General features: G+C 62.7%; 59 protein-coding genes (2 of these 59 running past the window's edge). 23 read left to right on the top strand and 36 right to left on the bottom strand.

Translation table 11 applies throughout. From position 1 onward, the window contains the following. From ACIP6G_RS10940 to ACIP6G_RS10905, 8 genes are all read right to left on the bottom strand, one after another. On the bottom strand, positions 1–736 hold the 5' portion of the coding sequence (locus ACIP6G_RS10940) for an ATP-grasp domain-containing protein (RefSeq protein WP_400290021.1). The gene continues 185 nt to the left of window position 1, outside the view; 736 of the gene's 921 nt are visible here — the first part of the coding sequence; its start codon is at positions 734–736; its stop codon lies off the left edge, out of view. Then, the gene (locus ACIP6G_RS10935; protein WP_400290018.1) at positions 736–1650 is read right to left on the bottom strand and encodes a PIG-L deacetylase family protein; all 915 of its coding nucleotides are present in this window, start codon (positions 1648–1650) and stop codon (positions 736–738) included. Before ACIP6G_RS10935 ends, ACIP6G_RS10940 begins: the two co-directional genes overlap by 1 nt. Positions 1651–2265: 615 nt before the next feature. After that, positions 2266–2733 carry an LPXTG cell wall anchor domain-containing protein gene (locus ACIP6G_RS10930; protein ID WP_400290016.1) on the bottom strand — a complete coding sequence of 156 codons (468 nt, stop codon included), beginning with the start codon at positions 2731–2733 and terminating at the stop codon, positions 2266–2268. A gap of 118 nt (positions 2734–2851) precedes the next feature. Continuing rightward, positions 2852–3169 carry a hypothetical protein gene (locus ACIP6G_RS10925; RefSeq protein WP_400290015.1) on the bottom strand — a complete coding sequence of 106 codons (318 nt, stop codon included), beginning with the start codon at positions 3167–3169 and terminating at the stop codon, positions 2852–2854. A 249-nt stretch (positions 3170–3418) separates the two neighbouring features. Further along, positions 3419–4801: an allantoinase AllB gene (allB, locus tag ACIP6G_RS10920; RefSeq protein ID WP_400290013.1), complete on the bottom strand. Its 1383-nt coding sequence runs from the start codon at positions 4799–4801 to the stop codon at positions 3419–3421. 151 nt (positions 4802–4952) lie between these two features. After that, positions 4953–6746 carry a glyoxylate carboligase gene (gene gcl, locus ACIP6G_RS10915; protein ID WP_400290011.1) on the bottom strand — a complete coding sequence of 598 codons (1794 nt, stop codon included), beginning with the start codon at positions 6744–6746 and terminating at the stop codon, positions 4953–4955. Positions 6747–7013: 267 nt separating this feature from the next. Then, entirely contained in the window at positions 7014–7925 is a 912-nt protein-coding gene (locus ACIP6G_RS10910) for a 2-hydroxy-3-oxopropionate reductase (RefSeq protein ID WP_400290010.1), read from the bottom strand. 25 nt (positions 7926–7950) lie between these two features. Further along, entirely contained in the window at positions 7951–8754 is an 804-nt protein-coding gene (locus ACIP6G_RS10905) for a hydroxypyruvate isomerase family protein (RefSeq protein ID WP_400290008.1), read from the bottom strand. A 640-nt stretch (positions 8755–9394) separates the two neighbouring features. Here ACIP6G_RS10905 and ACIP6G_RS10900 point away from each other — a divergent pair. Both ACIP6G_RS10900 and ACIP6G_RS10895 read left to right on the top strand, forming a co-directional pair. Then, positions 9395–10918 carry an NCS1 family nucleobase:cation symporter-1 gene (locus tag ACIP6G_RS10900; RefSeq protein ID WP_400290007.1) on the top strand — a complete coding sequence of 508 codons (1524 nt, stop codon included), beginning with the start codon at positions 9395–9397 and terminating at the stop codon, positions 10916–10918. A gap of 8 nt (positions 10919–10926) precedes the next feature. Continuing rightward, positions 10927–11673 carry an aspartate/glutamate racemase family protein gene (locus ACIP6G_RS10895; protein ID WP_400290005.1) on the top strand — a complete coding sequence of 249 codons (747 nt, stop codon included), beginning with the start codon at positions 10927–10929 and terminating at the stop codon, positions 11671–11673. A 160-nt stretch (positions 11674–11833) separates the two neighbouring features. Here ACIP6G_RS10895 and ACIP6G_RS10890 read toward each other — a convergent pair whose 3' ends face one another. The 12 genes from ACIP6G_RS10890 to ACIP6G_RS10835 form a co-directional block, all read right to left on the bottom strand. Continuing rightward, entirely contained in the window at positions 11834–13717 is a 1884-nt protein-coding gene (locus ACIP6G_RS10890; protein WP_388024904.1) for an FAD-dependent monooxygenase, read from the bottom strand. A 335-nt stretch (positions 13718–14052) separates the two neighbouring features. Continuing rightward, entirely contained in the window at positions 14053–15546 is a 1494-nt protein-coding gene (locus tag ACIP6G_RS10885; RefSeq protein ID WP_400290003.1) for an aldehyde dehydrogenase family protein, read from the bottom strand. Further along, a complete protein-coding gene (locus tag ACIP6G_RS10880) occupies positions 15543–16211 on the bottom strand; it encodes an HD domain-containing protein (protein ID WP_400290002.1) in 669 nt (222 codons plus the stop codon). Before ACIP6G_RS10880 ends, ACIP6G_RS10885 begins: the two co-directional genes overlap by 4 nt. Positions 16212–16218: 7 nt before the next feature. Then, positions 16219–17514, bottom strand: coding sequence for an NAD(P)/FAD-dependent oxidoreductase (locus tag ACIP6G_RS10875; protein ID WP_400290000.1), 1296 nt, complete (start codon positions 17512–17514; stop codon positions 16219–16221). Positions 17515–17516: 2 nt separating this feature from the next. Next, positions 17517–17837 (bottom strand): 2Fe-2S iron-sulfur cluster-binding protein, encoded by a 321-nt coding sequence (locus ACIP6G_RS10870; RefSeq protein WP_400289998.1) that lies wholly within the window; start codon positions 17835–17837, stop codon positions 17517–17519. Between the two features lie 50 nt (positions 17838–17887). Next, positions 17888–18634, bottom strand: coding sequence for an SDR family NAD(P)-dependent oxidoreductase (locus ACIP6G_RS10865; RefSeq protein WP_388024898.1), 747 nt, complete (start codon positions 18632–18634; stop codon positions 17888–17890). 108 nt (positions 18635–18742) lie between these two features. Further along, entirely contained in the window at positions 18743–20614 is a 1872-nt protein-coding gene (locus ACIP6G_RS10860; protein WP_400289995.1) for a PEP-utilizing enzyme, read from the bottom strand. Positions 20615–20665: 51 nt separating this feature from the next. After that, a complete protein-coding gene (locus tag ACIP6G_RS10855; protein ID WP_388024894.1) occupies positions 20666–21745 on the bottom strand; it encodes a PEP/pyruvate-binding domain-containing protein in 1080 nt (359 codons plus the stop codon). 2 nt (positions 21746–21747) lie between these two features. Beyond that, positions 21748–23049, bottom strand: a complete 1302-nt coding sequence (locus ACIP6G_RS10850) for a cytochrome P450 (protein ID WP_388024893.1) — start codon at positions 23047–23049, stop codon at positions 21748–21750. Between the two features lie 132 nt (positions 23050–23181). After that, positions 23182–24009 (bottom strand): IclR family transcriptional regulator, encoded by an 828-nt coding sequence (locus ACIP6G_RS10845; RefSeq protein WP_388024892.1) that lies wholly within the window; start codon positions 24007–24009, stop codon positions 23182–23184. 130 nt (positions 24010–24139) lie between these two features. Next, positions 24140–24823 (bottom strand): HD domain-containing protein, encoded by a 684-nt coding sequence (locus ACIP6G_RS10840; protein WP_400289992.1) that lies wholly within the window; start codon positions 24821–24823, stop codon positions 24140–24142. Between the two features lie 132 nt (positions 24824–24955). Next, positions 24956–25642 (bottom strand): SDR family oxidoreductase, encoded by a 687-nt coding sequence (locus tag ACIP6G_RS10835; RefSeq protein WP_400289990.1) that lies wholly within the window; start codon positions 25640–25642, stop codon positions 24956–24958. A 174-nt stretch (positions 25643–25816) separates the two neighbouring features. On the opposite strand from ACIP6G_RS10835, the gene ACIP6G_RS10830 reads away from it, so the two are divergent. The 6 genes from ACIP6G_RS10830 (at position 25817) to ACIP6G_RS10805 (ending at position 30795) form a co-directional block, all read left to right on the top strand. Continuing rightward, positions 25817–26029 carry a hypothetical protein gene (locus tag ACIP6G_RS10830; RefSeq protein WP_105656406.1) on the top strand — a complete coding sequence of 71 codons (213 nt, stop codon included), beginning with the start codon at positions 25817–25819 and terminating at the stop codon, positions 26027–26029. Positions 26030–26062: 33 nt separating this feature from the next. Next, complete coding sequence (locus ACIP6G_RS10825) at positions 26063–26596, top strand: DUF488 family protein (RefSeq protein WP_400289988.1); 534 nt, start codon at positions 26063–26065, stop codon at positions 26594–26596. Between the two features lie 348 nt (positions 26597–26944). Continuing rightward, positions 26945–27931 (top strand): ABC transporter substrate-binding protein, encoded by a 987-nt coding sequence (locus ACIP6G_RS10820; RefSeq protein ID WP_332594968.1) that lies wholly within the window; start codon positions 26945–26947, stop codon positions 27929–27931. 92 nt (positions 27932–28023) lie between these two features. Beyond that, positions 28024–29004 (top strand): ABC transporter permease, encoded by a 981-nt coding sequence (locus tag ACIP6G_RS10815; protein WP_400289985.1) that lies wholly within the window; start codon positions 28024–28026, stop codon positions 29002–29004. Positions 29005–29008: 4 nt separating this feature from the next. Beyond that, entirely contained in the window at positions 29009–30043 is a 1035-nt protein-coding gene (locus ACIP6G_RS10810) for an iron chelate uptake ABC transporter family permease subunit (protein ID WP_400289983.1), read from the top strand. Then, complete coding sequence (locus ACIP6G_RS10805) at positions 30040–30795, top strand: ABC transporter ATP-binding protein (protein ID WP_105662315.1); 756 nt, start codon at positions 30040–30042, stop codon at positions 30793–30795. The genes ACIP6G_RS10810 and ACIP6G_RS10805 overlap by 4 nt, the downstream gene beginning before the upstream one ends. 97 nt (positions 30796–30892) lie before the next feature. Here ACIP6G_RS10805 and ACIP6G_RS10800 read toward each other — a convergent pair whose 3' ends face one another. Next, positions 30893–31159 (bottom strand): hypothetical protein, encoded by a 267-nt coding sequence (locus tag ACIP6G_RS10800; RefSeq protein WP_105656412.1) that lies wholly within the window; start codon positions 31157–31159, stop codon positions 30893–30895. Between the two features lie 86 nt (positions 31160–31245). Continuing rightward, positions 31246–31839: a GNAT family N-acetyltransferase gene (locus ACIP6G_RS10795; RefSeq protein ID WP_105662314.1), complete on the bottom strand. Its 594-nt coding sequence runs from the start codon at positions 31837–31839 to the stop codon at positions 31246–31248. A gap of 134 nt (positions 31840–31973) precedes the next feature. On the opposite strand from ACIP6G_RS10795, the gene ACIP6G_RS10790 reads away from it, so the two are divergent. Continuing rightward, entirely contained in the window at positions 31974–32108 is a 135-nt protein-coding gene (locus ACIP6G_RS10790; RefSeq protein WP_286134664.1) for a hypothetical protein, read from the top strand. A 38-nt stretch (positions 32109–32146) separates the two neighbouring features. On the opposite strand, the gene ACIP6G_RS10785 is transcribed toward ACIP6G_RS10790, so the two are convergent. From ACIP6G_RS10785 to ACIP6G_RS10760, 6 genes are all read right to left on the bottom strand, one after another. Next, positions 32147–32407 carry a GlsB/YeaQ/YmgE family stress response membrane protein gene (locus tag ACIP6G_RS10785; protein WP_105656414.1) on the bottom strand — a complete coding sequence of 87 codons (261 nt, stop codon included), beginning with the start codon at positions 32405–32407 and terminating at the stop codon, positions 32147–32149. A gap of 75 nt (positions 32408–32482) precedes the next feature. After that, entirely contained in the window at positions 32483–33067 is a 585-nt protein-coding gene (locus tag ACIP6G_RS10780) for a hypothetical protein (protein ID WP_105656415.1), read from the bottom strand. Positions 33068–33069: 2 nt separating this feature from the next. After that, complete coding sequence (locus tag ACIP6G_RS10775) at positions 33070–33621, bottom strand: DUF6286 domain-containing protein (RefSeq protein WP_105656416.1); 552 nt, start codon at positions 33619–33621, stop codon at positions 33070–33072. After that, positions 33618–33989, bottom strand: a complete 372-nt coding sequence (locus tag ACIP6G_RS10770; protein WP_146112224.1) for an Asp23/Gls24 family envelope stress response protein — start codon at positions 33987–33989, stop codon at positions 33618–33620. Before ACIP6G_RS10770 ends, ACIP6G_RS10775 begins: the two co-directional genes overlap by 4 nt. 5 nt (positions 33990–33994) lie before the next feature. Continuing rightward, complete coding sequence (locus tag ACIP6G_RS10765) at positions 33995–34171, bottom strand: hypothetical protein (protein WP_181148776.1); 177 nt, start codon at positions 34169–34171, stop codon at positions 33995–33997. 24 nt (positions 34172–34195) lie between these two features. Then, positions 34196–34726, bottom strand: coding sequence for an Asp23/Gls24 family envelope stress response protein (locus ACIP6G_RS10760; protein WP_286134072.1), 531 nt, complete (start codon positions 34724–34726; stop codon positions 34196–34198). A gap of 98 nt (positions 34727–34824) precedes the next feature. On the opposite strand from ACIP6G_RS10760, the gene ACIP6G_RS10755 reads away from it, so the two are divergent. Further along, complete coding sequence (locus ACIP6G_RS10755; protein WP_400289979.1) at positions 34825–35367, top strand: RNA polymerase sigma factor; 543 nt, start codon at positions 34825–34827, stop codon at positions 35365–35367. Next, entirely contained in the window at positions 35364–35939 is a 576-nt protein-coding gene (locus ACIP6G_RS10750; RefSeq protein WP_400289978.1) for a hypothetical protein, read from the top strand. Before ACIP6G_RS10755 ends, ACIP6G_RS10750 begins: the two co-directional genes overlap by 4 nt. Here ACIP6G_RS10750 and ACIP6G_RS10745 read toward each other — a convergent pair. Continuing rightward, positions 35936–37171, bottom strand: a complete 1236-nt coding sequence (locus ACIP6G_RS10745) for an MFS transporter (protein WP_400289976.1) — start codon at positions 37169–37171, stop codon at positions 35936–35938. The two genes, ACIP6G_RS10750 and ACIP6G_RS10745, sit on opposite strands and share 4 nt — an antisense overlap. Before the next feature lie 400 nt (positions 37172–37571). Next, positions 37572–38354, bottom strand: coding sequence for a carbonic anhydrase (locus ACIP6G_RS10740; RefSeq protein ID WP_400289974.1), 783 nt, complete (start codon positions 38352–38354; stop codon positions 37572–37574). A gap of 270 nt (positions 38355–38624) precedes the next feature. Here ACIP6G_RS10740 and ACIP6G_RS10735 point away from each other — a divergent pair, with 270 nt between their 5' ends. The 7 genes from ACIP6G_RS10735 to ACIP6G_RS10705 all read left to right on the top strand — a co-directional run bounded on the left by ACIP6G_RS10735 (position 38625) and on the right by ACIP6G_RS10705 (position 46299). Next, entirely contained in the window at positions 38625–39260 is a 636-nt protein-coding gene (locus tag ACIP6G_RS10735; RefSeq protein WP_105656422.1) for a TetR/AcrR family transcriptional regulator, read from the top strand. 4 nt (positions 39261–39264) lie between these two features. After that, positions 39265–40869: a carboxyl transferase domain-containing protein gene (locus tag ACIP6G_RS10730; protein ID WP_105662308.1), complete on the top strand. Its 1605-nt coding sequence runs from the start codon at positions 39265–39267 to the stop codon at positions 40867–40869. Positions 40870–40884: 15 nt separating this feature from the next. Further along, entirely contained in the window at positions 40885–42933 is a 2049-nt protein-coding gene (locus ACIP6G_RS10725; RefSeq protein ID WP_105662307.1) for a biotin carboxylase N-terminal domain-containing protein, read from the top strand. Beyond that, positions 42930–43454, top strand: coding sequence for a MaoC family dehydratase (locus ACIP6G_RS10720; protein WP_105662306.1), 525 nt, complete (start codon positions 42930–42932; stop codon positions 43452–43454). The genes ACIP6G_RS10725 and ACIP6G_RS10720 overlap by 4 nt, the downstream gene beginning before the upstream one ends. Beyond that, positions 43447–44247: a CoA ester lyase gene (locus ACIP6G_RS10715; RefSeq protein WP_181149072.1), complete on the top strand. Its 801-nt coding sequence runs from the start codon at positions 43447–43449 to the stop codon at positions 44245–44247. Before ACIP6G_RS10720 ends, ACIP6G_RS10715 begins: the two co-directional genes overlap by 8 nt. A gap of 66 nt (positions 44248–44313) precedes the next feature. Then, complete coding sequence (locus ACIP6G_RS10710; protein WP_105662305.1) at positions 44314–44817, top strand: hypothetical protein; 504 nt, start codon at positions 44314–44316, stop codon at positions 44815–44817. 180 nt (positions 44818–44997) lie between these two features. Then, on the top strand, positions 44998–46299 hold the full coding sequence (locus tag ACIP6G_RS10705) for an MFS transporter (RefSeq protein WP_105662304.1): 1302 nt from the start codon (positions 44998–45000) through the stop codon (positions 46297–46299). A gap of 92 nt (positions 46300–46391) precedes the next feature. Here the strand turns inward: ACIP6G_RS10705 and ACIP6G_RS10700 are convergent, their stop codons facing one another. Together ACIP6G_RS10700 and ACIP6G_RS10695 are read right to left on the bottom strand one after the other, a co-directional pair. Next, positions 46392–46829, bottom strand: coding sequence for a DUF6069 family protein (locus tag ACIP6G_RS10700; protein ID WP_105656428.1), 438 nt, complete (start codon positions 46827–46829; stop codon positions 46392–46394). 98 nt (positions 46830–46927) lie between these two features. Beyond that, positions 46928–47338, bottom strand: coding sequence for a DUF6069 family protein (locus tag ACIP6G_RS10695; RefSeq protein ID WP_400289970.1), 411 nt, complete (start codon positions 47336–47338; stop codon positions 46928–46930). A gap of 786 nt (positions 47339–48124) precedes the next feature. Between ACIP6G_RS10695 and ACIP6G_RS10690 the strand changes: the two genes are divergently transcribed. Together ACIP6G_RS10690 and ACIP6G_RS10685 are read left to right on the top strand one after the other, a co-directional pair. After that, positions 48125–48370, top strand: coding sequence for a hypothetical protein (locus ACIP6G_RS10690; protein WP_105656430.1), 246 nt, complete (start codon positions 48125–48127; stop codon positions 48368–48370). Positions 48371–48449: 79 nt separating this feature from the next. After that, on the top strand, positions 48450–48920 hold the full coding sequence (locus ACIP6G_RS10685; RefSeq protein ID WP_105662303.1) for a hypothetical protein: 471 nt from the start codon (positions 48450–48452) through the stop codon (positions 48918–48920). A gap of 169 nt (positions 48921–49089) precedes the next feature. On the opposite strand, the gene ACIP6G_RS10680 is transcribed toward ACIP6G_RS10685, so the two are convergent. Both ACIP6G_RS10680 and ACIP6G_RS10675 read right to left on the bottom strand, forming a co-directional pair. Further along, positions 49090–49416 carry a DUF202 domain-containing protein gene (locus tag ACIP6G_RS10680; protein WP_400290094.1) on the bottom strand — a complete coding sequence of 109 codons (327 nt, stop codon included), beginning with the start codon at positions 49414–49416 and terminating at the stop codon, positions 49090–49092. After that, entirely contained in the window at positions 49416–49799 is a 384-nt protein-coding gene (locus ACIP6G_RS10675; RefSeq protein WP_105656433.1) for a YidH family protein, read from the bottom strand. Before ACIP6G_RS10675 ends, ACIP6G_RS10680 begins: the two co-directional genes overlap by 1 nt. Positions 49800–49948: 149 nt before the next feature. Between ACIP6G_RS10675 and ACIP6G_RS10670 the strand changes: the two genes are divergently transcribed. Beyond that, positions 49949–50995: an MBL fold metallo-hydrolase gene (locus ACIP6G_RS10670; protein WP_400289967.1), complete on the top strand. Its 1047-nt coding sequence runs from the start codon at positions 49949–49951 to the stop codon at positions 50993–50995. After that, complete coding sequence (locus ACIP6G_RS10665) at positions 50992–52341, top strand: MFS transporter (protein WP_400289965.1); 1350 nt, start codon at positions 50992–50994, stop codon at positions 52339–52341. Before ACIP6G_RS10670 ends, ACIP6G_RS10665 begins: the two co-directional genes overlap by 4 nt. 44 nt (positions 52342–52385) lie before the next feature. Here the strand turns inward: ACIP6G_RS10665 and ACIP6G_RS10660 are convergent, their stop codons facing one another. After that, positions 52386–53303, bottom strand: a complete 918-nt coding sequence (locus ACIP6G_RS10660; RefSeq protein ID WP_105656436.1) for a LysR substrate-binding domain-containing protein — start codon at positions 53301–53303, stop codon at positions 52386–52388. A gap of 145 nt (positions 53304–53448) precedes the next feature. On the opposite strand from ACIP6G_RS10660, the gene ACIP6G_RS10655 reads away from it, so the two are divergent. After that, a complete protein-coding gene (locus ACIP6G_RS10655; RefSeq protein WP_400289964.1) occupies positions 53449–54489 on the top strand; it encodes an MBL fold metallo-hydrolase in 1041 nt (346 codons plus the stop codon). A 117-nt stretch (positions 54490–54606) separates the two neighbouring features. Here the strand turns inward: ACIP6G_RS10655 and ACIP6G_RS10650 are convergent, their stop codons facing one another. Beyond that, on the bottom strand, positions 54607–54762 hold the end of the coding sequence (locus ACIP6G_RS10650; protein ID WP_400289961.1) for an acyl-CoA dehydrogenase family protein. The gene runs 1074 nt beyond the window's last position; only the last 156 of its 1230 coding nucleotides appear in the window; its start codon lies beyond the right edge, outside the window — the gene reads right to left on this strand; its stop codon occupies positions 54607–54609.

Below are 54762 nucleotides of genomic sequence, written 5' to 3'. Positions count from 1 at the left end.
CATTCTTGGCCACCCACGCAACATGAGCGGCTATTGGATCATTCGACTCGCAGCGGCGCACCGATACTGCGTTGCCCACGAGTCCCTCGCGCAGCTCGGTCTTCTCCACCACCACGCAGACCTCGATCTCCCCGGAATCAGGGTTCCTGAAGATCATCGGCGCGAATTCGCGTCCGGGGGCAAAGCGCTGCACAAGATCCCGCGTACCAGCCAGTACGCGGCCTGCCCCGAGGTCTCCTGCCGTAGCCAAGCGAACGCCCCGTCCTCCGCGTGATACGCGTGGCTTGATGATGATCTGCTCTTCCGGGCTGAACTGCGCCAAGGCTTCGCCACTGCCAGCGTTGATCCGGGCAAAGTCGGGGACGGGCACGTTGTCCCCTCGCAAAGTCAGCATCGTGTAGTACTTGTCGTCGCTGATCAGCACGGATTCTTTCGAGGAAATCAATAATCGGGCTCCGGCCGATTCCAGCAGCTCTCGGATACTCTCTGCCGAAAGCACCGGGAGTTCTTCGCTGACGGTAGGGATAACCAGTTCAGCTGAGTGCTGGAGAACAATCTCTTGAAGCCGAGTGGGGTACTGCTGGTGACTGGCTGCTGGAACCTGGTGGAAGGCGTCGAGCAGCGGATCAGTTGTTGGCACCATGTCAGCGCCGATGACGCTATGTCCTCGCGCATGCAGCTGGCGCGCAAGCGAGCTTCCTGCTGGACCGCCGACCCCGGTGACCAGAATCTTCATTAGAAATCCCCCACTGTGGTTGATACGAGGCGCATTACTTCAAACCCTTCGGCCCGCTGCTGCTTGACCTGATTGCCACGGAAAGTGGCCATGGACTCGATCCGCGCACGGGTCATATAGGGCTTGTTCCGCTGATCGGCATGTAGCTTGATGGCTTCCACCTTGACGTCGGTGTAGTTCTCGACGTCAACGAAGAAGCTTGGAGAGAAATCATTGCCCACCGAGGGGCTCTCGAAGCAGAGTATGGAGGGCAGTCGCCTCCCGGCGCGCATTACTGCACGGTGCACCGCCTCATGGTCTTGGTGGATATCAGTAGCAGAATGAGTCAGCACGACATCCGGTTCGAAAGCAGCGATTTCCTCCTCGATCGCTGCAACCATCAGGTTGGAATTCTCCGACAGCCGCGTATCGCAAAAGGACCGCACCGTATGGGACTGGGCACCCAGGTAACCGGCTCCGCGTCGGGCTTCTTGAATCCTGCGAGGAGCATGTCCACCACTTTCACCCTGCGACATGACGACAATACGCACATCATGGCCGGCATCCACCAGTTTCGCGATGGTTGCACCGCAAGCCAGCTCAACATCATCGGGATGTGCTCCGACAGCCAGGAAGCGTCGCGGACGGGTGTTGTTTCGAGGCCTTCGTTGCAACGCCAACATGGACAGGCAGAAAATCAATAGAGAGATGGCCATCATTATGGCCACCACTGCCCCGATGTCCGACTGCTCTTGGGAAAGAAGATGCCAGCAGGCCGCGGCGACGAGCACCAAGTTGCCAGCAACCCAAGCGACAAGGATGGTCTTGTAGTGCGTAAAGTCGCGCACCAGCCATCGTCGTCCCCGCCGGCTCAATGCACTGAAGATCGCGGTTATAGAGGCCACAATGCCGAAGATTGCGAGTGACATACTCATGACGTTCCCTTTCTATGGAGCGTTCAGAAGCGGATCCTTTGCGTTCTTGGCTCTGGTCCTCCTGATAGCGAAGAAAGCCGCATCCCCATGCTGCGCCTGGATTGTTGGGAGATTCCTAAAGCGCATGCTTTCATGCCATCAACGAGTGCCCAATCGATGGATCCATAGAGTTAGAGGGCGCCTGGGTTCACTTCGTGACGGCACTTTCGCAGGAATTCCGAAACTGCGTATCGGCGAGCAAGCAATGCCCATGGTAGTGAGAGCTACAACTGTCAGCTCACTAACGGTTTCTACCGAGGTCCTAGATTCTGGTGAGTCATCGCTGCAGGTTCACAGGGCGGAGGGAACCAGACCGGCAAAGTTCAGATGAGAACACCGGGCGGAGAGGCCATCAGCAACGCACCAAATAAGCCGGCCGGTTGAGTCAAACTCAGGGCGGTCTGAAACAGCTGCCCGTTTTTGCACATCAGCCTGATACGCAAGACGCCCGACCGGAAAGTTAATTCCAGTCGGGCGTATGCGCGAACTATCTTCAACAGCCTAGCTGATCGGTTATACGACGATCGCAAGAGCCTGCTCCGTGAACAGTTCACAGCCTCATTCGAATCCTAGGCTTTAGCCATGACGGCGGTTGCTGCGCCGAGAAATCAGCACACCAGCAGCTGCCAAAAGGAGTCCAGCGACCAACACGTACAGCGCGGTGAAACCTGTGTCCGCAAGCTTGTCATCCTTTTCAGATGGCTGCGGAGCTTCGGCTGAGTCTTCAGCCGAAGTTGACTTCTGAACGAGATCTTCCTCAGCTTCATCGGGATGCCACACCGTATGCCCCGGTGCAAGCACCACTGCGGCATGGAGCTGCGGGTCTTGGGCTAGCTGCAGGGAAATCTTCTCGAGTTCTTCCAGCGCCTCGAATGGCCGCTCCGAGAAATCATGGACGGCACCCTTCCGGTCCCCCATCCAGGATTTCGCGAACCAGGTCCGTCCGGTTTCGGGCGCTGCGCGCACCAGCAAGAGGCGTGATGCGGGATCTGCCCAGCGCAGGAAGCGTGGCAAGGCCGGGTGCACCCGGGTTGCTTCAACCACCGCTATACCTCCAGCCCGTTATCACGTGGGCCAAGCCAAGTGCGGCCCTGCATGGGCTTGAGACTACCAATCTCGTCTTTGACTAACTATCCCGTTGCGTCCGGCCGAATCCCTGTGCTCATCTGCTGTCCTCTAAACCGCGGTTCAAGGCCCCGGTCCGGCGCAGGTCCCCGAGCGCCGAAAGCACTTCAATCCGCGGTGCCGGGAGTTGCCGGGTACCGCTGGCTGGACTCGGAGCTTCATCACGCTCGGCCGGACGCTGATCAGTTGGAGTGCCGTTGGCATGACGGCGCCAATGGGCATAGGTCTTGAGCCCGAAGGCAAGGAGCACAGCCATGAGGATCGCGCCGAGAACCAGCGACGCCTGAACCACTTCGCCCAACGCCAGATCGTCGACTTCTTTGCTCATTATCGAAGCAGCAGTAATCGCGTTCATACCCATTTCCTGTATTCAGAGTGACGGCTGCTCTATCCCCATAGTGCTGACAGTCTATGAGCTGGGCAGCCCAATCCTTTAACGCCACATCCAATCGATACCTGTTTGTTATGCGCCAGGGAAATAGCCTGCGTACCACCGGTGAATACGCTGCGAATCTGTGGTGGCCAAAGCACGCCGGGGCTATTATTGCCCACGGCGCGGCAGAGCCCCCGTCCTGCGGACAGGGGCTCTGCGAGGTACCGGTTCCTAGCTCTCGCGGCGGATCAGCTGACCCGTTGGATTCTGGAAATCCACGTCGGTCCCGGCAATGATGGACCGGCGGACCACGCCGCTCAGCGTCTTGCCCTGGTACGGGGAGATCGGGTTCTTGTGGTGCAGCTTCTGGACGTCCACCTCGAAGGTGTCCTCAGGAGCGAAGACCGCGAAGTCCGCGTCCTTGCCTACCTCGATGCTGCCCTTGGCGCTCAGTCCGGCAAGCTTCGCGGGATTCAGGCCCATCCACTGCACGACCTGTTCCAGCTTCAGCCCGCGCTTCTTCGCCTCGCTCCAGATCAGCGGCAGCCCCAGCTGCAGCGAAGCCACTCCGCCCCAGGCCACGCCGAAGTCGCCGTTCTCCACATCCTTCAGGTCGATGGTGGACGGGGAATGATCCGAAACGATGCAGTCGATGACGCCTTCTTCCAGGCCCTTCCAGAGCAGCTCGCGGTTGTCGTTCTCGCGGATCGGAGGGCAGCATTTGAAGGCGGTGGCACCGTCGGGGATTTCCTCGGCCAGCAAGGTCAGGTAGTGCGGGCAGGTTTCCACGGTGAGCAGCACGCCCTCGGCCTTCGCCTCGCGGATCATCTCAAGCGCATCCGAGCTGGACAGGTGCAGCACGTGGGCGCGCACTCCGGTTGTGCGGGCGCGTTCGATCACCTGCGCGATGGCGGTGTTCTCGGCATCGCGCGGGCGCGAGTCCAGGAAGCCGGCGTACTTGCCGCCCACCGGTTGCGGGGAGTTGCCGATGATATCGGAGTCCTCGGCGTGCACGATCATCAGCGAGTCGAAGGAGGCCAGTTCGGCCATGTCCTCTTCCATTTCGCCAACGCTCAGGGACGGGAACTCGTCGACTCCCGAATGCAGCAGGAAGCACTTGAAGCCGAAGACTCCGGCCTCGTGCAGCTCGCGCAAATCCTTTTTGTTGCCCGGGATGGCACCGCCCCAGAAGCCGACGTTGACATAGGCGTTCTTGGAAGCGGCCGCGCGCTTGATTTCCAGCGCTTCGAGGTTCACCGTGGGCGGGATGGAGTTCAGCGGCATGTCCACGATGGTGGTCACCCCGCCGGCAGCGGCGGCCTTGGTCGCCGACTCGAACCCTTCCCATTCGGTGCGGCCTGGCTCATTCACGTGCACATGGGTATCAACGAGTCCGGGCAGCAGGACCTCGTCGGAGGCCACCTCGATGACGCGCTCTGCGGCCAGTCCGGCACCCAATTCCTGCACGGCGACGATCTTTCCGTCGCGCACGCCGATTTCGCGCGGGCCAATGCCCTGCGCGGTCAGCACTTGCTGGCCGCGCAGCACCAGATCATAGGTTGTTCCGGTGGCGGTCGGGGACGATGTGCGGCCAACAGCTTCGTTGATGCTCATGAGGTGTTCCTACTCGTTAATTGCTAGGTGTTCTTGGGGCTCGGCAGCTCTATGCCAAGTCTAGGTTGTTGTGGCGCGGGGCACACCCGTATTGGTGAACCGGTGCCCCGCGCCAAACTTTGCGGGTTGCAGGTCAGCGACGACTGCCCTTTCACGCACCCACGGTGGCCGAGGCTGCCATCGGCACCAACGCGGTTGGTGCATCGGCGGCGTCCAAAGCCAGGTCTTCGAATTCATTGACTGCATCCAGCTGCGCGCCCATGGCGATGTTGGTGACCTTTTCCAGAATCACTTCCACCACAACTGGCACCTGGTGCTCTTCGGCCAGCGCATTGGCCTGCGCGAATCCGGCAGCCAGCTGGCTGGGATCCTCGACGCGCACGGCCTTGCAGCCCAGGCCCTCGGCGACCTTCACATGGTCCACGCCGTAGCCGTTGGTTTCCGGGGAGTTGATGTTATCGAAGCCCAGAGACACGTGGTAATCCATCTCGAAGGCGCGCTGCGATTGGCGGATCAGTCCGAGGTAGGAGTTGTTGACCACCACGTGCACGTACGGCAGCTTGAACTGGGCGCCGACGGCCAGCTCCTCGATCATGAACTGGAAATCGTAGTCTCCGGAGAGGGCCACGACTTTCTCCCCCGGCTTGCCGCGCACGACGCCCAGGGCGGCCGGTCCGGTCCAGCCCAGCGGGCCGGCCTGTCCGGCGTTGATCCAGTTGCGCGGCTTGTAGACATGCAGCATCTGCGCGCCGGCGATCTGGCTGAGCCCGATGGTGGACACGTAGGTAGTGTCCTGGCCGAAGGCGGCGTTCATTTCCTGGTAGACGCGCTGCGGCTTGATCGGCACGTTCTCGAAGTTGGTCTTGCGGTGCCCGGTGGACTTGCGCACGGTGGCCTCGTTGGCCCAGGCCGAGTAGTCCGGCAGGGTGCCGGCGGCCTTACGCTCGCGCACGACTTCCAGGATGGCCTCGATGGCGGCCCCGGCATCCGAGGTGATTCCCAGGTCCGGGGAGAACACCCGGCCGATCTGCGTGCCTTCGATATCCACGTGGATGAATTTGCGTCCGGCGCGGTAGGTGGCCAGATCCCCGGTGTGGCGGTTGGCCCAGCGGTTGCCCAGGCCCAGCACCACGTCCGATTCCAGGAAGGTCTGGTTGCCGTACTTGGTGTGCGTCTGGATGCCGACCATGCCCGACTGCAGGCGGTGGTCATCCGGGATGGCGCCCCAGCCCATCAGGGTCGGGGAGACCGGGATGTCCAGTTCCTCGGCAAGTTCGACCAGCTGCGCGCTGGCGTTGGCGTTGATCACGCCGCCGCCGGCAATGATGATCGGCTTGCTTCCGGAGAGCAGCAGGTCCACGATCTTCTCGGCCTGGCCGCGCGTGGCCTTCGGCTTCTGAACCGGCAACGGCTCATAAGCATCGATGTCGAAGTCGATCTCGGCCATCTGCACGTTGATCGGCAGGTCTATCAGGGCCGGGCCCGGGCGGCCCGAGCGCATGATCTGGAAGGCCTTGGCGAAGGTGCCCGGAACCAGTCCCGGCTCCAGCACGGTCGAGGCGTACTTGGTCACCGGCTTGGCGATGGACTCGATGTCCACGGCCTGGAAGTCCTCCTTGTGCAGCACATTGGTCGGGGCCTGCCCGGTGATGCACAGCATCGGGATGGAGTCGGCGATCGCGGCGTACAAGCCGGTGATCATGTCGGTGCCGGCAGGGCCGGAGGTGCCCAGGCACAGGCCGATCTTGCCGGTGGCCCGCGAGTAGCCGTCGGCGGCGTGGCTGGCCCCCTCGACGTGGCGGTGCAGGGTGTGGCGGATGCCGCCGTGAGCCTTCATGGCCGAGTACAGCGGGTTGATCGCGGCTCCTGGCAGGCCGAACGCCTCGGTGGCGCCCTCCTTGGCCAGGATCTGGACGACGGCGTCGATTGCGCGCATCTTAGGCATGGGAATACGTCCTTTGGAACGAGAAGAAGAAAAGAAGGATACCTACGGCGGGAAGCCAAGGTGCATGAGTCACCACAACGCCGCTTCCTTGAGCACCAGCTAGCGGCGATGAACTGGAACAAAGCCCATTGCGCATCGGGTACGGTGCGTCGGGCCCCTGCCGTGTACCAGGGGTCCGGCGGCACCGGAGCGTAGCCGGTATTGCGCGGCCGCTAGCTGAAGAAGCGGGTTACCTAGTTGTCCCCGCCGTAGGAAGATGTGGTGGTGCTAGGCAGGGACCGGGGCGTCGATCTTTCCGGCCAGGCGCTGCACCCCGCGGAAGAGGCCCGAATGGTCCAGTGCCCCGTCGCCGGAAGCCACGGTGGAGGTGACCAGCTGGGCGACCAGTGCGCCCAGGGGCAGCACGACACCGGCTTCGCGGGCCGCGGAGGTCACGATGCCCATGTCCTTGTTGTGCAGGGCCAGGCGGAAGCCCGGGACGAATTCGCGGTCCAGGATCTTCTGGGCCTTCTGGTCAAGCACCTTGGAGCCGGCCAGGCCGCCGCCGAGGACCTTGATGGCCGCGTCGGTGTCCACGCCATAGGCCTCGAGGAAAAGCACCGCTTCGGAGAGCGCCTGGATGTTGGCGGCGACGATCAGCTGGTTGGCGGCCTTGACCGTCTGCCCCGAGCCCGACGGGCCCACCAGCACGATGGTCTTGCCTACGGCTTCGAGCACCGGTTTGGCGGCCTCGAAGTCAGCCTGCTCGCCGCCGGCCATAATGGACAGCACGCCCTCGATGGCGCCGGCTTCGCCGCCGGAAACCGGGGCATCGAGCGGGCGCAGTCCGGCGTCTCGGGCCGAGGCCGCAAGCTCGACGGCCACGTCGGGACGGATCGAGGAGTTGTCGATCCACAAGGCTCCGGCCTTCGCGTTGGCGAAGACGCCCTCTTCGCCGAGGGTGACGGCCTGGACGTCCGGGGAATCCGGGACCATGGTGATGACCACGTCTGCATTGGCCACTGCCTGCGCGATGGAGGCGGCCTTGGTTCCGCCAGCGGCGGCCAGCTCGTTGCCGGCCTTGTCGCTGCGGTTGTAGCCGGTGACGTGATAGCCGGCGTTGACCAGGTTCTTGGCCATCGGCAGGCCCATGATGCCCAGTCCGATGAAGGCGATGTTCTGCGACATGTGATTCTCCAAAAATTCTTGTGCGAAAAGGTGTTCTCTAGACTGCGGCGCTGCTGCTGGCGCTCTGGAGCCAGTCGAAGGCGGTGGCCGCTCCCTGCTTGTACTCCAGGGCGACCTTGCCGGTGTAGCCCAACTCGCGCGAGCGCTTGATCCAGTCCTGCAGCGGCAGGTCCCCGGTGCCCGGAGCTCCGCGGCCCGGCGCATCGGCGATCTGGATATGGCCGAAGTCCTTGGCATGCGCTTCAATGACGGCGGACACGTCGTCGCCGTTGACGGACAGGTGGTAGAAGTCGGCCAGCAGCGCGATGTTTCCTTCGCCCTGGGCCTTGACCGCCTCGACTACCGCAAGTGCCTGGGCCGCAGTTTTCAGCGGGTAGGCCTCCGTGCCGGAGACCGGCTCTATCAGCACAGTGCCGCCAACCTTGGCCACGCCCTGGGCCGCGGCCACCAGGTTTTCCAACGCCAGCGCATCCTGGGCTGACGGGTCGGCGCCCTCGATGCGGTTGCCATACAGGGCGTTGAAGGCCTTGCAGCCGGTAGCTTCGGCGATGGCAACCACGGCGTCGATATTGTCCTTGAATTCGGACTCGCGCCCCAGCCATGAAACCAGTCCGCGGTCGCCTGCCGGCATGTCGCCGGCGAAGAAGTTCAATCCGTCCAGCTGGACGCCGGCGTTGGCCAGCGAGGCGAGAAATTCGTCGACCTGCTTGCCGGAGGGGGCGGCTTCGCCAAATGGCCACCAGAATTCGACGCTGTCGAAACCCGCCTGCTTGGCGGCATCCGCGCGCTGCAGCAGCGGCAACTCGGTGAGGAGGATCGAGCAGTTCAGAGTGTAGGACACTGGATTTCCCTTCAAGAACACCTTCCAAAGATTCCGCTTTATGGAAGTTAGCTTTTGCTTTATGAAAACTCTAGGACGAGACGCCAATCACTGTCAAGAAGGTTTCGGGACGAAGTGCCGATGCGCGCGGAGTCGCACAGAAGGGGGCTGCAGTGGCATCAGGACAGGAATGGTGCCCGGTGCGATCCTGATAAAAGCAGGCTCATTAGCGGATTCCGGGAATGGAATAAAAGGCTCCGGAATCCGGCCAAAATACCATCTGGTGAAATTATCATCTTCTATTGCGGGAATGTGATCCAGTGCATAAAGTGGTGGTTACTCACCTGGCACATATCTCGGAGTGACTTCCTAGCTCAGGAGCAGCCATGCTTTTTCCACCGTGCATCACGCACAGCGCACAGCGGCTTGCCGCTGCGCCGCGCCCGGCCATGCCGCTTCTCGGCTCGCCGGCCGAGTTCTACGTTAATTTCGGACAGCCGATCTACCCGTAAGCGGGCCCGCCTACCTGTCCTGCGTCCCCGCAGGCAGGCACGGGCCGTTCCCCTGAACGCTCCGCTTCCCAGATCTGTCATCTTCCCCTGCCGCAGTGCGCCCGAATGCGCCTGCCCGGATGCATGACCCTTTGACAAGGATGTCCATCATGTCGCAAAAGACCCCTGAAATGGTGCCCGAGGCCGCACCGCAGGAAAACCCGCCCGCTATCGACCGGGCCAACCCCTTCGAATTGAGCGCGTCGCTCTACAACCAGGACCTGGCACCAACCACCCGCTCCGGGCGCACCTGGAGCTCTTACAGCATCTTCACCCTGTGGGCCAACGACGTGCACTCGCTGGGCAACTACACCTTCGCCATCGGGCTCTTCGCGCTGGGCATGAGCGGCTGGCAGATCCTCGGCGCGCTGGGCATCGGAGCGGTCCTGCTCTTCGCGCTGCTGAACTTCTCGGGGTTCATGGGCGAGAAAACCGGTGTCCCTTTCCCGGTGATGAGCCGCATCGCCTTCGGCATCAACGGCGCCCAGATCCCCGCGCTGCTGCGCGGGGCCGTGGCCATTGCCTGGTTCGGCATCCAGACCTACCTCGCCGCCCAGGTCCTCGCCGTCATGGTGATTGCCGTGGCCCCGGGGTCCGCAGCCCTGGAGCAAACCAGCTTCCTGGGACTGAACGCCCTCGGCTGGATCTGCTTCGTCGCCCTCTGGGCGGTGCAGCTGGTCATCGTCAGCTACGGCATGGAGATGATCCGCAAGTACGAGGCGTTCGCTGGCCCGGTCATCCTGGCCACCTTCCTGGGCCTGGCCATCTGGATGCTCTTCGAATCGGGTTTCAACGTCTCGATGAGCACCGGCGAGTCGAAGACCGGCATCGAGATGTGGACCGCGATGTTCGGCGCAGCCGCCCTGTGGGTCTCGATCTACGGCACCTTCGTCCTGAACTTCTGCGACTTCACCCGTGGCGCATCCTCCAAGAAGGCGATCGTGAAGGGCAACTTCTTCGGCATCCCGCTGAACATGATGTTCTTCGGCGCCATCGTGGTGGTCCTGACCGGTACGCAGTTCTCCATCAACGGCCAGGTCATCACCTCGCCGTCGGATATTGTGGGCGCGATCCCGAACACCTTGCTGCTATTGCTGGCCTCCGCCGCCCTGCTGGTGCTGACCATCGCGGTGAACCTGATGGCCAATTTCGTGGCACCGACCTACGCATTGACCAACCTGCTCCCGAAGAAGCTGAACTTCCGCACCGCCGCACTGATCTCCGGAGTCATCGGTCTGGTCATCCTGCCCTGGAACTTGTACAACTCCCCCGAGATCATCAACTACTTCCTGGGCGGCCTGGGCGCGCTGCTTGGCCCGCTGTTCGGCATCATCATGGCCGACTACTGGCTGATCCGCAAAGCCCGGATCAACGTCTTGGACTTGTACCGCTCGGATGCCGAAGGCACCTACTACTTCACCCGCGGCGTGAACTACCGGGCCGTCGGCGCACTGGTGATCAGCTCGGTGATCGCACTGGTGCTGGCCTTCGTCCCTGCCTTGCACGTTGTCGGCCCGTTTGCCTGGTTCCTGGGTTCGGGCGCCGGCGCCCTGGCCTATCTGGTCTTGGCCAAGCGCCAGCACGATCTGGCAGACATCGATGGCGAGCCAATCGCCGTGGCACCAACCCATTAGGAAAACTCATGCGCATTCTGATCCTGAACGTCAACACCACGCAGTCCATGACCCGCGCCATCGGGGATTCCGCCCGGCAGGTCGCCTCGCCCGGCACCGAGATCGTCGAGCTGACCCCGGATTTCGGGGCCGACTCCTGCGAAGGCAATTTCGAAAGCTACCTGGCGGCCATCGCCGTGATGGACAAGGTGGTCCGCTACACCGAGCCGTTCGACGCGGTCATCCAAGCAGGCTACGGCGAGCACGGCCGCGAGGGCCTGCAGGAGCTGCTGGATGTCCCGGTCGTGGACATTACCGAAGCCGCCGCCTCCACGGCGCAATTCCTCGGCCACAAGTATTCGGTGGTCACCACGCTGGACCGCACGGTGCCGCTGATCGAGGACCGGCTGAAACTGGCCGGCCTGACCGACCGGCTCGCCTCGGTGCGCGCCAGCGGGCTGGGCGTGCTGGAACTGGAATCCGATCCGCAGCGCGCGGTAGCGGCCATCGTCGAGCAATCCCGCCAGGCAGTGGAGCACGACAAGGCCGAAGTGATCTGCCTGGGCTGCGGCGGCATGGCCGAGCTGGAGGAACAGGTGCGGCAGGCCACCGGCGTGCCAATTGTTGATGGCGTGCGCGCAGCGGTGACCATCGCGGAGTCGCTGGTCCGCATGGGGCTGAGCACCTCCAAGGTGCGCACCTACGCTCCCCCGCGGCCCAAGACCGTGACCGGCTTTCCCATGACTCCGGCGGCCGTCGTTCCGGCGGGTCTCTGAATGCCAAGCCAAATGGCAGGCTCAGCCCAGCGCGCTCACAGTCAGCCGTCCTAGAGTTATAAGTACCTCATGAAGGTGCGAGTGATGACAAAAGGAAACCCCGGTGCTTCGGCACCGGGGTTTTCTTCTTGCCCTGCTCTCCATCGAGGACCGGATTGGCCTAGGAGAATTCAGGCACCTTCGGCAAAGCCATGTTCTTCGAGAAGAACTCGGCCAGTTCCGCGCGGGCAGTCAACGGCAAGACCTGGGCGACATACATGTCCGGGCGGACGACAACCAGGGCTCCGGCCCGGTCGATCTTGCGCTCGGTGAAGATATCCTGATGCGGGATCGCGGCATAGACCTTCTCCCAGTCGGTGATCTGGACCTGGCCCACCTTCGGCAGGAACAGCCGTGGCACCTTGTTGATTTCCACCTCATGGTAGTCCTGCTGGTAGATCACCTTGGCGTCGAATACGCTGTCGATGTCTTGGCCCTCAGCGGTGTACGCGGTAATTGGCGAATCGGCAGAATTCTCCAGCCATTGCGCCAGCTGTTCGAGCTCTTGCCCCGATTCGTCGGCAAAGGCGTAGAGCCTCCAGCGCCCATCGGCCCGGAAGTGGTGCCCGAGCTGCACCGTGGTGGTATCGCAGACGCGGGAGACCTGCGCGGATTTGAAGCGCATGCCCACCGGGAAGCCTTCGGCCAGCTTCTGGTGCGCGGTCCCGCCGGTCAGCGTGGACAGCTCGTACTTGGTGTCGAAGCCGCCGGGGAAGTTGGCGGTCTTCACGAAGAAGTCGATGATCTCGTGCGGGCCTTCCATTTCCTCCGGGCTGCGCGACATCATCGCAGACCATTCCTTGTCGTAGTCGATGAGCTTCTGCGCAACATCCTGGCGCTCTTCGTTATAGGTCTTCAACAGCGACTCGTCGCTGCGCCCGGTGAGTACCTGGCCCAGCTTCCAGGACAGGTTCCACCCGTCCTGGATGGAAACGTTCATGCCCTGGCCGGCCTTGGCGCTATGCGTATGGCAGGCATCGCCGGCGATGAACACATGCGGGTTCAGCGATGGATCATTTTTCGCGGCGACATCATCGAAGCTCTGGGCCACCGAGTGGCGCACCTCGTAGATGCTGAACCAGGTCACCTCGCGCACATCCACCGAGTACGGGTGCAGGATGCGGTTGGCGCGGGCGATGGCTTCTTCCGCGGTGGTGGCGCGGACCTGCGCCCGGTTCTGGTCGTTCGGGGTATCCAGCGACACGTAGAAGCGAGTCAGGAAGCCGCCTTCGCGGGGAATCAGCAGGATGGATCCGTCTTTGTCGGACTGGATGCCGCTGCGCGTGCGGAAGTCCGGGAAGTCGGTGTTGGCCAGCATGTCGATCACTGCCCAGGCCTGGTCGGCAGGGTCGGTGACCACCTCGACGTCGATGCAGCTGCGCACCTTGCTCCGCGCGCCGTCGCAACCGACAACATATTTGGCGCGCACCGTGCGCTCGATGCCGTGCTCGTCATTGATGCGGACTTCTACCGGATACTCGCCGGAATCGTGGACCACCAGGTCCAGGAATTCGACACCGTAGTTGATGTTGATGCGGGCCGGGCCGTTTTCTGCGCGCTCTGCGAAGTAGTCGATCACGCGGGCCTGGTTGACGGTGAGGATCGGGAATTCGCTGACATATGCCGGCGGATCATCAGCACGGGCGCCACGGGCAATTTCGGCAGGGTTCTGCGGATGCGGACCCCAGAAGCTCATCTCGCGCATGTGCGCTGCCTCGTGCGCGATCTCGTCATAGAACTCGAAGGCCTGGAAGGTTTCGCAGCTGCGCGGGAACAGGCCGTCGGCGCGGCCCGCGGCCAGCCGCTCCGGGCGGGCTTCGATGATGCGGGTGTGGACCTCGGGATACTCGGTCAACTGGGCGGCCTGGACGATGCCGGCCGGTCCGGCACCGACAATGAGCACATCCATCGTCTCGGGCAGTTCAGCAGTACGGTTCAGTCCCGTACCTTCTGCATTCCTGATACGAGGGTTGCGGCCGACATATCCGTCGTGGTGGTACTGCATCCTGGAGCTCCTTAGCTGGGTCGCATGATCTTCAAGCAGGAACTGCACTGTCGCTGCCGACCATCCGGACAAGTTCTTCATGCCCGCTTGATTGTGATGCGGAACACGTTGAGGACTAGTAGCAAGCCTGCGCCCTTCTGCGGGGAAGCACCACGTGAATCTTCCACCCAGCGGAAGCCTTCTTTTAAATCTCCATGTATCGTATTTGACCTGGGGTTCCAATGATTCCAAGGCGCTTTCCACGGCCAGCGCCGCGGCCAGAAAAGGGCAGCAGGGTGTCCCGGGCCATCTGGCCCGGGACACCCTGCTGCGCTGCTTGCCGGCCGGTGTTCTTGCTAGCGGACCTGGCGATGGATGGACTTGTAGCTCAGGTACGCCGAGAGGCCCTCGGGCCCGTATTCGGCACCCAGGCCGGAGTCATGGCGCCCGCCAAATGGCGCCGCATGGTTCGAGGCGAAGAAATTGATGCCCACACTGCCCGAATCGATCCGGTCAGCGACCTGCACCGCATGCTGCTCGTCGGCACCGAAGACCAGGCCGCCCAACCCGAATTCGGTGTTATTCGCCAGGGCAATGCCCTCGGCTTCGTCCTGGTACTTGAGCACGGTGATCACCGGTCCGAAGATTTCCTCGCGGGATATCCTCATGTCCGGCGTGACACCGGCAAAAACGGTTGGCTCGATGAAGTATCCGCCGGCCAGCTCGGCCTCCATCGCGGCCTTGCGGCCACCTGCAACCGCCTGCGCGCCTTCGGCGTGGCCTGCCTGGAGGTACCCCAGTACCGTCTCGTACTGGCTCTTGTTGGCCGAAGGGCCGAACACGGTGCCGGCCTGCAGCGGGTCCCCTTGGGTCCCGGCGGATATCGTTGCGCGCACCGTCTCCACGACGTCGTCGTAGCGCTGCACTGGGGCCAGGATCCGGGTAGAGATGTAGCAAGTCTGCCCGGTATTGCGCATGCACGAGCGGATCAGCCGCGAACTGAGCACATCCAGATCGGCATCCGGCAGCACCAAGGCGCTGGACTTGCCGCCCAATTCCACGGTGACCGGCCGCAGCAGCTCGCCGCAGGCCGCGGCGATCTTGCGCCCCACCGGCGTCGACCCGGTGAACGCGACCTTGGAGACCAGCGGATGGCGGACCAGTTCATTGCCCATGCGCCCCGGCCCGGTGACCAGGTTGGCGACGCCCGCCGGCACTCCGGCGGCAGCCATGGCATCCATGATGATGCGGAAGGACAGCGGTGTTGGCGAAGCTGGTTTCATGACCACGGTGCACCCTGCCAGCAAGGCCGGGGCCAGCTTGATCACCATCAGGTTGATGGGGAAGTTCCAAGGGGCAATCAGCGCGCAGACCCCCACCGGATCACGGCGGACCAGGGATTCCCCGGACCCGTTCGGGAATGGGCGCAGGTCCTCGTTTTCCAGCAATGGAGCCAGCGTTGCGAAGTAGCGGAAGATTCCGGCGGCATTGGCGGCCGCTCCCCCGGTTTCAGAAATCGGGGAGCCGTTTTCCAAGGTATTGGTTAGCGACAGCTCGGTGGCCCGGGCCTCCACTTCTTCAGCGATGCGCAGCAGCAAGGCCGCACGATCCGAAGGCGAGTAGCTTCGCCACGGCTCACCGCGGAAAGCGGCGTGCGCGGCACCCACCGCGCGGTCGACGTCCTGGCTGGTGCCTGCCGGGACCGAGCCCCATACTTGTCCGGTGGCCGGATCGGTGACCTCGATGCGCTGGGTACCCGCAGAGGGAACCCATCCACCATCAATGAAATGCGTATCGACGTGGCGGTACGGGATCGCCAAGCTGTCGCGGGCGGATGCGGCCGCGCTCATCGCAGGGCCTTGGTACGCAGCAGCGACCGGGAGCGGGCCAGGTCAGCGGTGGCCATGGCCACGGCCGCCTCGGTGATCAGCTCCGGGATGATCTCGGTTTCCAGCCGGTCGGTGTAGGTGCTCGGGTCCTGGCCGAACCAGCCCGAAGCCAATGCGATGCCCGCCTGGTCGAAGCGCCACAGCCGGTCCGCGTCGCGCATCAGCGCATCTTCCAGCGAATAGGCCACCGGACGGGTGTCATGCCCATCGATGATCGCGCAGACGGCCTCGACGAACTGCGCGCCATAGCCCAGCGGCGGCAGCACGCGCCGGGCCACTTCGCAGCCCTCGCGCTCGTGCTCGTAGCGGATGTCCGCCTTGCGCCAGTCGCCGCGGAAGCCGTCGGAGATGATCTTTTCTTCATCGACGTGGGCCCAGCCGGTGTCGTGCAGCAGGGTGGAAACCAGCACCAGAGTGCGGTCCGCTTCCGGATAGGCGTCGCACAGGCGACGGGCGAAGGACAGCGAAATCGGCAGGTGGATGTCGTTGCCGCGGGCACGGGTTTCCGGTTCCACCGCGGCCCAGATCTTGTCTAGTTCGCCGTCGAAGTGCTCATCCAAGGCAATGGGCCTGGTGTTGATGGAGCCCTGCGCAGGCAGTGGCCGGGTCTCGTTCAGAGTGGTCATGATGTCCTCAGGCAATCAGGGTCTTGAGTTGGACAGCAGTATCGGCGCTGGCCTGCGGGTCGATGTTCTTCCCGGCCGCCAGGGCCTGCTTTACCGCCATGAAATCCAATGGCGCGTTCACGCAGTCGGCCGCGATGATCTGGCCTTCGCGGTAGTACAGCACGGTGAATTTCCCCTTCTGGGGTACTTCACGCTTCACCATCTTGTCGAAGCCCATGGACAAGCCGGCGATCTGCAGTTTCATGTCGGCCTGGTTGGACCAGAACCATGGGATGCCGGCGTAGGCTTCGCGCTGGCCCATCAGGGCGTAGGCGGCCACCTTGGCGTGCTCCACGGCGTTGTTCACCGATTCCAAGCGGATCCGCTCGCCTTCAGGGGCGCCGGGCACCGGGTTGGGCATATTGGCCACGTCGCCGACTACCAGCGTGTGGCCATCCGAAGCCAGGGCCGCGTGGTCGACGACGATGCCGTTATCGATGCGCAGGCCGAGTTTTTCGCCGAGCTCGGTGTTCGGGATGACGCCGATGCCGATCAGCACGATTTGCGCGTCGATCATTTCCCCGGATTCCAATTCGACGGCGCTCACGTGGCCGCTTGCGCCGTGGATCTTGCGCACCCGGGCGTCGAGGTGGATATCGAGCCCCCGTTCCCGGTGCTTGCGCAGGAAGTAGCTGCTGGTGTCCTCGCCCACGGCGCGGCCCACCAGGCGTGGCCCGTATTCCAGCACGGTGACCTTCTTGCCCATGGCCTGCAGCGAGCTGGCTGCTTCCAGGCCGATGAATCCGCCGCCAATGACCACCACGTCGGTGGCCTTCGGGGCCAGGTCCTTCAGGTGCAGGGCGTCGTCGGCGTTGCGCAGGTACACCACGCCGTGCAGTCCGCTGCCTTCTGCTTCGAAGCGGCGTGGGCGCGCGCCCACCGCCAGCGCCAGACGGGTGTACGGGTAGCGGGTGCCGGAGCTGCCCACTGCGACGCCGGAGCCATCCGCATTGGAGGCGATTTCCTCGATGCGCTCGCCCTTGACCAGGGTGACGTTGTGCTCGTCCCAGTACTCGTTGGAGCGGAAGATCAGCGACTCGCTGCCGATCTTGTCCTGCAGGAATTCCTTGGACAGCGCCGGGCGCTGGTAGGGGCGGTGGTCTTCATCCCCGAGCAGCGTGATGTGCTCGTCATAGCCCAGCGCGCGCAGCGAGATCGCTAGCTGGACGCCGGACTGGGAAGCGCCGACAATCAGCAGGCCGGTGGCTGTTTGCGCCTCTGGGGCCGGGGCGCCGGCGGTGGATACGGCGGTTGCGGTTTTCATGGCTACACCTGGGTTTCCGGGGTGGTGACGTTGATCGTTTGCCCTTCGCACATCTTGATCTGGCAGGACAGCCGCGAGTTGTCTTCACGGTCTTCCGCGGTGCCGTAGAGCATCTCGTCTTCCATCTCGCTCATTGGCTCCAGCGAATCCAGGTCATTCTCGGCAACGAAAACGTGGCAGGTGGCGCAGGATAGCGAGCCGCCGCATTCGCCAACGATGCCTTCGACACCGTTGCGTACAGCGGTTTCCATCACCGAGTCGCCGGTGTTGGCCTCGATGCTGCGTGCATTGCCTTCGAAATCAGTGAAATTTATTGTCGCCATGATGATCACTCCTAATTTGGTGATTGAAGTCTTGTCCGATGAAGCATGAATCAGATGAATTGGCGTCCGCCGTCAACGACGAGCGTCTGCCCGGTGATGAAGGAGGAGTCCTGTCCGGCCAGGAAGAGCGCGGCTCCGACAATATCGGCGGGCTGGCTAGCCCGCTTCAGCGCCCCGCGGTCCACGCCGTAGCTGGCCGCGTCTTCCATCAGCCCCAGGCTTGCTTCGGTGAGGGTGAACCCCGGCGCGATGGTGTTCACGGTGATTTCCCGCCGGCCCAGTTCCTTGGCCATCACCCGGCTCAGGGCGATGACGCCGCCCTTGGAAGCCACGTAGTGGGCCCACTGCTCGGAGCCGGAGTACACGGTGGCGCTGGCCAGGTTGATCACCCGTGATCCGGCGGCCAGGAACGGGGAGACCGCGCGGGTGACCATCCAGGGGCCCTTGAGGTTCACGCCCATGACCTTGTCCCATTCGCCGGGGTCGATGTCCTCGAACAGCGAGCGGGTCACGGTGGCGTAGATCGCGGCGTTGTTGATCAGCACGTCGATGTGCCCGCCAGCGAATTCGGCGGCGCCGTCCGCCATCTTGTCGGTGGATTGCGGGTCGGTGACATTTACTTCGAAGGCCGCGGCCTGCCCGCCGGCCTCGCGAACCAGCTGCACGGTCTGCTCGGTGCCCGCTAGGTCGATGTCGGCGGCGGCTACCCGGTAGCCGCGTTCGGCGAACCCGAGGGCGAAGGCCCGGCCCAGTCCGCCGGCGGCTCCGGTGATCAGCACCGTTGGTGAGCTGCTCATGGATCGTGCCTTTCAACAGAAGAAAAGATTCTTGGTGGGATGGGTGCCGGCCCTTGGGGGCTGGGCCGGCACCCGGGGGTATTCCTGGTTTGGGGTACCAGGAAGGTCTTAGCCGTGGTTGTGCGAATGGGCTCCGGGCCCGGTCAAGACGGGGCTGTCCACCAGGATTTCCACGGTTCCCTTGCCGCCATCCACCCGAAGGCGGTCGCCGGTCTTGATGGTGGTCGATGCGCTGCCGGTACCGGTCACGGCTGGCAGGTCGTATTCACGGCAAACGATCGCCGCGTGGGACATCATGCCGCCGATGTCGGTGACCGTTGCCTTGATCTTGCCGAAGATCGGTCCCCAGCTCGGCGCAGTGATCGGCGCCACCAGGATTTCGCCCGGCTGGATCTGGCCCAGGTCGTCGGCGTGCATGATCACCCGTGCCACGCCCTCGACAGCGCCTGGCGAGGCGGCCATGCCCTTGAGGACGTTTTCCTGGGCATCCTCGTCATTGCCCAGCCACGACTGCACCTGTTCGGTGGTGATGCCCCACAGCATGCGGGTGAATGGCTCGGTGATCGATTCCGGCGGGGTGTTCAGTGCCGGTGCCGGGCGTGCGGTCTTCAGCGCGTCGACGATCTGGCGGCGCTTGGCGATCTTCTTCGGCAGGGCTACCGCGGCGATAGGCTCGCCGGCGCCGATGCCGAAGGAGGTGACCAGATCGAAGATGACATCGCGCAACTCGTTGCGGCCCAGGTAGAGCAGGTCTTCGGGATCCTCGAAGACCCCGGCATCGGCCATCATCCGCGAGAGCTCGCGGACCTTGCGCCAGAAGACGCCCATGGTCCAGTGCTCGATGTAGAAGTTGTGGTTCTCCACGTAGGGGTAGGCGGTAGCAGCCAGCGAGCGCTTGGCCTCGAAGACCTGCGCGGTTTCGGCATCCAGGAGGTCAGTGTATTCGGCGACAATGCGGTCTTTCTCCGCGATCAGCTTTTCGGTGGGGCGCAGGATCTGCGCACCTTCCCCTACGCGGCGGATGTAGTCGGCGATGAAGCTCAGCGGGATCTGCGGGTGCTCGTTCCAGTACTTGTCGTGGCCGTAGAAGCCGTTGCCGATGGTGAAGTTGAACCATGGCTCGTGGGCTGCTTCCCACTGCGCGATCCAGCGTTCGCCGCCTGGGGCTGCGGCGATGGCCGCCAGGGTGGCCTGCGGGTCATCGGTGTTGGAGAACAGATCCGACAGCTTCAGTTCAACCGCCAGCAGGGCCAGCGACTTGAGCTCGTCATCGGGCTTGAACAGCTCCATGTCCACGCCCTGCACCATGGTGGCGATGGACTGGTCGGGGATGTTCGGGAAGACTTCCTTGCAGAAGTTGAAGAAGTCCAGGTAGGCGATGTAGCCCAGGTTCAGGAACTCGAAGTGGTACTGCCAATTCTGGTAGGTGAGCGAGATCAGCCGGTCGTAGTTATCCAGCAGGATCTGCGAGCCGTCCTTGCCCACGCCGTTCTCGATGTCCTGGAACGGAACAATTTCAGGCAGCGGGTCGAAGCGCAGTTCTTCCATGTCCGCGATGGTGCCCTTGACCTTCTCGTGCCAGGCCGCCAGCTTGTTTTCCCAGTCGCCGAAGTAGTGGCCGATGCGCGCCTCGAATTCCGGGACGCGGGCCGCGATCTGGTCCTCGGGCACCGGTATCGGGGACATGTACAGGTAGCCTAAGTGCACGCGGAAGTCGATGCCGTTGGCATTCGGGATCATCAGGTGGCGGGCGTTGTACTGGCCCAGGCACTTGACCGCGAATTCGCCGCCAATGGTCTCGAAGGGCTTGAAGACCGTTGGCCAGTGCGAGGAGTCGCAGAACCAGAACTTGGCATCTTCTTGTTCCTTAAGCTCGTCTTGGAACACCAGGTAGTACGGGTAGATCTCTTCCCATCCTTCGGCACCTGCTGGTACCGGCAAATCGGATGGCTTGGGGAACGACTTCATTGTCATGGTCATGCACCCTTTCAAGGGGTAAGGGAAAGCGCGGGTGGAAAACTTCAGTGCGTGCTAGCCGCTGATCCTGGTCAGCGATGCGGTGATGGAGCCGAATCCCGGGGAGGATGAGTAGCCGGTGCTCTTGGGCTTGGCTTCGGTGGCCTTGGCCGAGTGGACCGTTTCCGGCCGGGACTGCAAAAGCAGCAGGTTTTCGCCGTCGGGCAGATCCGCGTCGATCGCCCATTCGATATCCTGCGGCGCCTTGTAGTGCTTCTCGGCGCGCTTGGCCAGCTGGGCCACGGCGGCCAGCTCGTTGTCGGAGAGGCAACGCACGTTGCGTCGTGCTTCCTCGACTTCGCGTTCCACCAGGGTGTTGGTGGCCGCATCGGGGACCATCTCGGCATGCTTGTCGCCGACATGCTCATGGATCACGGCCAAGGTGACCTTGTCCAGCTGGATGTTATCCGGGGTGACGGTGCCCGAGACGACCATTTCGCCAACTCCCCAGGATGCGTCCACGGTGATCTTGGAGCGGTCGCCGTTGGTCGGATCCAGGGTCATGGCCACGCCTGCGGTCTTGGCATTGACCATCTTCTGCACGACCACCGCCATGCACAATCCTTCATCGGGGATCTCGTTCTTGATGCGGTAGATGATCGCACGGGTGGTGTACAGCGACGCGAAGCATGCGCGGATGTGCTCTGCGACCTGGGGGTAGCCGTTCAGCCAGAGGTAGGTGTCCTGCTGTCCGGCGAAAGAAGCATCGGGCAGGTCCTCCGCGGTGGCCGAGGAACGCACCGCCAGCGGCACTTCGCTTTCAAAGCGGGACTGCAGCTGCGCGTAGGCCTCCTTGGTTGCGTTGCCCAGCTCGGCGGGAACCGGACGGGAGAGGATGATTTCGCGGATGGCCGCGCTGGCGGCGTCCGCCGCCTGGACATCCTCCGGGTCCAGGCCCTTGAGCTGCTGAGCAATCGCCTCGGAGAGCCCGGAGTGCATGAAGGTGCGGAAGGCCTGGGTGTTGACCACGAATCCCGGGGGCACCGGCATGCCCGCGGCGGTCATGGTGACCAGGGAAGCCCCCTTGCCGCCCAGGGAGTCGAGGGTCGGCGCCTTGCCGCCGTCGAAGAACTCAATGAATTCGTTGCTGCTCATCTCTAGGCCTCTTTCAGCGAATCGGGATCCGCGTTCAGCGTGACATTCACGAAGTCCGGGACGCGGAAGGAAATGTTCTTGCGGAAGGTGATGGAATCCCCGTCCACCAGTTCGAGCTGCGGCAGTGCGCTGGTCAGTTCTTCCAGCGCGATCTTCGCCTGCAGCTTCGCGAGCATATTGCCCAGGCAGTAGTGGATGCCGAAACCGAAGGACAGGTGGTCGCGGGCGTTGGCACGGGTGATATCGAAGTCCTCGCCGTTCTCGAAGCGGGCCTCGTCGCGGTTGGCCGAGCCCATCAGCAGCAGGATCTCTGCGCCCTGCGGGATCTGCACGCCGGCGATTTCGGTGTCCGCCAGGGCCTTGCGGCGCCAGCCGACAATGGAGCCGGAGTAGCGCAGCACCTCGTCGATGGCCTTGGGGATCTGCTTCGGTTCGGCGACGAGCGCTTCCCACGCGTCGTGGTGCTCAAGCAGCACGCGCACGCAGTTGGAGATCAGCGTCGTGGTGGTCTCATGGCCGGCGAAAAGCAGCGAGTAGAGCAGCGAGGCGATTTCGTGGTCGGAAATCTCTGCGCCTTCGCGCTGCGCCTTGACCAGATCGGTGGTGAGGCTGTCGCGCCCGGTTCCATGGGCTTCGGCGACCAGCTTCTGGCATTCGTCCCAGTATTCGACGAGGTTGTGGGCGTGCGGGATCTGCTCCTCGTCGCTCAAGTCCCCCCAGGTCATGGCCGCGCGGGAGTCGCTCCAGCGCTTGTAGGTGTCGACCTTGGAGATATCTGCGCCGATCAGGGTCACGATGGTGATGGTCGGCAGCGAGTAGGCCAGGTCGGTAACGATTTCCGCGTGGCCCTCGCCGCGGGCGAGCATTTGCTCGATGGCGCTGCGCACGTTCTGGCGGATCATTGGCTCCAGGGCCTTGAAGCGCCTGGGGGTGAACGCCTTTTGCGCAATCGCGCGGATGCGGGTGTGCTCCGGCGGGCGGCGGGCGGAGAGTCCGGAGTAGGTGGTGAATCCGCCCTCGTCCATGATCCTGGCAGCCTGCGGGCCGCGCTTGCGGACCGGGGCCTGCGCATTCTCCGAGGAGAAGGTCTCCCAGTCCTCGAAGACGGCCTTCACATCGTCATAGCGGGTCAGAACGTACAGGCCGGTTCGCTCGTCGAACATGACCGGCTGTTCGCTGCGCATCTTCGCGTAGGACGGGAAGGGATTCTCCATCGCAAACGGCTCGTACCCGTGATGGCCTGCCGGCGCTTCGGCGCCGAAGCCCATGGGGCATCCGCCCGAGATGGCTGGGGTGCTCGTCATGGAACTGCTCCTTGGGAAATCGATGATGCACGGTGTTTCCCGTGCCGCATTCACTAACCCAAGTGTTACCCACGCCACACCCCAAGCAAAGACTGGTCTTCCATCCAGTGGAAGCTGTCTTTCTCCGGGCCCTTATCCTTCTTCCGAGAGGTCTTCCTCGGGAACATTCATGTCGGGGCCGGATATGATGCCCAGCAATGTTTCCAGCGGAATATGCACGGTCGCGGCTTCCAGGCGCTGGGAGGTTCCATGGAGCACCGGCAGGAAGCGGTCCATGTTCGCGGCGTGGGAGGTCGGAATGACCAGCCCGATGGAGCAGCCCAACCGGCCGGTATGGAATACCGGCACCGCTATCGACGAGGTACCCAGCCGGACTTCCTCATTGGTGGTGGCATAGCCGTTCTCACGGACCCGGCCCAGCTCCTCGCGCAGCTGCTTTGCGGAGCTGCGGGTATGCGCGGTCATCTTCTGCAGCGGCAGTTCCAGGTACGCGTCGGCAACCCAGGGTTCGGAGAATGCCAGGATGACCTTGCCCACGGCGGTCGCGTGCAGCGGCAGGCGTCCGCCAACGCGCGAGGCCCGTGCAATGCGCTTGGTGCCATAGACGCGGTCGATATACAGCGTCATGTTCCCATCCCGGATGGCCAGCTGGCTGGTCTCACCGGTCAACGAGAACAGGTCCTGCACATAGGGCCGGGCCGTATCGCGAAGTTGCCGGCCGGTGTTCTGGGCTATCGCCCACAGCCGCAGGCCCAGCTGGATGCCGCCGTTGGCCGAGCGGCTGAGCATCCCGGACTCGACAAGCTCGCCAACCAGGCGGTGGGTGGTGGATAGCGGCAGGTCCGCCGCCACGGAGATCTCGGTCAGGCTCAGCGATCTCCTGGTCGTTTCGAATGCGGCCAGGATCGCCAGGATCTTCGATGTGACGCTGCGCCCTGGCTGCGAACTGCCACCGGCCATTGATGCCTCCTGTAGGAAATCTGCTCATGCCCCTCGTTGCACGTGCCGCCAAGGCCCACACTAGTCCCCTTGGCCCGATGCGCCATGGCCCCGGCGGTCCAGGGCGCCTGGCCGCCGGGGGAAGTGGCAGCTACCGGCCGTCGAGCAAGAGCCGCTGCGGCAGCATGTTGGCACGCTCCACCGCGATGAATCCGCTGGCCATGCTTCGGGCCTGCTCGGTAAAGAGATGTCCGGCAACCCGCGATTCCACCAGCGTGAAAGCCTGGCTGCGGGTCAGGCCGAACCAGTCCATGATGGTATCCAGCCCATGGCCGGTCAGCCTCCATAGCTTGTCCGCGTCCTTGACCAAGGAATCCTCGATGCTGGTGGATTCCTTGCGGGAGTCGTGGCCGTCGATGATGAATACGATGCGCTCGATATCCGCCGATGCCACGCCCTGGCCCGCCAGCAGCCGCCTGGCCAGCTTGGCGCCTTCCTTTTCATGCTGCAGCACCAGCTCGGCATTGCCCGCACCCGGTGCGATCGCGCCCAGCACGAGGGCCGGATCCACGGCAGACCAGCCGATATCGTGCAGCAGCATGGCCGGCAGCACGATATTGGCATCGGCTTGCGGGTGATGGCCCAGCAGCTGCTGGGCCAAGGACACCGAATACAGGGTGTGCGCATCATTGCTCCGGACCGCGAGAAGCTGCTTGGCGTCCTCCCACAGCTTGTCCAGCAGCGGGTACTGCTCGAACAGGGCAGGTCCGGCGCTCCCGATCCTGTTCGAGACATCGCGCCCGTAGTGATTCGCAGCGGGTTCTAGTTTGGTCATGGGCACATGATCCCACCGCTTGCCCGCAGGCAGAAGGCCCCGCATCCACTCAGTGGAAGCCGCGGAACTTTCATCCGCAGACGCAGAACAGCCCTGCCCCCGTTGCGGAGGCAGGGCTGCGGCTGCGCTTTACTAGACGATCGCTTCCACGATCGGCATGTTGCCGTTGTAGAAGTTCACGGTGGAGCGGCGTGCTGCATTATTGGCCACCACATGGGTGATCACTTCGGCGACGTTCTCGCGCGAGGTCTGCGATGCCTCGCCTTCAACGTCCGCTCCGCCCACCTTGCCCGCCTTGTCAGCCAGCGCCACGCGCTGGCTGGCCGGTTCCAGGGTCAGCGCCCCCGGGCCCAGGATCGTGTAGTCCAGCTCCGTGCCGCGCAAGTACGCGTCGGCGTCGTGCTTGGCCTTGGCATAGGTGTAGAACGAGTTGGCCGGATCCAGGCTGCCCACATCCACCAGGGCGCGGCTGTAGGAGACCATCACGAAGCGGTCCACGCCGGCCTGCTTGGCGGCCTGCATGGAACGCACCGCGGCGTCATAGTCCACGGCGCGGGTGCGATGCTCGTTGCCGCCACCGGCACCTGCGGAGAAGACGATGGCGCTGGCACCGGAAAAGGCCTGGGCCAACTGGTCCACGCCAGCGCTTTCGATGTCGATGACTACTGGGGTGGCGCCCGTGGCGCTGATGTCGGCTGCATGCTCCGGGTTGCGGATCAGCGAGTTGACCGCGTAGCCGCGCCCAACCAGCTTGGGCGCTGCCAGCAGGGCAACCTTCCCATGTCCGCCAATGAGAACTACTCGATTTTCTTCAGCCATGAACTGCTCCTTCTGATCGATGCTCGTATTCGGCACAACAAGGCCTGCCACGACCCTATTCCCGGCGAGCTTCGGCGACGACTTTCTGAGTGCCAGCTTGATAGCGGTCATTTCGGCTGGCAATGGGCGTACGCTCGGGTTCATAGAATTCGCACTCGACCCAGGATGAAGCTCATGAAGCAGAGAACCTTGAACTTGGAACTGAGCAATGACCAATTCGCGGACCTGGCCAATGCGCTGGAGGACCACCGGGACTATTTCAAGAAACGCGCCGATGAAGCAACGCTCGGCTTCGGGCTCGATACCGGCTACTGGCAGTCCCGTGCTGCCGAAGTCGAAGAGCTGCTCCAACTAGTCCTCAGCTCCGCCAAGCACGATCAGCATTAGCCCCGCCCCATCCCCACCCAAGGAGCCAGCATTTTGCCCGCCGGAATTTTCACCATTGGACATTCGGCACGATCCATCGAGGATTTCCTCGCACTGCTAACGCAGTACGGAATCACGAATGTTGTGGATGTCCGCAAACTGGCCGGCTCCCGCAAATTCCCGCAGTTCAATGCGGATGCCTTGGAAGCCTCCTTGAGCACGGCGGGAATCAGCCTGCACCGCGAGGAAGCGCTGGCCGGCAGGCGTCCTGTGAGCCGAAGCGTCGATTTCGCAGTCAACGCATGGTGGACGAACCGCAGCTTCCATAATTACGCCGACCATGCCCTCGGGGAGGATTTCCTGCAGGCGCTCCAGCGGCTGCAGGCGCGGGCCGCCGGCCAGAAGACCGCGATCATGTGCGCCGAAGCTGTATGGTGGCGTTGCCATCGCAGGATCATTGCTGATCATCTGCTGGCCCGCGGTGCCGAGGTATTCCACATCATCGATGGGCATCCGGCCAAACCTGCCGAGCTGAGCCCGGGCGCGGTGATCGACCAGCAGTCGCGGATCACCTACCCGGCAGCCTGATACCGGCGCGCAAATCGGGCATCAATGGCAGCATCTGCGCCATGGCTCGGCTCATGCAATGAGCTGGAGGTGCAATTCATTACGCTGCCTGACGCAGCTTCCTCCATGCCTTCGGACACTAATTAAACAAGGCCGATGATCGTTATTTCTCCCTGAAATAGCCCAGTCAGCTGGGGCAAGCCTCATCAAGAGCCGCATTTGCGGACGGTTCCGGCCTTCAATTCGCGCATTTGGGTGACCTAGCTAACATAAGAGCCGTTTGGCTTAATTCGCTCAGATAAGGCTAAGCTAATTATCAGATCATTCAATAGCGCAACCAACGCCGGTTGCTGTCCGAAGAAGGAATACATGTCCTCCATGAAGCTTCGCGCTGCCGCACTGCTGAGCATCGCCGCACTGTCCCTGACCGCTTGCGGTTCCGCTACCGATACGGCAGCTGAGGCCAAGGCTGGCGACACCAAGACCGTCACCATCACCGACAATGAAGGTGAGAAGAAGATCGAGGTTCCCGCGAAGTCTGTCGTTGCCACCGACAACCGCACCTTCGAGACCTTGGATTCCTGGGGCATCAAGCTCACCGCAGGCGCTGTCTCGCTGATGCCGGACACCATCTCCTACACCAAGGACGAGAAGGTCCTGGACTTGGGCAGCCACAAGGAACCGAACCTGGAATCAGTTGTCACCGTCGACCCTGACCTGATCATCAACGGCCAGCGCTACACCCAGCACGCCGCGAAGTTCAAGGAACTGGCTCCGGAAGCCGCCATCATTTCGCTGGACCCACGCGAAGGCGAGCCATTTGACGCTGAGCTGGAACGCCAGGTCACCACCCTGGGCGAGATCTTCGGCAAGCAGGCCGAGGCCAAGAAGCTCGTTGAGGACTTCGAAGCCGCCGAGAAGCGCGTCACCGATGCCTACGACAAGGACCAGACCGTCATGGGCCTGATCGCCTCGGGCGGCGAGCTGGGCTACTCGGCTCCTACCACCGGCCGCACCGTCGGCCCGATGTTCGACTTCCTGGGCCTGACCCCGGCGCTGAAGCTCGACGAATCCTCCACCGACCACGAGGGCGACGACGTTTCGGTCGAAGCCATCGCCAAGTCCAACCCGGACTGGATCATCGTCATGGACCGCGACGCAGCGGTTGAAGCCGACGGTGCGGACTACCAGCCGGCAAAGGACCTGCTGGAGAAGTCCGAGGCGCTGCAGAATGTCACCGCCTCGAAGGAATCCCAGGTTGTCGTCATGCCTGCTGACACCTACACCAACGAGAGCATCCAGACCTACACCGAGTTCCTGAATACTTTCGCTGACGCGCTGGAAGCTGCCAAGTAGCATTCCGGACACCCCAGCCAGCTAGTGGCGAAGCCGTATTCCGGCTTCGCCACTAGAGCTGTTTTCCCACCACTTATTTCCACGGCGGCATAATGACAAGCACGACCTCCCCAGCCCGGACCAAGAGCAAGGCCCTTTCCGGAAAACTCGCATTGGGCATCCTCGCAGTACTGGTGCTGCTGGCGTTCTCCCTGTTCACCGGCGTCTACGACATCTTCGGCATGGACGACGGCGCCATGATGTTCGCCGTCACCCGCATTCCGCGCACCCTTGCGCTGGTACTGGCCGGAGCGGCCATGGCCATGAGCGGATTGGTGATGCAGCTGCTGACCCAGAACCGCTTCGTGGAGCCGACCACCACCGGCACCACCGAATGGGCGGGCCTGGGCCTACTGACCATGCTGGTGCTTTTCCCCAGCGCGTCGCTGCTGGCCAAGATGAGCGTCGCGATTGTCTTCGCCTTCATCGGCACCATGATCTTCTTCCTGTTCTTGCAGCGCATTTCGCTCAAGGCCTCGCTGACCGTGCCGATCGTGGGCATCATGCTCGGTTCCGTGGTCGGCGCCTTCTCCACCTTCTTCGCGCTGTCCACCGACAAGCTGCAGTCCATGGGCATCTGGCTGGCCGGCTCCTTCACCTCGGTGATCCGCGGGCAGTACGAGGTGCTGTGGATCGTGGCCATCGTCGCCATTGCCATCTACATCGTGGCCGACCGCTTCACCGTAGCAGGGCTCGGCGAGGAAATCGCCACCAACGTCGGGCTGAATTACCGCCAGGTGATGCTGCTGGGCACCGCGCTGATCGCGGTCGCCACCGGCGTGGTCACCGTGGTCATCGGCAACCTGCCATTCCTCGGCCTGATCGTGCCGAATATCGTCTCGATGGTCCGCGGTGACGACCTGCGCAGCAACCTGCCCTGGGTCTGCCTGCTGGGCATCGCGATCACCACGGTGTGCGACCTGATCGGCCGCACCATCATCATGCCTTTCGAGATTCCGGTCTCGCTGATCCTGGGCGTGCTCGGCGCGGCCGTCTTCATCTTCCTGCTTCTGAGGCAGCGTAAAGTTGGCTAATCTCATGACTCACCCCGCTTTGGGCATCCACCGCTCCGCCCGTTCTGCCGGGCCGTTGCCCACCAAGAAGGTCCGCAAGCGCTACTGGATCACCCTGTCCATCATGATCGGGCTGGCCCTGTTCTTCGGGATCGGCTTGCTCGCCTGGGATAACCCCATGCCATTTGGCTCCGACGGATTCTGGATCATCGCCAAGCTGCGCGCCAGCAACATCCTGACCATGGTGATCGTGGCCGCCTGCCAGTCCATCGCCACGGTGGCTTTCCAAACGGTGACCAACAACCGCATCATCACCCCGTCGATCATGGGCTTCGAAGCCTTGTACCGGGTGGTGCAGACCGGTGCGATCTTCGTGCTGGGCGTTGCCGGGGTGACCTTCTTCACCGGTGTCAGCCAGTTCGTCCTGCAAGTGGCGATCATGGTGGGCCTCTCGGTGGCGCTGTACGGCTGGCTGCTTTCGGGCAAGCTGGGCAACATCCAGATCATGCTGCTGGTGGGCATCATCATCGGCACCGGGCTGGGCTCGATCTCGACCTTCATGCAGCGCCTGCTGACCCCGAGCGAATTCGATGTCCTCACCGCACGCCTGTTCGGCTCGATGGCCAACGCCGACATGAGCTACATGCCGGTGGCCATCCCGCTGGTGGCCATTGCCGGCGGCTACCTGGTGCTGTCCTCGAAGAAGATGAACATCCTGGCCTTGGGCAAGGAAACCACCATCAACCTGGGGATCAACCACCGCCGCGAGGTCATGAAGACCTTGTTCTTCGTATCGATTCTCATGGCGGTCACCACCGCACTGGTGGGCCCGCTGACCTTCCTCGGCTTCCTGGTGGCCACCTTGGCCTACCAGCTGGCGGACACCTACGACCACCGCTACATCTACCCGATGTCCTTCCTCATCGGCTTCGTGGTCCTGGCCGGCGCCTACTTCGTCATGAAGAACATCTTCTACGCAGAAGGCGTGGTCGGCATCATCATCGAAGCCGTCGGCGGCATTACATTCCTGATCTTCATCCTGCGAAAGGGCCGGCTGTGATTACCCTCAATTCCGTCAGCAAGAAGTACAGCTCCACGGTCTCCATCGGCCCGGTCAGCTTGGAAATCCCCACCGGCGGCATCACCGCCCTGGTAGGCCCGAACGGCGCCGGCAAGTCCACCATGCTCACCATGGTCGGGCGCCTGCTGGGCATCGACCAGGGTTCCATCGAGGTCTCCGGCTACGACGTATCCAAGACCAACTCGAAGGATCTGGCCAAGATCGTCTCGATCCTGCGCCAGGAAAACCACTTCGTGACCCGCCTGACCGTGCGCCAGCTGGTGGGCTTCGGCCGCTACCCGCACTCCAAGGGCCGGTTGACCCAGGCCGATGAAGAGATCATCTCGCGCTCCATCGACTTCCTGGACCTGGGCGAATTGGAACGCCGCTACCTCGATGAGCTCTCCGGAGGCCAGCGCCAGCGCGCCTACGTGGCCATGGTCCTGGCCCAGGACACCGACACGGTGCTGCTCGATGAGCCGCTGAACAACCTGGACATGAAGCACTCGGTAGTGATGATGCAGCATCTGCAGCGCGCTGCCCGCGAGCTGAACCGCACCATCGTGATCGTGCTGCACGACATCAATTTCGCCGGCCACTACGCCGACTACATCTGCGCAATGAAGCAGGGCAAGGTCGTCGAGTTCGGCACCCCTGATGAAATCATGTGCGATGAGGTGTTGACCAAGGTCTTCGAAACCCCGGTAAAGGTCATCCCGGGCCCCAATGGCCCGCTGGCGGTTTACTACTAGGCAACGCCATGAACACCAAAAGTTGAGCCCCATGAACGACAACTAGTTCATGGGGCTCAACTGCATCCATTCACCCGCACTGCGGGCCCTGCTTTTGCTATTGCTTGGACTTCCCCAGCGCATTGATCGCGTCAACCATCGTCACGCCCGGATGCTGACGGCGGTATTCCTTCACATCCCGGGGTGAGAGCCCCTGTGCATCGACGGTGATTTCTTGGGGCTTCGGACTACCAGTCCAACCCCAAAGCATCAAGGTCCAGCTGCCTACGAGCAACCCCCAGGTAGGTTCCTCCGACAGCGCCATGAGCAGAATAGCGGCGGTTGCCAGCGCCAAAAGAACACTGGTGCGCGTTGATTTGCCCATGGGACCGCCTAGCTCGTTGGGGTGGTGCTGTTCCCTTCCAGCCTTTCAAAGAACACACCGGTGATCAAGGATCCATCCCTCATCCTTTAGCAGGAGGCCTGGGCCGTCCATTCCTCAGCCAACAGCGCGTAGCCCACGGAATCCATCCATTCACCGCTGCGATGCAGGCTGTCCTTGCGGCCATGGAATTCCCTGCGCATCCCCAAACGCTCCATCAGTCTCCATGATGGCTCATTGGCGGCAAAGCATTCGGCAGTAACCCTGCGCAGGCCAAGCGGGCCGAAGCACAGGCCCATGGCAGCGGCAACGGCTTCGGTGGCGTAGCCCTTGCCACCGAAGGAGGGATCGAAGCTCCAGCCGAGGTTGCCCTCAACGCCCTTGGCGTGCTGCTCAATTTCGCTTTGCCCCCAGCCATCCACGATATCCAGCATGACCGTGCCAATCAGCTGGGTCCCCTGCCCGGTGTCCAGTTCCACAGCCAGGTTCCTCAGCGGATAGTCCTTCGCGAAGAACAGCGAACGGAATTCTTCCACGGTTGCTGGGCCAGCGGTAATCCACTGGGTGACATCGGCAAGCTGCCGGTAGCGCCAGAGGTCTTCCACATCAGCCGAATTCACGCGACGCAGGGACAGGCGTTCAGTGCGTACCGGCCAGCTGATCTTTTTCAGCGCATCTTCCATTCCCCAAGCCTAGCCCTACGGTTTCCAGGCGGTCCTGGCCCTACGGTTTCCAGGCGGTCCTAGCCGCCACGTTCGCTCGACTGGGATCTGCCTGGTCTTGTCGATGATGGCCTTCGTAGCGGAGGGCGCCTTGCATGCCAAGCTGGATGATTCGCGCTGCACCTGGCCCCGCGCTGTCCTGGGCACTGCAGGTTCTCACCGGCATCATGCAGGCGTTGCGGCAGAAGGAAACGGGCGGGATCCATAAGGATCCCGCCCGTTCCCATTAGCCAGCGCCATCAGGCTGCAGGCAGTTCAGCGGATGCCCCTAGTCGCGTTTGCTGCTGACAAAACCCCAAATGACCAGGACCAGCAGCGAGCCGCCGATGGCCAGCAGCCAGGTGGACAATGACCAGAACTCGCTCACTCCGACACCGAAAACTGCCGAGCCAATCCAGCCTCCCAGCACCGCCCCGACCACGCCGAGCAGTAGCGTGGCAAGCCAGCCGCCTCCCTGCTTTCCGGGCTTGATTGCCTTCGCGATCGCACCGGCAACGAGGCCAAGGATGATCCAACCGATTATTCCCATGCATTCCTACTTCCCCAAGAGATGCGGCACGATGCCCGTGCCGTTAATGGCTATTTCTTGTTTTCCTGGGCCGGCTCAGATGAGCACGGCCTTATTCGAATCCTGCTTTTCCGGCTTCTGGAAGCTGAACGAGATGTGCTTGCGGGAGAAAGGCACCCCCAGCACCATTTCAAGGTCAGGTACCACGCGGCCATTGACCAGCTCGATCCCTCGATTCGCCGGAGCGTCGGCGCGCAGGGTGAATCGCGCATAAAGCACGGGTTCAGCTGCATTGCCGCCAATTCGAACGTTCGCATCCACGATTTCCGGTTGCGTTCGAGCGGCCGTTTCCGCGGCTTTGGCTATTACCGAAGTCTCGATCTCGCTGACTCCTTCGCTGCTCGATTCGTATCTGAATTCATGCGCCGATGGGCGGCGCGGAATGGCAGTGATCAGCACCGCCAGCGAGAGCACGATGCCGGCAATTCCGAGCGCGAGTCCCAGTGGCAGCAGGTACTGCTGATCGATCGGCAGGCTGCTGGCAATCCGGGCTTGGCCGAGGCCAGCGCCTTGGCCAAGCCCCCACCAGACTGCTGCGAGGCCCGAGGCACCGGCCGCCAGCAGGACCAAACCGAAGATCGCCAGAATAAGTCGTTGGCGCACCACATGCGTTCTGAACATTTCTAGTTTCCCCCTCGGCGTTGCACTGAGACCTTGACCTTGGGAGCGCGTTGCAATGGCAACCCGTCGATCACGCGCTGCGCCCGCGCCTGCGCGTTTTCCCGCACGCGCTGAACCGAGTGGGCTGGAGTCTGCACGGTAACCTGGACCAGGGCCGGGCTGGTTTTCACGCTTGCGCGGGTCACCGAATCGGTTCGCTCGACCTCATGCCCCACCAAGGTTGATATTCCACGGCATGAGATTGCCTGTTCCGACCCCGCTGAAGGATCATCGGTAGTCAGCAGGATGCTCTGCCGGGGCCCTGGAATGAGCGCGCTGAGCAACAGCAGCAGACCGAGCACCGCAAGAACCACCATGGCGATCACTGCCAGGTTGTCATTGAAGCGCAAGTTGCTGACCGCGTTAATGCCCTGCTGGGCAAAACCGGGCCATTGTCCGCTGGTCAAACGCAGCAGGCAGGATAGCGCCAGGAGAATGCTCGTGGCCAACACGACGATGAAGCTGATCATCAAGGCCAGGGTGCGGGCACTGCGAACGTGCCAGAACCTGCTCATCGCAGCCTCCTGTTGCTAGTTCCTTCATCCGGCGTTGACATCCAGCTCACCCGTATATCGGTTTGCACCTGCTCAACGCCCAGATACTTGCGCAGATCAGCCGCAACCATGTTCCGCACGTCTTCGCAGGCTTGCTGGACATTGCTCGGATAGCTCAATCCAAGGTCCAAATCGACCACCACTGCACTTCCAAGCACCTCGGCCTTGGCCTTGGGCCGGCTGTCAAAATCCTTGTACTTGCCCAGCCCCAGGATCCCACCCGCGGCAGAGCCGACAACTGGCACCTTATAGGCTGCTTGGGCAGCGATTTTTGAATAGACGGCCGTGTTCACCGTGGTGCTTCCACGGCTAGAGGACAGCTCTGCCATCTGCTTCACCGCCGACGTTTGCTGAACACTTGGCCGAGGTCAACCCTGTCCTGCAAAAGCCATCCGACTCCAGCGCCGATGATGGCAAAGAATGCCACCACCACGAACTGCGTGAATGATCCGAAGGCAATCAGCAATCCGGCTAGGCAGCCGATGGCCAAACCCCACTTGACGTGTAACATGTTCTGCTCCTTAGATGAGGACAGTTATTTCAGGCCATCGCGGGGCTCGGCGTCATCGTCATCGTCTTCCGGCAGGTGCACGTCGGTGACTTCAATGTTTACCTCGATGACTTCCAGACCGGTGGCGCGTTCAACCTGGGCGATGATATTCGAACGGATCTCGTTGGAGACCTCAACGATCGAGAACCCGTAGGAAACAACGATCGACACGTCGATGGCGGTCTGCTGCTCGCCCTTTTCGACGCTCACGCCTCCGGCCGCGTTGGCTTGGGCACCGGGGATGCGTTCGGCCAGCGAGTTGAAGGTCCGGCGGGCGGCGTTGCCCATGGCGTATACGCCGGAAACTTCGCGGGTGGCGATGCTGGCAATCTTCTGGACCACACGGTCTTCGATGGTCGTCTTGCCCAGTTCGGTGTGCAGCGGACCGCGCAGCTCTTCGTGGACCGGCGTGTCATTTGCGGCCTTTGCCTTGGCCTGGCGTTCCAGCTCTTCGCCGGTTGGCTTGATGATTGGCCCTTGTGAATCGCGTTGCACCATGATGGTCTCCTCATTCATTGAACGGATATTTCTGTGCCTTACACTCATACAGACGAGAGCTACAGATTAATCCTCACACATTATGAGTGTGATATAGATCACTTAAGGAGGGGTGTTTGGAACCGACCCGGTTGACCGTGCTTGTTGGTCGTTCGATGGAGGGGGACCCCGAGGCCTTCGGCGAACTCGTCACCGCTCTGACACCCGGCCTGCGCCAATACTGCAAGACTTTTTTCAGCAGCTGGCACGATGCGGAGGATGCCACCCAGGATGCCTGGATCCGCGCGTGGCAGTCATTGGGCTCGCTGCGCGAACGTGCCGCGTTCAAGACTTGGCTCTACCGCATGGCACGAAATATTTGTCTTGATCGCATCCGCCAGCGTGCCAATGACCAGCAAACCGTGGATGATGAAGTGCTAGAGCAAAGCCCAGTCCCTGACCGTGAATTGCCAGAAAACGTCGCCGTGCAACGCGGCGAGATTGCCGATGCCTGGCAGATCATCAACGGATTGCCTTCGGCGCTTCGCCAGGCGTTCGTACTGGTCGCGCTCCAAGGCATGAGCTATAAGGAAGCGGCCCTGGTGACCAACGTTTCAGAATCAACTGTGCGAGGGCGACTCGCACGGGCACGCAATGCAATCAGCGAGGCGGTGTCATGAAAACCCTTCCCTGCGGACGTACTACCGAAGACGTTTTGCTGAACCTGGATGAACCTGCAGATCTGCACGAATTGCAGTGCCGGTGGTGCCACGCCGAACGGCAGCGGCTCAAGGACCAGAACGGATTCATCACCCAACTGCTGCACAGCTCGACCCCGGAGCACCAGCCTGAAGCATTCTCGCAGCGAATATTGGGCAAAATAGCCGAGCACTCGCCATTCCAGCGGATGTGGGATGTGCAAGATGCGGGCACGGGACTGGCCAAACGCGTATCGTCCCTGGAATTAATCAAGGCGATTCGAGCGGCATTTTCCGAGTCGCCGACATCGCAATTGAACTACACGGAGATCAAGGCGACTGACACGCAGATTCCCCACCTTAACTGGAGGGTGCAATGCCATGTCAGCATGGCTGGGGATAGTTCGGTTCAGGTTATCGAGCAGCAAGTCCTTGACTATGTTCGCTGTGCCATCAGCCCGTTGATCAGCTGGAGGGAACTGGTAGTTAATCTGGTCATTGAAGACCTGCACGGAGAAGCCATCGAGTCCATCACGCTTCAGGGCGAAAACTAGCTACGGCTTCCTTGCTCCCCTGTTCCATCGCTCCGCGGGTTTTTTCCACGCAGCACTGGCGAGCAAGCAAGCACCACAAGTCCAGCAATGGGGAACACCATCAGGGCCATGCGCAACCCGAAGTTCTCGGCAAGGAAACCCACTTGCGGCGGGGAGAACAAGAAGCCCAATCGCATGAGCCAGGAGACGATGCTCAGCCCAGTTCCCGGAGGCAGGCCGGGCAGCTTGTCGGCCTGGTCCATCACCGCCGGGACCAGGGTTGCCGAGCCGAATCCAGCCGCGGCAAATCCCAGCAGCGTGCCTGGAACCGTGGGGAAGAACAACGCCAGACCCATACCGATTGCTATCAGCGCTCCCCCGAACTGGGCCATGCCGCGTTGGCCAAAGCGGTTAACCATGCCATCGCCGAGAATTCGGCCAATGAACTGGGCCCCGACCAGAGCGATGAACCCGCTGGCCGCCAGCGCCGCTGGCGCCCCCAGCTGGCCAAGATACAGCGTGGACCACGAATTCCCGGCGTCTTCAACCATCACGCCGGCTACGGAGATCAAGACCAGGGCGCTCATCATCAGCAGCAGCCGTCCGCGGGATCCTGCTGGGGCCGCGGCCCGGGCGGTTCCGGGTGCAGGTGGTGCAACAGGTTCTATGACCGCCAGTTCGGCGGATCGAGGCAGGCAGAATTTCAGGGCAGTCAGTGCCACCGCGGCGAAGAGCACCATCGATATGCCCAAATGCACTGGCAATGCCAAGTTCATCTGGATCGCTCCGGCGGCCATCAAACCGCCGATCACCGCTCCGACAGACCACAATGCGTGGAAGGAATTCAGTATCGAACGCCCATAGCGCCGTTGCACCACCAGCCCGTGCGCGTTCTGCCCGACATCCGTAATCGAATCCATGGCGCCGCCCAGGGCAAAAGCCAGCACGACCAAGACCACGCCCGGCGCGCTGCCGGCGGCCAGCAAGGCAGCACCGGTAACTATCGTGCCCACGACGGCAACCTGCGCGGAACCAAAACGGCGCACCAGCGCACCTGCAGCTAACCCTGCAAGGATTGCCCCAACAGGCCATGCGGTGACCAGCAAGCCGTAGCCGGCGGTGTCCAATTCCAGTTCCCGCTTCAGCTCGGGAAGGCGCGGCGCCATATTGGCAAAGAGTGCTCCGTTTGTGAGGAACAGGGCCGCGACTGCAGCGCGGGCGCGGGAGTTGACGCTGGATTCGCTGGCTGCCATGGGGCCTTTCACTGCATGTGCATGCGGATTCTTCACGGGGAATGCTTCACTAGCATCCAGCGTCGAGAGTACCAGTGCACCTGCTGGCAAATCCCGAAACCGTGCCGAAAGGCCCGGGAATGGGTGTTTTGCGTCTGACCAGCTGCATCAGGATAGCGGCGAGCTGGCCATCCGCCGGTATTCGCGTTTCGGCTGCAACCTTGGAAGCCCAGCTGGTCCAGCAGCTGGATCGCCCCGTTCGCCAGATGCCCTGCCGCCGTGGAGCCTGCGCTCAGCGTGGCCATAGGCATTGTCAATATCGTAGAAACAACCTCAGCGAGGGTGCGAGTGATGATCGCAGAAGTTCCCGCCGGTTCCACCGGCGGGAACTTCTGGTTAATTCGCAACCGGAAAATCGGAGCTAGCCATCGAGCCAGCGCACTTCTCCGCTGTCCAGGTCGTAGACAGCTGCCACCACCCGGGTCCGCTTTTCTTGCACTGCCTCGCGAATGATGGCAGATCGCTCCAGTAGCTGCTCGGTGACGGCACGGGCATTGGCCTGCACCACTTGGTCCACCTCTTCGCTACCCGAACCTTCAACTTTTGCCCTGCGGGCAACAGGAGCAATCTGTTCAGCGAAGTCGACCATCTCGCCGGGCAATTGCGGATTCTTGGCATCTTCTTCCATTGCCTTCAAGGTGCCCGCCACCGCACCACAGGCCGTATGGCCGAGGATCACCAGCAACGGGACCGAATAGGGACTGGAAACAGCGAATTCCATGCTGCCAACCAAGGTGTCATCGAGCACTCCGCCGGCGGTCCGGGTGACGAACAGGTCTCCGATCCCCTGGTCGAACAGGAGCTCGGGGGTCACGCGGGAATCCACGCAGCCGTGGATCAGGGCGAAGGGGTTCTGGTGCTCGGCCTGCTCGCTGCGCCGTTCGGTTGCTTGATTGGGGCGTTCTGGCATGCCGTCGGCGTAGCGCTGGTTCCCGGCGCGCAGTACCTGCAGCACTTCATCGGGGGTCTGCGGGGGTCCGGCGAGGTTTGCCCTGTCCGCGTCCGGGGCCTGCGGTGATGCGCAGGCTGCCAGTCCAGCCAGGGCAATGAGCCCGGAGGCACCGGCGAGCAGGCCGCGGCGCGACGGTCCGGCTGGGGTTGGGTTTTGGCGGTTGAGGAAACGTGGTTCAGGTTGCGGCATCATGCCTTCCAGTGGCGTCTGATCAGCTGCCCAGCAGAATTAACTAGAGCTTGACAGTAAATAACGTCAAGCAGTCTAGTGTTTTGCATTTGATTCATAAATAGCAAACGTCATATTTCGGCCCCTTTTAACGTGAGCGTTGCATGAGGTGCGGATGGCAGCGCCACTCGGTCTCCCCGTCCGCGGAAGATGGTGATTGACACCACACTTTTTCTTCGGTTGGATGGAAGCAGTCAATCGATTGATTGGCTCTTGAGTCACAGGGTGGTGTCCATGGAACTGGGAAAGGTCCAGCAAGCAGCCGTAGCCTGCTTTGCCCAGCGCGGTTTCGCCGCCACCGGCATCCGCGAACTAGGCAGTGCCGTAGGACTGAACTCGGCGACCCTCTACCATTACGTCGGCGGCAAGGAAGACCTGCTGGTGGGCATCATGAACGACTGCCTGGCCGCCATGATCTCCGGCGCCGAGCAGGCGCTGGCCGGCAGCAAGGACCCGGTACGCCAGCTCGCGTTGCTCGTGGCCTTCCACGTGGGGTTCACCGCCACCAATCCCAGCACCGCACGTGTCACCGAATACGAGATGCGCGCGCTATCGGCCAAGGCCCGCGAGCAGATGCAGGAACTGCGCGACGCCTACGAGCAGCTCTTCGCCGACGCGCTTCAGGCCGGCGAGCGCCAGGGCAGCTTCAGCACCGTGGACCTGGGCATCGCCCGCTTGGCACTGATGGAAATGGGGACCGGTGTCTCGCACTGGTACCGCAAGGACGGCCGGCTCACACTGGCCCAAGTGCAGTTGAACTTCATTTCCCTGGCCATGCGCATCCTGGCCGTGCCCGACGAATTCCCGTTGCCTGCGCAGCAGCTGCCCGTACCCCGGGTGATCGCCAGCGAACCGACCAGCAAGGACTGACTTCGTGAAGACCCTCTCCTCCCACTTGAATCCCGAGCAGTTCGAGCGCAACGCCGCCGACCAGGCACCACTGCTGGCCGAACTGCACGAACGGCTCGAACGCGCTGCGCGCGGCGGCTCCGAGAAGTCCCGGCAGCGCCATGTGGATCGCGGCAAGCTGCTGCCCCGCGAACGCGTAGACGCGCTGCTGGACGACGGCTCGCCCTTCCTGGAAATCGCACCGCTGGCCGCCGAGGACATGTATGACGGCGCCAGCCCCGGCGCCGGAATGATCGCCGGCATCGGCCTGGTGCACGGCCGCCACGTGCTGGTCATCGCCAACGACGCCACCGTCAAGGGCGGCACCTACTTCCCGATGACGGTCAAGAAGCATCTGCGCGCCCAGGAAATCGCGCTGGAGAACAGCCTGCCCTGCATCTACCTGGTGGATTCGGGCGGGGCGTTCCTGCCCATGCAGGACGAGGTCTTCCCGGACCGCGAGCACTTCGGGCGCATCTTCTACAACCAGGCGCAGCTCTCCGCGAAGAAGATCCCGCAGCTGGCTGCGGTGCTCGGTTCCTGCACCGCCGGCGGCGCCTACGTTCCGGCAATGAGCGACGAGACGGTCATCGTGCGCAACCAGGGCACCATCTTCCTGGGCGGCCCGCCGCTGGTGAAGGCCGCCATCGGGGAGATCGTCACCGCCGAGGAGCTGGGCGGCGGCGACCTGCACGCCAAGACCTCGGGCGTGGTGGACCACCTGGCCGAGAACGACGAGCACGCGCTGATGATCATCCGCGATATCGTCTCCACCCTGCCGGCCAACCCGGCCCCCGCCTGGAGTATCGAAAGCCAGGTCGTCGAGCCGCTCTACCCGGGCAGTGAACTGGCCGGGGTGGTGCCGGTGGATGTCAACGCGCCCTACGACGTGCACGAGATCATTGCCCGCATCGTCGATGCCAGCGAGTTCCACGAATTCAAGGCCGACTACGGCACCACCCTGGTCACCGGCTTCGCGCAGATCCACGGGCACCGGGTAGGCATCATCGCCAACAACGGCGTGCTGTTCTCCGAGTCCGCGATGAAGGGCGCGCACTTCATCGAGCTGTGCGACCAGCGCGGCATCCCGCTGCTCTTCTTGCAGAACCTCGCCGGATTCATGGTGGGCCGCGACTACGAGGCGGACGGCATCGCCAAGCACGGGGCCAAGATGGTCACCGCCGTGGCCACCGCCCGGGTGCCCAAGCTGACGGTGGTCATCGGCGGCTCCTTCGGCGCCGGCAACTACTCGATGTGCGGCCGGGCCTACTCCCCGCGCTTCTTGTGGATGTGGCCGGCCGCGCGCATCTCGGTGATGGGCGGGGCCCAGGCCGCCTCGGTGCTCTCCACGGTCAAGCGCGACGGAATCGAGGCGGGCGGCGGCAACTGGAGCGCCGAGGAGGAGGAATCGTTCAAGGCCCCGATCCGCGAGCAGTACGAAACCCAGGGAAACCCCTACTATTCCACCGCCAGATTATGGGACGACGGGGTCATCGACCCGGCAGATACCCGCCGGGTGCTCGGCCTGGCCCTGGATGTCTGCGCCCGCCAGCCGCTGCCGGAGACCAGCTTCGGCCTCTTCCGGATGTAGTACGAGGAAAACACCATGACTACGAAGCTCTTTGACACTGTCCTGATCGCCAACCGCGGAGAAATCGCGGTGCGCATCATCCGTACCCTGCGGGCGCTGGGCATCGAATCGGTCGCCGTCTACTCCGATGCCGATGCCGGGGCGCTGCATGTGTCCGAAGCCGATCGCGCGGTGCGCATCGGTGCGGCTGCGGCCAATGAAAGCTACCTGGATATTGACGCGGTGATCGCCGCCTGCCGGCACACCGGTGCCCAGGCGGTGCACCCCGGCTACGGGTTCCTCTCCGAGAACGTGGACTTCGCCCGGGCGCTGGAAGCTGCCGGCATCACCTTTATCGGCCCGCCGGTGAACTCCATCAATCTCATGGGCGACAAGATCCGTTCCAAGAACCATGTCCTCTCCCACCAGGTGCCGGTGGTTCCCGGCATCGCCGAACCCGGCCTGGGCGATCAGCAGCTGCTCGCCGCCGCCGCGGACGTCGGCTTCCCGCTGCTGATCAAGCCTTCGGCCGGCGGCGGCGGCAAGGGCATGTTCGCCGTGGAATCCGCCGCAGAACTGACCGAAGCACTGGCCAGCGCCCGGCGCACCGCACGCAATGCCTTCGGCGATGACACCCTGTTCCTCGAGCGGCTGGTACGCAATCCACGCCATATCGAGGTGCAGATCCTGGCCGATGCGCACGGGAACACCGTGCACCTGGGCGAACGCGAATGCTCCTTGCAGCGCCGCCACCAGAAGGTCATCGAGGAAGCCCCGGCTCCGCTGTTCGAGAATCTGGAGCACGGCGCGGCGATCCGCGAGCGCATTGGCGCCGCCGCGGTGGCCGCTGCGCAATCGGTGGGCTACGTCGGCGCCGGAACTGTCGAGTTCCTGGTGAGCGACCAGAACCCCGACGAATTCTTCTTCATGGAAATGAATACCCGCTTGCAGGTGGAGCACCCGGTCACCGAGGAAGTCGTGCGGGTGAACGGCGCAAAGCTGGATCTGGTCCAGTGGCAGGTGCGCATCGCGGCCGGACAGCCACTGGACTTCACCCAGGACCAGGTGGCATTGGAAGGCCATGCCATCGAGGCCCGGCTCTACGCCGAAGACCCGTCCTCCGGCTTCCTGCCCTCGGTGGGCACCGTGCTGCACGTGCGCGAGCCGGAGAATGTCCGGGTGGATTCCTCGCTGCGCGACGGCCTGGAGATCAGCGCCCACTACGATCCGATGCTTTCCAAGCTCATCGCCTGGGGCCCGGATCGCACCGAGGCGCTGGCCCGCTTGGATAAGGCACTAGCCGGCACCGTGGTGCTGGGCGTGCTGACCAACAGCGAATACCTGCGGCTGCTGCTGGCCGACGAGGATGTGGCCGCCGGGGCCCTGGACACCAACCTGATCGAGCGGAAGATGGACCAGTTCGCCTTCCGCCAGGTCGGGGCCCGCGAACTGGCACTGGCAGCGCATCTGGAGGATCGGCGCATTCCAGCCGCGAATACCCCGTGGGGCCTGCGCGACGGATGGCGGGCCCAGCATCGCCGGGCCAGCATCGGGCACTTCGACGTCGAGGCCGCCGAGGGCAGGACCGCGTTGCTCAGGGACCCCGATTCGAGCCGGGTGCGCGTGGGCGCCGAAGAATTCACCGTGCGGCAGGAACCGGATGGAACCCTGTCCGTCAACGGCCAGCGCACAGCACTACAGCATGCCTTCGCCGCCGATGGCACGCTGTGGCTGTGCGAGGAAGGCTGGACCGCGGCGGTGCGCAAGCTGCCCCGCGAAGAAGTCCTCGAACGCCAGCTGGCCACCATCGCCAAGCAATCCGGGACCTTCTCCCCGCATGTCCTCTCGCCCATGCCCGGCACCGTGATCAACGTGCAGGCGGCCGATGGCGATGCGGTCGCCGAAGGCCAGCTGCTGCTGAGCATCGAAGCGATGAAGATGGAGCACCAGCTCTTCTCCCCCGCGGACGGCATCGTGCGCATGACCGGGTTGAAGACCGGGGATCTGGTCAAGGCCAAGCAGGTCGTGGCCACCGTGGAAGCAACCCAGCCAACCGAAGCACAGCATCAGGAGCAGGACGCATGAGCGAGCAAACCCACAAACGTGTCGAGCAGCGCGGCCTCTACTTCGATGAGCTGCAGCTGGGGGCCACCTACGTGCACAAGCCCGGGCGCACCCTGACCGAAGCGGATAACGTCGCGTTCACGACGATGACCATGAACAACCAGGGACTGCACCTGGACGCGGCATGGGCATCCACCCAGCCCTTCGGCAAGCCGCTGGTCAACTCCCTGCTCACCCTGAGCACCATGATTGGGCAGTCGGTGGGCCAGCTGACCGAGGGCACCATCGTGGGGCAGCTGGGCATCAATGACGTGCGCTTCCCGCACCCGATGTTCCACGGCGATACCCTCTACACCGAAACCGAGATCACCGCACTGCGCGAATCCAAGTCCCGCCCCGGGCAGGGCCTGGCGTCCATGACGCACACCGGCCGCAACCAGCACGGCGACATCGTGACCACCGCAAACCGCACCTGCCTGATGTGGACCAGGCAAGCACACCAAGATTCGATGCAGGCCAAGGGAGGAAAAGCTGATGACTGAGTTCCTGATGGGCCCTTCCCTGCTGTTCTGCCCGGCCGACCGGCCCGAGCGCTACGCCAAGGCGGCACAGCGTGCCGATGCGGTCATCATCGATCTGGAAGACGCTGTGGCTGCCGGGAACAAGGACGCGGCCCGCCGCGCCTTGCTGGATACGCCGCTGGATCCCGCGCGGGTCATCGTGCGCGTGAACCCGGTCGATAGCGAGCACTTCGCCAAGGACCTGGCAGCGCTGGGGCAAACGGCCTACCGCACCGTGATGCTGCCCAAGTGCGAATCGGCGGCGCAGCCGGCCGCGCTGGCAGGCTACGACGTGCTGGCACTGTGCGAAACCGCCAAGGGCATCACCAATGCCTCGGACATTGCCGGGGCGCAGAATGTCGTCGCGCTGATGTGGGGCGCCGAAGACCTGATCGCCTCGCTCGGCGGCACATCCTCGCGCGGCCACGATGGCAGCTACCGCGAGGTGGCACGGTTCGCGCGGTCGCAGGTGCTGCTGCATGCGGTGGCCAACGGCAAGGCCGCAATTGATTCCGTGTACCTCGATATTCCAGATCTCAAAGGCCTGGGCGAGGAGTCCCGCGATGCCAAGGCCTCGGGATTCGCCGCGAAAGCCTCGATCCACCCGAACCAGATGCCGGTCATTCGCGAGGCGTTCGCACCGACCGAAGCAGAACGGGAACGTGCCCGGCGGATCCTCGACGCCGCGGAGGCGAATCCCGGAGTTTTCGCTTTCGAAGGGCAGATGGTCGATGAGCCGCTGCTGCGCCAGGCCCGGGCCACCTTGGGCAGATAAGCTGTTTCCCGCCATGGGCTACAGTGTGTAGCAATGACCGCCGACAGCTGGCCAACGGAGGTTCAAATGCCTGTCGTGAAGAAACCCGGAGCCGATACCCTGGTGTATTTCTGGTTTGCGGTGGGGTTGGCCGTGCTCGGCATGGTCATCCAGCAAATCGGCGCCGTCATGATGCTCAACGGCTCGCTGGAGCTGAACGTCCTTGAAGTGACCACGCTTCACCTGGTCGCCTGGGGCTGCTATGCCGGATCGGCCATCTTCACCATCGTGGTCATGCACAAGGCCCTGGCCATGCTGATTTATCTCGTGCACCATCGTCGTCCGCTGCCGCCACGCAGGATGCCGGTCATCCGCGATGCCCCGGTGACGGCCCAAACCGCCGAGGCAGCCGCAACAGGCCAAGCCTCCGCTGCCCCATCGGCCATGGCCGATCCGCTGGACCAGGACGAACCGCCTTCCGGGGCCAAACTAAAAACCTTTCCGCGGCAGGCGCTGGGTGCGCCGGCCCCGCAGGACCGGCACCCTCGCAGCCGGCGCCAGAACCCCAGCAACGGCAACGACCCCGCATAGCGAATAAGCAGAGCCGATCAGGCGCAAAAACTGAGTCTGCCGCGCTTCGCCATGCACAGCTAATCCCGGCGAGGCAATGCGCTCCACCTGTTTCGGACATCAATATTTGTTCTTCGCACGTCACGAACTCCAACGCCTGTTAGCGCCGGTGCAATGCTTAAAGCAACACCCAGAAGGAGCATGCGATTGAACTCCCCGAAGCCATTGCGGATCCATCGAGCCTGGCTGGTCGCCATCGTGACCACGCTGGCGCTAGTCGCCACGGCGGCGTTCCGCTCGACCACCGGCGCGTTCTTTGAACCACTTGAATCCGAATTCGGCTGGCTCCGCTCCCAGTTATCGACCGCGGTGACCATCAACCTGGTGGTCTACGGCCTGGCAGCTCCTTTCGCCGCGACTTTGCTGGAACGGTATTCCATGCGCAAGGTGGCTGCCATCGCTCTGGCATTGGTGGCCTCCGGAGCCGGATTGTCCGTGTTCATCAGCCAGATCTGGCAGTTGTGGGCGCTCTGGGGTGTGCTGGTTGGACTGGGCACCGGGGCGATGGCGTTGGTTTTCGGTTCTGTGGTTGCCAACCGCTGGTTCTGCGAACGGCGCGGCCTGGTGATGGGCATCTTCTCTGGCGCGAATGCCGCCGGCCAGCTGGTGTTCCTGCCAAGCATTGTGCTGATCATCGAGCAGTACTCATGGAGGGCCGCGGCTCTGGTTGTTGCGGTCTTCGCGGTGCTGATCATCCCGTTGCTGCGCTGGCCCTTCGCCAATTCCCCTGCCGAAGCCGGTGTACTGCCTTACGGCGGGGCCGGAGCTGCAGCCGCGCCGGCATCCGGAACGCAGCAGGGTTCGATGGCTGCCGCGACTCTCAAGGCCCTGTTCGCGGCCTCACGCTACCCGGCATTCTGGGTCTTGGCGATGACCTTCTGGATCTGCGGATGGTCTACCAACGGGCTGGTGCAGACGCACTTCATCCCTGCGGCGCACGACCATGGCATGCCGGCAACGACCGCTTCCGGGTTGCTGGCGCTGGTTGGCATTTTCGATATCCTCGGCACGGTGCTCTCCGGGTGGCTGACCGACCGTGTACGCCCGTGGCTGCTGCTTGCGGTGTACTACGCGTTGCGCGGACTGTCCCTGATGTTCCTGCACTCGCTGATGGGTCCAACCGTCGAGCCGCTGATGTGGATCTTCATTGTCTTCTACGGTTTGGACTGGGTGGCCACCGTGCCTCCTACCGTGGTGCTCTGCCGCCAGTACTTCGGTCCGGTTAGAGCCACCGTGGTCTTCGGCTGGGTCTTCGCCTTCCACATGATCGGCGCCGGCGCCGGCTCGCTGACCGCAGGGCTGTCGCGGGAAACCACCGGCAGCTACCTGGCCGCGTGGATTACCGCTGCGGTGCTGTGCCTTGCGGCAGCCGTCAGCCTGCTGTTCTTGCCGCGCATGCGCAAAGCCTACGAGCATCCTCAGCTCGAGAAAGTTGGGGTGTAGCCCGAATCAGCACCAGCAGCTCTCACGGCTTAACGGAAAACCTCGCAGAACAGATCATTGCTGATCGCTCTGCGAGGTTTTGCTTTTCGTGCTTAGACGAGCGCTACGTCCTTGGAAGGAACGTGGAGCTCCTTGTTGCCGTAGTGCACCGAGAAGAACCAGCCGATACCGGTCACGATATGGATCAGGGACAGGCCCACAGCGGTAGCGGCATCTGCTGCGTTCATGATCGGGAAAACGATCGAGACTACCGCGATGAGCAAGCCAGCCCACTGCGCGATCTTGCAAATGCCCTTGTTTGCCCGTCCGATCAGGAAGACCACCAGGCCGAAGAACAGAATCGGGATCAACGTGAACTGCAACAGGTGGTCAAAGGCGACAACATCAGTTGAATTAGGACCAATCCGGCGGGATGCCCCAGCGGCGCCAGACAGGAAGAAAATGATGACATTCAGGTAGCTGGTACCCAGCGCACCGATAATCACCTGAATGAAATTGAATGGGCTATTGGGTTGTCCCTGAGACGTCATGGCACTCCTAGAATTGTTGATAGTTCGCAACTATTCTATTCCCGAGTGCCTGTGCCACGGCTCTCAGAAGCCCGTGAGAACCGCGACACTTAGCAGGGCTATAGGTTTTCCAGGGCCGCGATCTCGTTGAACTTCCTATTCGAGTAGTTCACCGCGATATACCAAGACGCTGCAACAACCAGGTGCATAATCGCCAGGGTCAGCGCGGTCCCCCAGTCCTCGGCGAAGAACCACTGCACCACCGCTGAGGTCAAGACGGCGGCAACCCCGACCCACTGGGCGATGCGGCAGAAGCCCGGCTTGGCCCGGCCGATCAAGAAGGTCAGGAAGCCGAGAATGAGAATGGGCAGGGCAGTGAATCGCACGATGTGGATGAAATCCAGGTTCCGGAATAAGCCGCCGGAGTACTCCATGTATGCGCCGATAACCCTGGCAACAAAATAGGCCAAGGTGCTAAGCCCCATGGCTCCGAAAGCCGCAATAACCACCTGGGCGAAATTGAACGGCATCTTGAATCTAGCGTCAGCCTGCATCGCGAATCATCCCCTTTTACAGCGAATTCGAGCTGGACCGGTATTTTCACTGTACGCGCATTCCCGCCCGTTGGACCCCGAACTCCGGAACATTCAAGATCGGGCCCCGCATTAGCCGATGGCGGTTTCCGCTGGCCTCCCGCGCCATGGCCCGGACCGCGACAGGGTGACGCCCCTCGGCAACACAAGCCGTTGCAGCCGCGGGCACCCTTCGTCGCTTCACTTGGCCATTTTCCGGTCCACAACCGGGAAACCGGAGTAGACTGGAATTGGATCTAACTTCCGTAGAAATGCCGTCATCGGAAGCACTTCCTACCGGCGTAGAGCTTTTGTGCCCTCCTCATTGCCGAGGACGGCGTTCAGATTAACGCAGCAGTGTTGAACCGGGATCTTTATCGAGGCGGCTCGAATTAACTGCCCGCTTCCTTGCGTTTCTCCCATTTGCCCGATAAGGGTTGCCCGCCAGGAACGAATCACAGTTTTGCTCCAGCAGCCCACAGACCGGTTCGGTCCGCTAGTGGCGAATCATGCAACCAGCACAGCCGGACAATACCTTTGAAGCCGACAGTGCAAAACGGCAGTACGCGCACAACTGCCGCGGTCCCCGCGATGCCCAACTCAAGAAATGGTACGGCGTTTCCCGTGGAACCGGCCTTGAACTGCAGCACCGAGGGCAGAGCACGGCAATAAAAACGACTATGCAGCAACGGAGGGAATGTCATGGACAAGCCGAACAGCTGTCCGAGGTGCTACAGAAATACCTTGGTTGAAACAGAAACCCGTCGATTCGTCGATGATCAAAACCAGCTCAAGAGATGGGACAACGAAGGCGGCCACGAAGCTGGCCAGCGCCAGGACATGCTGGTAACGATGCGTGAAGTGCTCTGGACCTGCACCTCATGCGGATGGCGCAAGGTTGCCTACAGTTCGCAAGAACCACTACAGGGACCAGAGCGCCGCGTGGACATCTTGCCTGCTACGGGCCAAGCAACCCTACGGCAAGCCTAGCTGAGCTGGCGCCAGGCGCTGCTGCCCACGGCAGAGCACCCTGGTCGCCGGCATGGAACGGACATGGAAAGGAAAAGCCATGATGGACTTCTCCCGCACTCTTGGCAAGAAGCACCAGCCGCTGAAGATAGGCCCGGTGCTCATGAACTCTCTGCCGGGAACTTTGCTCAGCGACAAGGCGCCCGGCGCGTACCGGGTTGCCGCCGTTTTCAACCGCCAGCCCGCAGCCGAGGAAACAGAGTTCTTGACCAGCGATTTCATGCGCGGCCAACTCGATGCCGCCGGCTACCCTGATGCCGTTCTGAGCGCAGCTAACCGAAGATTGGAAATTTCCAACACCTCCCTGGAACAACTGCGTGACGGATTGGCAGCATTAATTGCCCGGGAGCTGGCTCTCGCCGGAAAGAAGTTCGAGGCTGATAGGGACGAAAGAAATTCCCGGTTCCACAAGGATATCGATGCGGAGTCACAGCGTTATGCAGCGGTGCAAAAGCTCGCGGAATCGGTAGCATTCAGCTCCGCGGAGATTCTCGAGCTCCATGGGCCCTGACCCTTCGGTAAATCCGGGTCCCAGCACCGGTACAGCTAGAGCGCCTGGACTGGCTGCACCGGCCCGGGCATTCGCAATAGGGCCGGAACAGCACTCGCGCCGCGCCTGCAACTCCTCTGGCCGCTACTGCCGCAGCCTCGATAAACCTGCGCCTGGCGAGCACCCGGAACTAGGCGCCGAGCACAAGGATGATCGCGCAAGCGCCTAGAGCCAGCAGCACCGCTGTTGTCAGCAGCACGGCGAGAACATCCGCGCTGACGCGTTCAGCCTTCACGCCTTGCGCCATTTTCCGGTACCGCGCACGCTGCGAGAACAGGATGCCCATAGCCATCGATGAGGACACCGCGATCAGCAAGATCATGCCCATCCCGTAGTGCGGAAGCCAGCGCAGGAAGACCGCGGAAACCACGAGAAATGAAACCATTGTCCGGTTCCACGCGAAGACGGTGCGCTCTGGCTGCAACCCCGGGTCGCTGATCTCGATGGGCTCTTTCATCACGAGCTGAGGGACCAGAAAATCATGGCGATCGCTGCCAGTGAGGCCACCACGGCACCGAATGCCAGCAGCGGGACAATGGCGGGAATCGGCAACGGCCTGCCGGTGCGCATGCTGCGTTCCACGCGGACCCAGCGCACGGCTGCACCGGCAGCAATCAGGATGCCGACGCCGATCACCAGCACCGCCAGCCAGGTGCGAACTGGCGACGGGAAGGCCTCTGCGGCGAAGGCCTCCAGCGCTGTGCCGCCCGCGAGGAAGGCTAGCGAAGTTCGAATCCAGGCCAAGAAGGTGCGCTCGTTGGCCAGCGTGAAGCGCGGGTCAGGCTCACTGCCCCGTGGCAATATCCAGCGTGAAAGCCGGCTGCGATCTTGCTCGGACATGACCCTCCTTGGCTTGCGTCGATGCTATGAGCATACCGAACCTATTATCGGCTAAACCTATTTAGTTGGTTGATAAAAACAGTTTTACGAATGTGATCCAACGCATAAGAATTGAATGCAGCACTTGAACCAAAGAAAGGGCGCATTCCATGGCCTCCACCAATCTCAATCCCCACGTCGTTACGCTGGGCACCGCCGGCGGACCCCGCTGGTGGACCGGCGAGAACGCCGGCAAGCGGGCGGGAATTTCCACCGCCGTAGTCGTGGGCGAAAGCGTCTACCTGGTGGATGCCGGAACCGGCGTGGGCAACCAGCTGATGAAAGCCGGCTTCACCCCTGCGAACCTTCGCGGCATCTTCCTCACGCACTTGCACTCCGATCACACCATCGACCTGGCTTCGCTGTCCATCTTCGGAATGTTCACCCTGCCAGCGGGCAAGGCTCCGATTTCCATCATCGGCCCGGGCGACCGCGGCGCCCTGCCGCCTGCCTCCCCGCGCGCAGTGACCGCCCCGCAGCCGGTCTTCGCGCAGAACCCGACCCCGGGCACTGCCTCGATGTTCGACCACCTGATGCAGGCCTACGCCACGGACCTGAATGACCGCGTGATCGACGCCCTGCGCCCCTCCCCGCTGGACCACTTCATCGCCTCGGACATCGAGATTCCGGCCGGCACCGGGTACCACCCCAACGAGAACCCGACACCGAAGGGCTTCGCGCCGTTCGAGATCTACCGCGACGAGCTGGTCACGGTGACCGCAACACTGGTCAAGCACCCGCCGATCGCTCCGGCCTTCGCCTTCCGCTTCGATACCGCTGAAGGCTCGGTGGCCATTTCCGGAGACACCGCGCCCTGCCAGAACCTGGTGGCCCTGGCGAAGGATACCGACCTGCTGCTTCATGAGGCCATCGACTTCGACTGGGTGCAACGCGCCTACGGTTCGGTTGGCACCTTGGAAGCCCAGGCTTCGATGGACCACCACCGCGCCTCGCACACCTCGCCGGAGCAGGCGATCGAGATCGCGCACCAGGCCGGGGCGCGCACCCTGGCCCTGCACCATCTGGTCCCCGGAACTACGCCTTTGCAGGTCTGGGAAGCCCACGCCGCGAAATTCTCCGGCGACTACCTAGTGCCCAGCGACCTGGACACGATATCCTTTTCCCGCGTCAACAGTGAAATGGCGGCAGTACGATGAGCAGCACCTTGAATAATGGCAACGGCGTGGAGGCACAGGCGTTGGTTCCCTCGCTGAAATCACCGCAGATGCGCCGGATCCTGGCTTCCAGCTTCATCGGCAGCGCAATCGAATTCTACGATTTCATCCTCTACGCCACCGCGGCCTCGCTGGTCTTCAACAAGGTCTTCTTCGTGGGCCTGACCCCGGGCGTAGCCATCTTCGCTTCCTTTGCCACCTTGGCCGTGGGATATCTGGCCCGACCGCTGGGCGGCATCGTGTTCGGCCACTTCGGCGACAAGATCGGCCGCAAGGGCGTGCTGATCACCTCAATGGCGATGATGGGCGGTGCCTCGACACTGATCGGCCTGCTTCCTCCCACCGCGCAGATCGGCATGTTGGCCCCGATCGCGCTGATCATCTTGCGCATCGTCCAGGGCCTGGCCGTGGGCGGCGAATGGGGCGGGGCCATGCTGATGGCACTGGAGCACGCGCCGAAGGAGCACCGCGGCTTCGCGGCGAGCTTCGCGAACATGGGCGGCCCGGCCGGCGCCGTGATGGCCACGTTGGCAGTCTCGGCCGTCTCGCTCATGCCCAATGAGCAGTTCCTGGCCTGGGGCTGGCGCATTCCGTTCCTGATCAGCATCGCGTTGGTGGGCATCGGGCTGGTCATCCGGCTGAAGGTCACCGAGTCCCCGCTGTTCCTCGCGTTGGAAAACAAGGCAGAAGAGCGCAAGACCCCCTTCATGGAGGTCATCACCAAGTACCCGAAGTCCGTCATCCGCGGAACCTTGGTGGGCATGAGCTCCTACACGGTGCAGGGCCTGATGACCGTCTGGGCCATCTCCTACGTGGTCGAGGAAGTCGGCATGGACCGCACTGCGGTGCTGAACATCAAGGCCATTGGCGCCGCGTTGACCGTGGTGGGCATCTGGGTTTCATCGCGCTATTCAGACAAGCTGGGCCGCCGCCCGGTCATGATGGTCGGCATCCTCGCCGGCGCCGTGGCTGCCCTGCCGATCATGTGGATGCTGGAACTGGGCCAGCTGTGGCTGTTCGCCATCGCGCTGTTCGTGGCCAACGGCATCATCCAGGCCTTCATCTTCGGGCCGTTCGGCGCGTTCACCGCGGAGCTGTTCCCAACCCGCATCCGCTACACCGGCGCTTCGCTGGTCTACCAGCTCTCCTCCACCGTGGGCGCGGGTTTCACCCCGATGATCGTTGCAGGCCTGGTGCTGCTGGGCGGCGGATCGCTGTGGATCGCCGGAGCCGTTTGGGCCGCCGCGTTCATCGTCGCCGCCCTGGCCATGCGCGGCATCAAGGAAGGCCGCGACGCCGACCTCGAGGCCGAGGAAATGAGCCACTAGCCTCCCGACTGGCTGGAGCGCAGGCCGGTTGGAACCTACGGGTTCTAACCGGCCTTGCGCTCTTTCTCGGCTCCGGCTTCCTCGCAGAAATCCAAGAACGCGCGCAGCCGCAAGCTAGGGCGGTCCGAAGCGGTGTAGGCCACGCAGATATCGCTCACGCCAACCTCGCCCTCGATCTCCAATACCGACAGCGGCAAGCCGTCGTAGCTCAGGTTGACCGGCGGGCGCTGCACCAGAACGGTATAGCCCAAACCCCGAGCCACCATCCCGCGCACCGCCTCGAAGCTCTGCGAACTCCACCGCACCTTGGGGTCCAAGCCCGACATGCGAAGATTCACCAGCTGGTTATCGCGCACCGTGGGGATGTCCAGGGAGACGAAGTCGTCGTCGGCCAGTTCGCTCAAGGCGACGGAGGTGCGATCGGCCAGCCGGTGATTGCCTCCCACCAGCACATAGGGCCGGCCCGACATCACCGTACGCGAAGAGACCTGCGGCAGCAGGTGGCGGGTATGGGTGAGCACCGCATCCAGGTGGCCCTTGAGCATGCGCTCCTGCAGGTCGGCCCCGTCCCCCTCCACGAGGGTGACCTGCAAGTCCGGGTGCACATTGGTGAAGCGTTCGCAGATCACCGGGATCCAGAAAGCGGCCAGCGAGGAATAGCAGCCGATCACCAAAGGGCCGGAGAGCTTGGTCTGGCGTTCGACAATCTGGTCCTGCACTTCTTCGGCATGGCGCACCAGGGCCCGCGAGTCCAGCAGGAAGTCGGTGCCGACAGCCGTGAGCACCACGCCCCGGGCACGTCTGCGCACCAGCAGCTGCGAGCCGACGGCGCGTTCCAGCTCGTCCATGGACTGGGACATGGCTGCCTGGGAAATATGGCACTGCTTCGCTGCGGCGGAGATGGAGCCGAGTTCAGCGACGGCGACGAAGTACTGCAGCTGGCGCAGGGTGTAGTTGATCACCCGCCCAGTCTAGCCAGCGGGCAGCGGACCGCTGCCCACTAGAAAATGTTATGAGGCGAATAATCTATTATTCCTTGACTACTTCATTGCCTCCGCGGATGATGGCATCAGCTTGCCGATGAAATAACCCGTCTACAGGAGACAGATGAAGCCAGTGATGAAGACCGGAATGCATGCAGTGGCGCTTGGAACTGCTGGCGGCCCGCTATTGAGGCCGGATCCAGGAACCGGTCACCGTCGCGGAATTTCTACCGCGATCGTTGTGGACGGCCACGCTTACTTGGTGGATTGCGGCCATGGCGTCGGTTTGGGCCTGGCTGAGATCGGGATTCACCCCACTGCCCTGCGCGGAATTTTCATTACCCATCAGCATTCAGACCACGTCATTGACCTGAATTCTGTCATGGTCCTGGGCGGCCTTGGGTTCCGCGGCACCGAGGGTCGGCAGGTTCCTGTTTTCGGACCGGGTGATCGAGGAGTGCTGCCCTCAATGCAGACAGCGGCCGAAGAGCCGGAAGCCATATTTCCGCAGTCGCCCACACCCGGGACCAACGCCATGGTCAACTTGCTGCTGCGCGCTCATGCGACAGATCTCAACGATCGCCGACGGGATTCGGCGGCACCTGATATTTCGGATATTTTCCATGGCGTAGATATCGAGATTCCCGCCGGCACAGGCTTCCACCCCAACCACAACAACCATCCGGACATGGAGCCTTTCGAAATATACGCTGATCGGCATGTAAAAATTAGCGCTATCCTGGTCCAGCACCAACCTATCGCTCCGGCATTCGCATTCCGCTTTGATTCGAGATATGGATCGGTCGTGGTTTCCGGCGATACAGCGCCAAGCACAAATCTTGCGCGCCTGTCCCAAGGCTGCGACTTGCTGTTCCATGAAGCTATTGATCTGGAGGCCATCGCTCGTAGCTACCGGCATGCTTCATCCTCCGAACTGGAAGCGAGCATGGGACATCATCGGCGCGCGCACACCACCGCAGAAGACGCAGGTCGAATCGCCCAGCGGGCTGGAGCACGGAACTTGGCGCTGCATCATTTGGTTCCCGCTGGATCTGGAATGGAAGTTTGGCAGCGGGCTTTGAAACAGTTCTCTGGCGGCCTCCTCGTGCCCCGCGACTTGGATATCTTCCATATCGCAAGTGGCACGGTTACCCAGGTGCGCTAGGGCCAAGGCCGGCAGCTATCCGTCAGGCGACTGGAACGATGGTCGATCAATTGCCCCGGGCCGACGACCACGAGCCCAGCACCGGCAAAGGATGCTGGGCTCGCAAGACCATGGAATCTACTTTGATGCACCAATCGCCCACACGCGCGGAAGCTCGGTGCCATTGACCGCCAGGTCGCCAATCAACCGCGCCTTGAACACCCAGGGGTTGTGGTTGCCGGCGGTACGGGCATTGCGCCAGTGCCGGTCCAGGTTCTTGGTAACGCTCGTGGC

The sequence above is a fragment of the Glutamicibacter sp. NPDC088483 genome (genome assembly GCF_044753145.1).
In the GTDB taxonomy this organism is placed as follows: domain Bacteria; phylum Actinomycetota; class Actinomycetes; order Actinomycetales; family Micrococcaceae; genus Glutamicibacter.
The sequence above is the reverse complement of the archived record's forward strand: the minus strand, read 5'-3'. Positions and strand labels throughout refer to the sequence as shown.

What these genes read in the sequence shown, in the direction of transcription:
- ACIP6G_RS10770 (WP_146112224.1), bottom strand. Translation starts at nt 33,989, where the DNA reads ATGGCAGAGCTGTCCTCTAGCCGTGGAAGCACCACGGTGAACACGGCC.
- ACIP6G_RS10705 (WP_105662304.1), top strand. Translation starts at nt 44,998, where the DNA reads ATGCGATTGAACTCCCCGAAGCCATTGCGGATCCATCGAGCCTGGCTG.
- ACIP6G_RS10725 (WP_105662307.1), top strand. Translation starts at nt 40,885, where the DNA reads ATGACTACGAAGCTCTTTGACACTGTCCTGATCGCCAACCGCGGAGAA.
- ACIP6G_RS10760 (WP_286134072.1), bottom strand. Translation starts at nt 34,726, where the DNA reads ATGAATGAGGAGACCATCATGGTGCAACGCGATTCACAAGGGCCAATC.
- ACIP6G_RS10795 (WP_105662314.1), bottom strand. Translation starts at nt 31,839, where the DNA reads ATGGAAGATGCGCTGAAAAAGATCAGCTGGCCGGTACGCACTGAACGC.
- ACIP6G_RS10890 (WP_388024904.1), bottom strand. Translation starts at nt 13,717, where the DNA reads ATGCAGTACCACCACGACGGATATGTCGGCCGCAACCCTCGTATCAGG.
- ACIP6G_RS10745 (WP_400289976.1), bottom strand. Translation starts at nt 37,171, where the DNA reads ATGGCAGCCAGCGAATCCAGCGTCAACTCCCGCGCCCGCGCTGCAGTC.
- ACIP6G_RS10820 (WP_332594968.1), top strand. Translation starts at nt 26,945, where the DNA reads ATGTCCTCCATGAAGCTTCGCGCTGCCGCACTGCTGAGCATCGCCGCA.
- ACIP6G_RS10935 (WP_400290018.1), bottom strand. Translation starts at nt 1,650, where the DNA reads ATGAGTATGTCACTCGCAATCTTCGGCATTGTGGCCTCTATAACCGCG.
- ACIP6G_RS10810 (WP_400289983.1), top strand. Translation starts at nt 29,009, where the DNA reads ATGACTCACCCCGCTTTGGGCATCCACCGCTCCGCCCGTTCTGCCGGG.
- ACIP6G_RS10675 (WP_105656433.1), bottom strand. Translation starts at nt 49,799, where the DNA reads ATGTCCGAGCAAGATCGCAGCCGGCTTTCACGCTGGATATTGCCACGG.
- ACIP6G_RS10885 (WP_400290003.1), bottom strand. Translation starts at nt 15,546, where the DNA reads ATGAGCGCGGCCGCATCCGCCCGCGACAGCTTGGCGATCCCGTACCGC.
- ACIP6G_RS10870 (WP_400289998.1), bottom strand. Translation starts at nt 17,837, where the DNA reads ATGGCGACAATAAATTTCACTGATTTCGAAGGCAATGCACGCAGCATC.
- ACIP6G_RS10710 (WP_105662305.1), top strand. Translation starts at nt 44,314, where the DNA reads ATGCCTGTCGTGAAGAAACCCGGAGCCGATACCCTGGTGTATTTCTGG.
- gcl (WP_400290011.1), bottom strand. Translation starts at nt 6,746, where the DNA reads ATGCCTAAGATGCGCGCAATCGACGCCGTCGTCCAGATCCTGGCCAAG.
- ACIP6G_RS10740 (WP_400289974.1), bottom strand. Translation starts at nt 38,354, where the DNA reads ATGATGCCGCAACCTGAACCACGTTTCCTCAACCGCCAAAACCCAACC.
- ACIP6G_RS10815 (WP_400289985.1), top strand. Translation starts at nt 28,024, where the DNA reads ATGACAAGCACGACCTCCCCAGCCCGGACCAAGAGCAAGGCCCTTTCC.
- ACIP6G_RS10670 (WP_400289967.1), top strand. Translation starts at nt 49,949, where the DNA reads ATGGCCTCCACCAATCTCAATCCCCACGTCGTTACGCTGGGCACCGCC.
- ACIP6G_RS10895 (WP_400290005.1), top strand. Translation starts at nt 10,927, where the DNA reads ATGCGCATTCTGATCCTGAACGTCAACACCACGCAGTCCATGACCCGC.
- ACIP6G_RS10720 (WP_105662306.1), top strand. Translation starts at nt 42,930, where the DNA reads ATGAGCGAGCAAACCCACAAACGTGTCGAGCAGCGCGGCCTCTACTTC.
- ACIP6G_RS10765 (WP_181148776.1), bottom strand. Translation starts at nt 34,171, where the DNA reads ATGTTACACGTCAAGTGGGGTTTGGCCATCGGCTGCCTAGCCGGATTG.
- ACIP6G_RS10830 (WP_105656406.1), top strand. Translation starts at nt 25,817, where the DNA reads ATGAAGCAGAGAACCTTGAACTTGGAACTGAGCAATGACCAATTCGCG.
- ACIP6G_RS10735 (WP_105656422.1), top strand. Translation starts at nt 38,625, where the DNA reads ATGGAACTGGGAAAGGTCCAGCAAGCAGCCGTAGCCTGCTTTGCCCAG.
- ACIP6G_RS10875 (WP_400290000.1), bottom strand. Translation starts at nt 17,514, where the DNA reads ATGAAAACCGCAACCGCCGTATCCACCGCCGGCGCCCCGGCCCCAGAG.
- ACIP6G_RS10700 (WP_105656428.1), bottom strand. Translation starts at nt 46,829, where the DNA reads ATGACGTCTCAGGGACAACCCAATAGCCCATTCAATTTCATTCAGGTG.
- ACIP6G_RS10835 (WP_400289990.1), bottom strand. Translation starts at nt 25,642, where the DNA reads ATGGCTGAAGAAAATCGAGTAGTTCTCATTGGCGGACATGGGAAGGTT.
- ACIP6G_RS10695 (WP_400289970.1), bottom strand. Translation starts at nt 47,338, where the DNA reads ATGCCGTTCAATTTCGCCCAGGTGGTTATTGCGGCTTTCGGAGCCATG.
- ACIP6G_RS10880 (WP_400290002.1), bottom strand. Translation starts at nt 16,211, where the DNA reads ATGACCACTCTGAACGAGACCCGGCCACTGCCTGCGCAGGGCTCCATC.
- ACIP6G_RS10790 (WP_286134664.1), top strand. Translation starts at nt 31,974, where the DNA reads ATGCCAAGCTGGATGATTCGCGCTGCACCTGGCCCCGCGCTGTCCTGG.
- ACIP6G_RS10685 (WP_105662303.1), top strand. Translation starts at nt 48,450, where the DNA reads ATGATGGACTTCTCCCGCACTCTTGGCAAGAAGCACCAGCCGCTGAAG.
- ACIP6G_RS10780 (WP_105656415.1), bottom strand. Translation starts at nt 33,067, where the DNA reads ATGTTCAGAACGCATGTGGTGCGCCAACGACTTATTCTGGCGATCTTC.
- ACIP6G_RS10800 (WP_105656412.1), bottom strand. Translation starts at nt 31,159, where the DNA reads ATGGGCAAATCAACGCGCACCAGTGTTCTTTTGGCGCTGGCAACCGCC.
- ACIP6G_RS10680 (WP_400290094.1), bottom strand. Translation starts at nt 49,416, where the DNA reads ATGAAAGAGCCCATCGAGATCAGCGACCCGGGGTTGCAGCCAGAGCGC.
- ACIP6G_RS10655 (WP_400289964.1), top strand. Translation starts at nt 53,449, where the DNA reads ATGAAGCCAGTGATGAAGACCGGAATGCATGCAGTGGCGCTTGGAACT.
- ACIP6G_RS10750 (WP_400289978.1), top strand. Translation starts at nt 35,364, where the DNA reads ATGAAAACCCTTCCCTGCGGACGTACTACCGAAGACGTTTTGCTGAAC.
- ACIP6G_RS10865 (WP_388024898.1), bottom strand. Translation starts at nt 18,634, where the DNA reads ATGAGCAGCTCACCAACGGTGCTGATCACCGGAGCCGCCGGCGGACTG.
- ACIP6G_RS10715 (WP_181149072.1), top strand. Translation starts at nt 43,447, where the DNA reads ATGACTGAGTTCCTGATGGGCCCTTCCCTGCTGTTCTGCCCGGCCGAC.
- ACIP6G_RS10845 (WP_388024892.1), bottom strand. Translation starts at nt 24,009, where the DNA reads ATGGCCGGTGGCAGTTCGCAGCCAGGGCGCAGCGTCACATCGAAGATC.
- ACIP6G_RS10850 (WP_388024893.1), bottom strand. Translation starts at nt 23,049, where the DNA reads ATGACGAGCACCCCAGCCATCTCGGGCGGATGCCCCATGGGCTTCGGC.
- ACIP6G_RS10775 (WP_105656416.1), bottom strand. Translation starts at nt 33,621, where the DNA reads ATGAGCAGGTTCTGGCACGTTCGCAGTGCCCGCACCCTGGCCTTGATG.
- allB (WP_400290013.1), bottom strand. Translation starts at nt 4,801, where the DNA reads ATGAGCATCAACGAAGCTGTTGGCCGCACATCGTCCCCGACCGCCACC.
- ACIP6G_RS10665 (WP_400289965.1), top strand. Translation starts at nt 50,992, where the DNA reads ATGAGCAGCACCTTGAATAATGGCAACGGCGTGGAGGCACAGGCGTTG.
- ACIP6G_RS10860 (WP_400289995.1), bottom strand. Translation starts at nt 20,614, where the DNA reads ATGACCATGACAATGAAGTCGTTCCCCAAGCCATCCGATTTGCCGGTA.
- ACIP6G_RS10925 (WP_400290015.1), bottom strand. Translation starts at nt 3,169, where the DNA reads ATGAACGCGATTACTGCTGCTTCGATAATGAGCAAAGAAGTCGACGAT.
- ACIP6G_RS10785 (WP_105656414.1), bottom strand. Translation starts at nt 32,407, where the DNA reads ATGGGAATAATCGGTTGGATCATCCTTGGCCTCGTTGCCGGTGCGATC.
- ACIP6G_RS10900 (WP_400290007.1), top strand. Translation starts at nt 9,395, where the DNA reads ATGTCGCAAAAGACCCCTGAAATGGTGCCCGAGGCCGCACCGCAGGAA.
- ACIP6G_RS10840 (WP_400289992.1), bottom strand. Translation starts at nt 24,823, where the DNA reads ATGACCAAACTAGAACCCGCTGCGAATCACTACGGGCGCGATGTCTCG.
- ACIP6G_RS10855 (WP_388024894.1), bottom strand. Translation starts at nt 21,745, where the DNA reads ATGAGCAGCAACGAATTCATTGAGTTCTTCGACGGCGGCAAGGCGCCG.